Genomic DNA, 56,540 nt, shown 5'->3' on the forward strand with positions numbered 1-56,540 from the left:
AGACCCGGCCCGGCTCCATCGTGCTGCTGCACGTCATGCACGGCACCGAATCGGCGGCCGCCCTGCCGGGCATCGTCACCGGCTTGCGCGCACAGGGATACCGGTTCGTCACCGTCTCCGAACTGCTGGCGAAGAACTAGCCGTTGTTACGGTAGCCGGAGCGGGCCGCCCGCACCGTGTCGATATTGGTCTCGAGGACCTCGATCAGCGCGTGTAGCCGGTCGGCCACCTGCGCGCCCAGCTCGGTGAGGGTGTATTCCACCCGCGGCGGAATGGCCTCGAGGACTTCGCGGTGCACCATGCCGTCGCGCTCGAGTGCCTGCAGGGTCTGCGACAGCATGCGCTCGCTCACCCCGTCGACCCGCCTGCGCAGCGCGCTGAACCGGAACGGGCCCTCCCGCAGAGCCACCAGGGCGAGCACACCCCACCGGCTCGCGACGTTCTGCAGCACCGACCTGGACGCGCAGTCGCGCGCGAAGACGTCGGCTTCCAGCGTCTGATCGTCGTCGAGGTGCTGCTCACTCATACCCGTGATCTTACCCTCCTTGACGACAGCGCCTACTGAATGCATAGTGCTTACTAATAGTTAGTACATGCCGATCAGTTCGGAGGAAGTCATGACTGTTGCGGTGGCCGGAGCGAGTGGACAGCTGGGCAGGCTCGTCGTCGAGGCGTTGGTGGCGGCGGGTGAGCGGCCGGTGGCGATCGTGCGGGATCCGTCGAAGGTGGCCGATCTCGATGTCGAAGTACGCCGGGCGTCCTATGACGACGCGGCGGCACTCGATGCCGCGCTGGTCGGTGTCGACCGGTTGCTGCTCATCTCGGGCAACGAGTTCGGCGCGCGAGTCGCCCAGCACACCACTGTGATTCGAGCGGCCGAACGCGCGGGCGTCGAGCTGCTGGCCTACACGAGCATTCCGCAGGCCGAGGTGAACCCGATGATCCTGGCCGCCGAACATCGCGGCACCGAGGAGGTGCTCGCGGGTGCGTCGGTGCCGACGGTGCTGCTGCGCAACAGCTGGTACTGGGAGAACTACAGCCAGGCCGCGGCCCTCGCCGCGCAGACCGGCGTGCTGCACGGCGCGATGGGCGAGGGCCGCGTCTCGGGTGCGGCCCGGGCCGACTACGCCGAGGCCGCCGCCCGCGTCCTCACCGGCGACGGGCACGCGGGCCGCGTCTACGAGCTGGGTGGCGACGAGGCCCTGTCCGGCCCCGACCTGGCCGCCGCGATCGGTGCCGCCACCGGCGCGACTGTGCGCTACCAGAACCTGCCGACCAGCGAATACGCAGCCACGCTGCACGCCGCGGGCGTGGACGAGCAGTTCGCCACGGTCCTCGCCGACTCGGACGCGGGCATCGCCAAGGGCTTCCTCGAGGTGCGCACCGGCGACCTCACCAAGCTCCTCGGCCGCCCGGCCACCCCGGCTGCCTCGGTCTTCGCGCCCGCCTGAGCCCCCCCGGGCCTCCGAGGTTCCGTCGGCTTCGACCGGATCCTGAGCGGTCCCCGTCCGGCAATCTGAGTGCCGACGGGGACCGGTTAGAAGGTGGGCCCCACCCAAGTGCCCGGTGACGACCCCGGTTCACACCGCTACAGTGCGGAGCGTGGCTCATGAAACTCCCCGTCGACGCGCGCACACCTACCTGAGCGGTTTGTTGTTCGTGGTCGGTGTCCTGCATTTCGTCGCGCCGAAGCTGTTCGACGGCATCGTTCCCAAGCAGTTGCCCGGCGAACCCCGGGCCTATACCTACGGCTCCGGGGTCGCCGAGCTCGGGGTGGCGACGGCGCTGGCGGTGCCGAGGACCAGGCGTTTCGGCGGGTGGCTCGCCGCCGGCCTGTTCGTCGCCGTCTTCCCCGCCAATGTGCAGATGACCGTCGACGTGCTCGGCAACCCCAAGTCCTCGCCCGCTTTCAAGGCCGGGGTGATCGCGCGGTTGCCGCTGCAGATTCCGCTGATCGTGGCCGCGTTGCGGGTCGCGCGCCGCTGATCACACCCACTGCACGAGCTGGATGACCACCCCGTTGGGGTCGGTCATCTGGAAGTAGCGCTCGCCCCATTCCTCGGTTTCGATGGGCGTCTCGATCGGGACGCCCGCGCCGCGCAATCGCTCGTATTCGCTGTCGATGTCATCGACCACGAACACGACGAGCACACCCTCGCCCGCACTGCCCGCGATGCGTGCCGGCTTGAACGACTTCAAGCCGGTGCGCAGGTAGATGACGTCCATGCCCGCGTCGGGCCGCCCGACGCTGACGAACCCGTCGGCGGCCATGTTCTCGGTGAAACCGAGGTGGTCGACGAGGAACTGGGCCGACGCTTGCGGGTCGTCCACATTGAGCGAGACGGCGGAAGCGGTGATCTGCATGGGCTCTCCTCGATGACGTTACTCCGTACTTTGTACGCTTTTAGTCTGCGAAGAATGACCACGCATCGCTCTATGAGCTGGGTCACACCTTGAAGATGTCGCGTTCGATCCGCAGCGTGGTGATGGTCGACGCCAAGCCCTCGTACTGGTTGACGAGCAACACGATCTCGATGAGCAACCGCTCGTCGTAGTGCGCGGCCAGCTCCGCCCACGCCGCGTCGTCGATCTCGCGGGTGGTCACCAGCCGGTCGGTCGCGGTGAGCAGCGCCCGCTGACGCGGCGTCCACCCCTCCGCCTCCGGCCCCGCCGCCACCCGATCCACCTCGACCGCCGTCAGTCCGGCCTTGCGCCCGAGCCGGCGATGATGATCGGCCTCGTAACCGCAGTCGCGCAGATGCGCCACCCGCAGAATCACCAATTCGGCCTCCGCGCGCGGCAATCGCCCACCGGGCATGAGCTTGCCGGAGAAATGCAGCCAACCCCGGAACAGTCCACGCGTGCGACCGAGCGTGCTGAAAAGGTGGGCGTCCGCCGTGCCCGCCGCGCGAGAAAGTACCTGCCAGACAACCCAGTTGATCGGTCCGAGTTCACCCAACCGGCCGGGGGAAATGCGTGGTAGGGGCGTTGCGGCCATCGTCGTCCACCTCGTCTTATCGCTCGGTTCCGTCGGAATCGACAGCGTACTCGGCGGTACGCGCGCACGGTGGCGAGTCGGTTTTTCTTTGGTTTCCAGTGGTTTTCGGAACAGTTGCGCGTCATGATTTGGGTACCGCAGCGCGCAGCGGCGGTGAGGTCGCAGCAGTGGTAGGGGAACATCGCAATGCTGGTTCGGATCAGGCCGGGCGCGGAACTCACCGGCGCCGAGCGGGAGTTCGTCGAATGCCTGAGCGCCTATCCGAGCCCGGGGCTTGCCCTGATCGACCCACAGGTGGGGGATCGGCGCCTCGACGCGGTGGTGGTGACGCCACGGGGAATCACGGTGCTCGACGTGTTGGGATTCCGGCGGCGGCAGAGTGGGCTGCTTGCCATGTCGAACACGGGGGCGTGGACGATCAGTGACAGTCCGCTGGAGTTGGAGCCCGGATCGTCGAGCGGGCTGACCGACCGGCTCGAACACGGTGTGCACGCGGTGCGGGTGGCGCTGGAACACGCGTTGCAGGAGAGCAGGCACGTGTGCGGGGCGGTGGTGCTCGTGCCGTACCGGGGTGTGGTGGTTCGACCGGCGCGCACCGCGTTACGTCCCGGCCTCGACGTGCTGGTCGCCAATACCGTAGACGCGCACGAACTGCGCGTCTACCTGGAGAACTTCTCGGCCGGCCCGCGCGAATGGACCGTCGAGAGGGTGCTCAACACCTGCGCCGCCCTCGGCCAGGCCGATCTCGCCCCCACCCGTGCCGAGCTCACCGACGACGGCTTCCCGGCCAAACGCCCCGACCCGGCACCGCGCGCCCCACGCCCCCGCCGTGTCGACCCGCCCGCCCCGCCGATCGAACCGGTCAAGGAGGGCAAACTGGCAGGTCTGGTGGTGTTCGGACTGGCTGTGCTCGGCATGCTGATCGTGCTGGTGATGGTGATCCTCGCTCTGCTCACCGACTCACCGTCCCCGCGAACGGTCTCCGACATCACCGAGTCGACCACCCCTGCCCCGGTCACTGTCACCCATCGTCCCGCGCACTGCTGGCCGTTCCAGTCCGACTGTTGACTCCCATCCGACACCGCTGCACCATCGTGGCTCGGGCCGAGTTATGACATGCCCGGCTGGCGTCGACATCGCGACGCGACCGTCAATCACGCACAGTCCCGCCGAGTTTCGTGAAGGCGATAGCCTGCTCGGCCCGCGCCCGCACATGCACGCAGGATGCGGTGATATGGGTGACGAGGGTGTGCATGGCACGCTCGCGGCGTCCGGCCAGCACGTGCTCGGCGATGGCGATGTGCTCGGTGGTCATCGCCGCGACCCGGTCGGTGGTCGGCACATCCATCGTGCGCACCGGGCGCACCCGGATGTAGACGGCACTCAGCGCTTCGGCGAGGGCCGAATTGCCCGCTGCCCGAAGCAGTTCGGTGTGGAACCGCTCATCGGCGGCGACCAGCTCGGGGCCCGGGCGAGGCGGCGTGTCCCTGAATTCCTGCCAACGCGTGAGTTCCGTGCGGACGGCGGCCAGGTCGTGTCCGGCCGGAGCCACCGCCGAGCCGAGCGCCAAACGTTGAAACCCGCGTGTCTCCAGCACCATTCGCAACTCGAACAGTTCGTCGAGTTCGGCCAGCCGTGGCCGGTACAGGTACAGCCCCTCGGGATGACGCTGCACCAGCCCGTCGGCCTGCAGCCGGGCCAGCGCCTCGCGCACCGGAGTGCGCGAGACGCCGTAGCGCCGCGCCAGCCGTTCGGCGCGCAACCGTTCGGCCGGTGCGAGCCGACCGGTCGCCAGGTCGTCACGCAGCGATTCGTACACGCGGTCGGCCAGCGAAACCCGCCCACCCCTGCCCATGACGCGACCTGCGCTCAGATCGCCATCGCCGCGCGCACAGCCGATTCCGCGCCCGCCCCGCCCGGTCCGGTGGAACCGACGTGCCCCGAGTGCAGCACGTAGTACTGCTGGGCGGCCTGCAACGCGAAACCGATGTGTTGCTCCACCAGCAGCACGCTCAGCCCGCCGCGCTGCGTCAATTCGATGATGGTCCGCTCGATCTCGGCGACGACCGAGGGCTGGATGCCCTCGGTCGGTTCGTCGAGGATGAGCAGTTTCGGTTCGGTGATGAGGGCGCGGGCGATGGCGAGTTGCTGCCGCTGACCGCCCGAGAGCAGCCCTGCCTTGCGGGTGAGCAACTCGCGCAGGGCGGGGAACAGATCCAGCGATTCGTCGATCAGCGCCTTGCCGCGCTTGCGACCATCGGCCACCACCTGCAGGTTCTCGGCTGTGGAGAGCTGGGGAAAACTCTGCTGACCCTGCGGAACATAGGCGATGCCCCGCTTCACCCGTTGCGACGGCGAGAGCTTGCTGATCTTCTCGCCGTCGAAGGTGATGGTGCCCGACTTGGTCGGCAGCAGTCCGACGGCGGTGCGCAGCAGGGTGGTCTTGCCCGCGCCGTTGTGGCCCATGATGGCGACCACGCTGTCGTCGGGGACGGTCAGGCTCACGCCGTGGACCACTTCGGTGCGCCCGTATCCCGACCGGACCCCGTCTAGTTCAAGCATCGGCGGCTTCCTTGTCTGTGGTTGCCATGGCCGCGGTGCCGAGGTAGACCTCCTGCACGCGCGGGTCGGCCTGCACCTGTTCCACGCTGCCCTCGCTGAGCACCTTGCCGCCCGCGAGCACCGTCACCGAGGTGGCGAAGGACCGCATGAAGTCCATGTCGTGCTCCACGACCAGGACCACACGGTCACCGCCGATGCGGCGCAACAGGTTTCCGGTCTCCTCGCGTTCCTCGGCGCTCATCCCCGCGACGGGTTCGTCGAGCAGCAGCACCGAGGCGTTCTGCACCAGCAGCATGCCGATCTCGAGCCACTGCTTCTGTCCGTGCGCGAGCACACCGGCGGGTTTGTCGCGCAGTGCGGTGAGACCCGTTGTCTCCAAGGCTTCTTCGATGGCGGGCAGCACGGATTTGCGCGCACGCAGCAGCGACAGCGCCGAGCGGCCCGCGCCCGCCGCGATGTCGAGGTTCTGCAGCACCGTGAGCTGCTCGAACACACTCGCCGTCTGGAAGGTGCGCCCCACACCGAGCCGGGCGATCTGGTGCACCTTCTTGCCGAGCAGTTCGATACCCGACTTCTGCGCCGACCCGGTCGCGGGGACCAGCCCGGTGATCGCGTCGATGAGAGTGGTCTTGCCCGCGCCATTGGGGCCGATGAGGAACCGCAGGTCGCCCTGCAGGACGGTCAGGTCGACATCGGTCACCGCCTTGAAACCGTCGAAACTCACCGACAGACCACGGATTTCGAGGTAGTCGCTGTTCATGCCCGCATTGCCGCCGGGCTTGGGTTCGTGTGAAGTCATCGGGCCAGCACCTTCTCCTCGGTGACCACTGCGGGTGTTTCCGGTTTGCGACTGGCGCGCCATCCCTTGACCATCGGCCACAGTCCGGCGAGACCGGCGGGGATGAACCCGACGACCACGATGAACAGCACGCCCTGCAGATAGGTCCAGCCCGACGGGAACGACTCCGACAGCGAGGTCTGCGCCCAGGCCACACCGATCGCGCCGAGCACGGGACCGAGCAGGGTGGTGCGGCCACCGATGGCGACCCCGATCAGGAACGCGATCGACGGGACCACACCGATATCGGCGGGCGAGATGATGCCGACGATCGGCGTGAACAGCGCACCGGCGATACCGGCGAGGAACGCCGCGACCACGTACGCGACGATCTTGATATTCGCGGGATCGTACCCGAGGAAACGCACCCGCTCCTCGGCGTCACGCACCGCGATCAGCAGCTCGCCGTAGCGACTGCGGTTGAGCTGACGGATCAGCGCGACCACCACGAGCAGCGTGCCCGCCGCTATGAAGAACAGCATCTGCCGGTTGGCCGGGTCCGAGAGGCGGAACCCGAAGAACGCCCGGAAGTCCGACAGCCCGGTGAAGCCGCCGATGGCCTGCTGACCGGTCAGCAGAATCGCCAGCGCCGCCGCGAGCGCCTGGCTCAGAATGGCGAAGTACGCCCCGCGCACCCGCCGCTTGAACACGCCGTACCCGAGCACAGCCGCGACCAGCGCGGGCAGCACGAGGATGGCCAGGATCGCGACCGACGCGGATTCGAACGGCTGCCAGAAGCCCGGCAGTTCGCTGATTCCGGAGATCTCCATGAACTCCGGCACCTCGTTGCCCAGGCGCGCGGCGTCGGCGAGCTGCATGTGCATGGCCATGATGTAGGCGCCGATGCCGAAGAACACACCCTGGCCGAGGGTGAGCATTCCGCCACGGCCCCAAGCCAAGCCGATGCCCGCCGCCACGATCGCGAAGCAGAGGAATTTGGCGAGCAGGTTCAGCCGGAAGTCGCTCAGCACCGCCGGGGCGACGGCGAACAGGATTATCGCCGCGACCGCGAACCCGGCCAGCGGGGTGAGCCGGGGATAGGCGCGAAGGCGTTCAGTCAGTGCGTTCATGCCAGGCTCCTCGTCCGCACGGTGAACAGACCCTGCGGGCGGACCTGCAGGAAGATGACGATCAGCACGAACACGATCACCTTCGCGATCGACGCGGTGGTGGAGTATTCGATGAAGGAATTGAGCAGACCGAGCGCGAACGCCGCGATCACCGTGCCCTTGATCTGCCCGAGCCCACCGATCACCACCACGAGGAAGGCGTCGATCAGATAACTCTGCCCGATGGTCGGGCTGGTCGAACCGATGAGCGTGAGCGCGACACCGGCCACACCCGCCAGGCCCGAGCCGATGAAGAACGTGCTGATATCGGTGAATCTGCTGGATATACCGCTGGTTTCGGCGAGACCACGGTTCTGCACGACCGCGCGGATGCGACGGCCCATCGGGGTCGTCTTGAGGACGGCGGCCAGCGCGGTCACCGCGACGATCGCGAGCACGAGAATGAAGATGCGCGTCTTGGGCACCACCGCACCGGCGATGGTGATTCCGCCACTGAGCCATTCGGGCACCAACACGTTCTTGGCGGGCGCGCCGAAGATGTCACGCGCGGCCTGCTGCAGCACCAGGCCGACACCGAAGGTGACGAGCAGGGTGTCGAGCGGCCGGTCGTACATGTAGCGGATGAGCCCCATTTCCAGGACGGCACCGAGCAGGCCACCGATCAGGAAACCGGCGAGCAGCGAGACGGCCAGCGACACACCGGCCGAGGAGAAGACCTGCTGCACAACATAAGTGGTGTAGCAACCGGCCATGATGAACTCGCCGTGCGCCATATTGATGACGCCCATCTGACCGAAGGTCAGCGACAAACCGAGCGCGGCGAGCAGAAGAATGGATCCCAGGCTCAACCCTGTGAAGAGCTGGCCGATCAGCACGTCCATGGTGGTGGACTCCTAGAGAAACGGTGTGGGGCGCGGCGCGCCCCACACCTGCCGGGCGACTTACTTCAGGCCCTTGGCCCACTCGTAGGACTTCAGGTACGGGTCGGGCGTGATCGCCTTGCCGGAGTCCCACACCGTGTAGATCAGGCCGTCGGGGCGGATCTCACCGATGCGGGCGACCTTGGTGACGTGGTGGTTGGAGCCGTCGATGGTGACAGTGCCCTCGGGGGCCTCGAAGCTCACGCCGTCGGCCGCGGCCTGGATGTCGGCCACCGCGAACGACTTCGCCTTCTCCACCGTGTTCTTCCACAGGAACACCGAGGCGTACGCGGCTTCCATCGGATCGGAGGTCGGCTTGTCGGCGCCGAAGGCGGCCTTGTAGTCGGCGACGAACTTCTTGTTCGCCGGGGAATCGACGGTCTGGTAGTAGTTCCAGGCGGTCAACTGGCCGGCGAGGCGATCCGCGCCGATACCGACGACCTCCTCCTCGGCGATCGACACCGAGACCACCGGCATCTCGGCGGCCTTCAGACCCGCGTTGGAGTACTCACGGAAGAAGGCCACGTTGGAGTCGCCGTTGAGGGTGTTGAACACCGCGCCCGCCTTGGCGGTGCGCACCTTGTTGACGATGGTGGAGAAGTCGGTGGAGCCGAGCGGGGTGTAGTCCTCACCCTTGATCTCGATGCCGTTGGCGGCGGCGTAGGCCCTGATCTCGCGGTTGGCGGTCTGCGGGAAGACGTAGTCCGAACCGACCAGGTAGAGGGAGGTGATGCCCTTCTGCTTCAGGTAGTCCAGGGCCGGGACGATCTGCTGATTGGTGGTGGCGCCGGTGTAGAAGATGTTCTTGGAATCTTCCAGACCCTCGTACTGCACCGGGTAGTAGAGCAGCGAGTTCAGGCTCTCGAACTTGGGCTTCATAGCCTTGCGGCTCGACGAGGTCCAGCCGCCGAACACCGCGGCGACACAGTCGGAGCTGATGAGCTTCTCGGCCTTCTCGGCGAAGGTCTTCGGGTCGGACGCGCCGTCCTCGGGGACGATCTCGATCTTCTTGCCGAGCACTCCGCCCGCCGCGTTGATCTGGTCGACCGCCAGCTTTGTCGAATTGGCGACGGTGACTTCGGAAATCGCCATCGTGCCCGAGAGCGAGTGCAGCGAACCGACCTTGATGGTGTCTTTGGTTGTGTCGACGCAGGACGCTGCGGTGGAACCGGTCGAGGCGTCGTCGCGGGCGCCGCAGCCGGTGAGCAACAAGCCGGTCAGGGCTACCGCCGTGGGGACGGCCAGTGCCCTGAGCACACGGGAATCAGACATGGGGCGTTCTCCTCATCAGGTGTAACGGCGGCGCACGCGCGCCACAACGAACACACCGCTGCCTGGCTGTACACCGGGTTGTATACAGCGGCGGTATTCGTGAGCGGAACAGTAGATGGAACATGTTGCAGCGGAATATCTCCCGATCACGTGCCCGTTTCGTCTGTTTCGTCCGTGTGAATTGTTCGGCGGGGAGCTACGGCGTGGCTACGGTTGCGTAGCCACGCACCCGTGCGGCACGCTGGCGATTCGTACGACGTCGAACAGCCGGAATCTCGCGGCACTCGGGCTGCGGGATGGTCAGTCGAGGAGGAGCCCAGTGGGGCACTACAAGGCCAACGTGCGTGACATCGAATTCAATCTCTTCGAGGTACTCGGGCTCGACAAACTCCTCGACACCGGCGCCTACGGCGACCTGGACTCCGACACGGTGCGCCACATTCTCGACGAGGTGCGCAGGCTCGCCGAGGGCCCCATCGCGGAGACCTTCGCCGAGGCCGACCGCAACCCGGTCACCTACAACCCCGACACCTTCGACATCACCGTGCCCGAGCCGCTGCGCAAGACAGTGGCCGCCGTGCACGAGGCGCAGTGGTACCGGCTCGGCATGCCCGAGGGTATGGACGGCACGCCCGCGCCCAACGTGCTGCTGTGGGCCATCAACGAGCTCATCATCTGCGCCAACCCCTCGGCCAGCTTCTTCAACATGGGCCCGCTCATGGGCTCGGTGCTCTACGAGATCGGCACCGAGGAGCAGAAGCGCTGGGCGCGTGGGGGTTTCGAGCGCGGCTGGCAGGGCACGATGGTGCTCACCGAACCGGACGCGGGCTCCGACGTCGGCGCGGGCCGCACCAAGGCGATCCCGCAGCCCGACGGGTCCTGGCATATCGAAGGGGTGAAGCGGTTCATCTCCGGTGGCGATGTGGGCGAGGCGGCCGAGAACATCTTCCACCTGGTGCTGGCCCGGCCCGAAGGCGCGGGACCGGGTACCAAGGGTCTGTCGCTGTTCTATGTGCCGAAGTTCCTCTTCGACCCCGACACCATGGAGATCGGCGACCGCAACGGTGTGTACGTCACCGGGCTCGAGCACAAGATGGGCATCAAATCCTCGCCCACCTGCGAACTCACCTTCGGTGCCACCGGTGTGCCCGCCAAGGGGTGGCTGGTCGGTGAGGTGCACAACGGGATCGCGCAGATGTTCAAGGTGATCGAGAACGCGCGGATGACCGTCGGGGTGAAGTCGTCGGGCACGTTGTCGACCGGGTATCTGAACGCGCTCGAATACGCCAAGACGCGGGTTCAGGGCGCTGATCTCACGCAGATGACCGACAAGACGGCGCCGCGCGTGACCATCACCCACCATCCCGACGTGCGCCGGTCGCTGGCCATGCAGAAGGCGTACGCGGAGGGGTTGCGGGCGGTGTACCTCTACACGGCCGCGCATCAGAACGTGGATGTGGCGCAGCTGGTTTCGGGTGCCGACCCGGAGATGGCGCACCGCATCGACGATCTGCTGCTGCCGATCGTCAAGGGTGTCGGCTCCGAGCGGGCCTATCAGTTGCTCACCGAATCGTTGCAGACCTTCGGCGGGTCCGGGTATCTGCAGGACTACCCGATCGAGCAGTACATCCGCGACGCGAAGATCGACTCGCTGTACGAGGGCACCACCGCCATCCAGGCCCAGGACTTCTTCTTCCGCAAGATCATTCGCGACGGCGGCGCCGCGATGGGCCACCTCAACGCCCAGATCACCGCGTTCCTGGCCAACGATTCCGGCCGCTTCGCCACCGAACGCGCCCTGCTGCGCACCGCCCAGTCCGACGTCGCCGCCATGGCCGCCATTCTCACCGGCTACGCCATGGCAGGCCAACAGGACCCCGCCGAGCTCTACAAGGTCGGCCTGGGCTCGGTTCGCTTCCTGATGGCCGTCGGCGACCTGCTCATCGGCTGGCGCCTGCTCGCCCAGGCCGAAATCGCCGCCGCCGCCCTCACCGGCGAATCCTCCGCCAAAGATCGCCCCTTCTACCAGGGCAAAGTAGCCGTAGCCTCCTTCTTCGCCAAGAACGTCCTCCCCGAACTCACCGCAACCCGCTCCGTCCTGGCGGCCCTCGACACCGACATCATGGCCATCCCGGAAGAAGCCTTCTGAGCGCTACTTGATGAGGTAGGGGGAGACGGAGCTGCGGTGTTCGCTGATGTCGAGGGACTTGCCCAGTGGGGGGAAGGCGCGTTGGGGGCAGTTGGAGCGGACGCAGACTCGGCAGCCTGCGCCGATGGGGGTGGCGGTGGCTTCGCCGAGGTCGATGCCGTCGGCGTAGACGACGCGGGAGGCATGGCGGAGTTCGCAGCCGAGGCCGATGGCGAAGGTTTTGCTCGGCTGGCCGTAGCGGGTGGCGCGGCGTTCCACGGTGCGCGCGACCCAGAGGTATTTGCGGCCGTCGGGCATCTGGGCGATCTGGGTCATGATCTTGCCCGGGTAGGCGAAGGTCTCGTAGACGTTCCACAGCGGGCAGGTGCCGCCGCTGGCGGAGAAGTGGAAACCCGTGGCGGACTGGCGTTTAGACATGTTGCCCGCGCGGTCCACCCGGACGAAGGAGAACGGCACACCGCGCAGCGACGGACGTTGCAGGGTGGACAGGCGGTGGCAGATGGTTTCGTAACTCTGCGAGAAGAACGCCGACAACCGTTCGATGTCGTACCGGAAGTCCTCGGCCACTTCGTGAAAGTGGGTGTAGGGCAACACGGTTGCCGCGGCGAAGTAGTTGGCGAGGCCGAGCATGGCCAGCTTGCGTGACGCGTCGGAAGCGAAATTGCCCTCCTCGACCAGCTTTTCGAGCAGCCCGCCGCATTCCAGGTAGGCCAGTTCGGCGGCCAATTTGAAGGTGCGCTGCCCGCCGGACAGGTGCGGGGAGATTTCGAGCTGCTTGGTCCGCGGGTCGTAAGTGTGCAGCACGCCCTCGCCGAGGTCGATGCGCTCGCTGATCCGCACACCGTGCGAGCGCAGCAGCCGGGCGATCTCGGTGCTCACCTCGCCGCCGTGGAAACGGATGCGCGCGGTGAGATCCTCTGCGGCGGTGTCCAACTCGTGGATGTAGTTCTGGCGCTGATAGAAGTAGTCGCGCACTTCCTCGTGCGGTTTGCTGATCGCGGCACTGCCGGAGCCGTCGGCGAAACGGTCCTCGGTGGCGGCGGCCAGCTGGGCGCTGGTGTTGCGGTACCGGTTGTGCATGGCGACCAGGGCCCGCGCCATCGACGGGTGCGCCGACACCATGTCGGCGATCTCCTTGGTGTCGGCCTCGATGCCCAGCTCGGCATCCATCACGACTTCCTGGAGTTCGGCGATGAGCCGGGTGTCGTCCTGGGCGGAGAAGAACGTCGGATCGACGCCGAAGACCTCGTTGATGCGGGTGAGCACCGGGACCGTCAGCGGCCGCACATCGTGCTCGATCTGGTTGAGGTAACTGGCCGAGATCTCCAGTTTCTGGGCCAGCGTCACCTGGCTCAGCCCACGCTCGGTACGCAGCTGGCGCAGCCGCGCACCGACATAGGTTTTGGCCATATGTCCAGTTTATGGGCGGTTTCGCAGGGTTGCCAACCAGTTCTTAGCATCGTGTGCTGAGCGATGTGTCACACCGGCGCGCTACGGTCGAACGGTGCTGTTCAGCGATGTCGTCGCGACCTCGGAGCAGGTTCGGGCCACCCGGTCGCGCAAGGAGAAGACCGCTGCCCTCGCCGCGTTGCTCTCGGCCGCGGGTCCGGCGGGGATCGGCACCGTGGTCGCCTGGTTGTCGGGTGAACTCACCCAGGGCCGGATCGGTGTGGGGTGGCGAACGGTCACCGGGCTGGGCGCGGCGGCGAGCGATCGGAACCGACTCACGGTCGAACAGGTCGACGACTACTTCACCCGGCTGAAGGGCGTGAGTTCCACCAAAAGCCGCCGCGAAATACTCACCGAGCTGTTCACGGCGGCGACCGAAGAGGAACAGTCCTTCCTGATCCGGCTGCTCACCGGCGAACTGCGCCAGGGCGCGCTCACCGCGCAGGTGGTGGAGGGCCTGGCCCGATCCACCGGCATCGGCGTAGACGTGATCCGCCGCGCGCACATGCTGTCCGGGAACCTGCCCGCCACCGCCGTCGCCGCGATCACCGGCGGCGAGGACGCGCTGCGGGAGTTCCGTCTCGAGGTCGGCAGGCCGGTCGCGCCGATGCTCGCCTCCCCGGGCGGTTCACTGGACGAGGCGCTGGCCGAACTCGGCCCGCAGGTGAGCGTCGAACACAAACTCGACGGCGCCCGCATCCAGGCGCACCGGGCGGGGGAGCAGGTGTGGGTGTTCACCCGCACCCTGCGCGACATCACCGCAGGCGTTCCCGAACTGGTCGAACTGGTTCGTGGCCTCGACTGCACGAGCGTGGTGCTCGACGGCGAGACCCTCGCGCTCACCGACGCCGGTCGCCCGCGCCCGTTCCAGGAGACGATGAGCCGCTTCGCCACCATCGGCGACACGCGCGAACTGCTGCTGCACCCGTACTTCTTCGACTGCCTGCACCTGGACGGCGAAGACCTGCTCGACGAGCCCCTGCGGGTGCGCCGCCGGGCGCTGGACCGGGTGGCCGGACCGCACGCCATCCCGACACTGGTCGCGCCCGACGCCGAGGCGGCCGCCGAGTGCTACGACGACGCGCTCGCCGTCGGCAACGAGGGCGTGATGGTCAAGTCGCTCGAAGCGCCGTACGCAGCGGGGAGGCGCGGCAAGGCCTGGCAGAAGGTCAAACCCGCGCACACCCTCGATCTGCTGGTCATCGGTGCCGAATGGGGTTACGGCCGCCGCACGGGATTCCTGTCGAACCTGCACCTGGCCGCGCTCGACCAGGACACCGGCGAACCGGTGATGGTCGGCAAGACCTTCAAGGGCCTCACCGACGAACTGCTGCGCTGGCAGACCGAGGAATTTCCCCGGCACGCCACCCACCGCGACGCCCAGACGGTGTATCTGCGCCCGAATCTGGTGGTCGAGATCGCGCTCGACGGCGTGCAGACCAGTACCCGGTACCCCGGCGGCGTCGCCTTGCGTTTCGCCCGGGTGCTTCGGTACCGCCCGGACAAGGAACCCGCCCAGGCGGACACCATCGAAACCGTGCGTGCGCTGGGCGGACGCTGAGCGCAGCGCCTTTCGGGTAGGAATGCCTCGAAACCCCGCGGCGCCAGCCGCCAATGACACCGCCATACGACACACTGTTCGGGTGAGCGCCGAACTTGTGGTCCTGTTGATCGTCATCGTCACAGCTCTCGTCTTCGACTTCACCAACGGCTTCCACGACACGGCCAACGCCATGGCGACCTCCATCGCCACCGGTGCGTTGAAGCCGAAGACGGCCGTGGCGATCTCGGGTGCGCTGAACCTGATCGGCGCGTTCCTCTCGGTGGCCGTCGCCGCGACCGTCGCCAAGGGGATCGTGCGGCTCGACGAGGTGCAGGGCCAGGATCTGCTGGTGATCGTGTTCGCGGGGCTCGTCGGCGGCATCCTGTGGAATCTGTTCACCTGGTTGCTCGGCCTACCGTCGAGTTCCTCGCACGCCCTGTTCGGCGGGCTGATCGGCGCCACGCTCGCCGCGCTCGGCTGGAGCGGCGTCATCTGGGTGTCGGGCACCGAGGGCGTGCTGGTGAAGATCGTGCTGCCCGCGGTGCTCGCGCCGGTGGTCGCCGCGCTGGTCGCCGCGATCGGCACCTACCTGGTGTACCGCATCACCCGCGGGGTGAGCCGGGACAAGACCGACGAGGGCTTCCGGTGGGGCCAGATCGGGTCGGCGTCGCTGGTCTCGCTCGCCCACGGCACCAACGACGCGCAGAAGACGATGGGCGTCATCTTCCTCGCGCTGGTGGCCTACGGCTCGATCGATGCCGATGACCACATGCCGCTGTGGGTGATGGCCTCCTGTGCCTTCGCCATCGCGCTGGGCACCTACCTCGGCGGGTGGCGGATCATCCGGACCCTCGGCAAGGGCCTCGTCGAGATCGAGTCGCCGCAGGGCCTCGCGGCCGAATCCACCTCGGCGGCGATCATCCTCACCTCCGCGCACTTCGGGTTGCCGCTGTCGACCACGCAGACCGCGACCGGCGCCATTCTCGGCACCGGCATCGGTAAGGGCGCCGAGGTGCGCTGGGGGGTGATGGGCCGCATGGTTGTCGCATGGATGCTCACCCTGCCCGCGGCGGGCGTGGTCGGTGCGATCTGCTGGCTGGTGGCGCATCTGATCGGCGGGCTGGCCGGAGTGCTCGTGGTGTTCGCGATACTGGTCTTCGGAGCGCTGGCGATCTACCTGCGCTCGCGCCGCGACCCGGTCGGTCACCACAACGTCAACGAGGAATGGGCCTCGGCCGAACCCGACCACCCGCGGCCGGAATAGGAGGACACCGGGATGCACACACTCTGGCTGAATCTGCGTGAACTGTGGGATGTGCTGATCGCCGCCCTCGTTCTCGGCGCGGGCGTGCCCGCCGTCTTCGCGTTCGCGGTGCGCTGGTGGGCCAACGGCGAAACGGTCGACGCCGACGGGCGGGTGCGGCGAAACCATCTCGCCCTGGCGGGCGCACTGGCCTGCGTCGTTCTCATCGTCGGGCTGGTGATCTGCGGAATTCTGTTCACGGCAAAGGCTTTCATCGCGCACCAGTTCGGCATCCACCTGTTCGGACAATCCTGAGCGAGGACCAATGACCGACTCGTCATCCACCCCACCGGTACGGCCCGGCCTGATGTCGCGGGTACTCGGCTGGCTGCGCGCCGGCTACCCACAGGGCATTCCGCAATCGGACTATGTCGCGCTGTTCGCGGTGCTGCACCGCAACCTCACCGATTACGAGGTGGTGGCCATCGGCGAACAGCTGATCGCGGCCAATCCGAACCGCGAATCCATCAGCCACGCCGAGATCGCCGCCGCTGTCGCCGATTTCGCGAAAGAGCAGCCCGCCGCCGAGGATGTGTCGCGGGTGGCTTCGCACCTGGCGGCCGGTGGTTGGCCGCTGGCCGAACCGATCGACGACTCCGAGTAATTCGCGGTGTGCCAATAGAATTGGTGGCTGACGATTCCACCGGATTCGTGCCGTTCGCGCGCTAGCATGCACGGGTGGTACGGCGTGCGGCAGAAGTCGAGAGTGGTCGAAGTTATGGTGGATTGTCGCGCGAGCAGCGAATTGCCCTACGCCGGAGCCGTTTGACCGACGCGGCACTGGAATTGTTCGGAACCCGTGGTTATTCGTCGACCTCCATCGAACGATTGTGTGCCACTGCGAATGTGTCGACGCGCAGTTTCTACGAAGACATCGGCAGCCGCGAAGCGCTGCTGATCGCGCTGGTCGACCGGCTCAATTCCGCCGCGCTGCAACGACTCGACGAAGCCCTCGACCGCACCCGTGAACAGCCGCTCGTGGTGCGCGTGGTGGAGAGTTTCCGCGCGTTTCTCTCGGTGACCTGCCGGGACCGGCGGGCCGCACGGGTTTTCTATGTGGAGATCGTCGGGGTGAGCCCGGCGGTGGAGGAATGGCGGCGCGCGCAGCGGCGTTCGATTTCGGCGCTGCTCACCCGCGAGGCGCAACGCGCGGCCGAACGCGGTGAGGCGCCCTCGCGCAGTTTCCACCTGTTCACCCTCGCGCTGATCGGCGCGGTCACCTCGCTCGCCCAGGAAATGGTGCACGCCACCGTGCCGGGTGACGCGATCTCGGTCGACGAGATCTGCGACCAGATCGCCTACTTCATCCGTTCCGGCCTGCCCGCGCGCACGGCCTGAGAAACGAGAACGGGAGGCGCCCGAAGGACGCCTCCCGTTTCGATGCTTACCGCGAATCAGATGCCCATACCCTGGGCGAGCAGCGGCCACGAATCGTGCAGCGCCTGTTCCCAGTAGGGCCAGTAGTGGGTGCCCATCGGGGTGAACTGGTAGGTCGCCGGGATGTTCAGCGAGTCCAGCTTGGCCTTCAGGTTCTGGCTGCAGGCGTTGGTCGCCGCCTCGATGCCGACACCGAGGCCGAGGTTGATCGCACCCATCGGGCCGGGGGCGTTGCTGAGGTAGTACTCGACATCGGCGTTGGACGGCATGCCGCTACCGCTGGAGATGTAGAGGTTGGTGCCGCGCAGCTTCTCGGCGTTGATGACCGGGTCGTTCTCCACCCACGCCGGGTCGTTGTCGGCGCCGTACATGTTGGCGGTCTTGCCGCCCGCCCAGGTCTCCACCGAGAACTTGACGGCCTGCTTGCCCAGCGGGTCGGCGATCTGCGCGCAACCGCTGTAGGCGGCCACCGACTTGAACAGGCCCGGCTTGGCCTCGGCCAGCTGCAGCACCGAGGTGCCGGAGGTGGACAGGCCGGCCAGCGCGTTCAGGCCGGTCGAGTTGAGGGTGCTGTCGAGCAGCGGCGGGAGCTCTTCGGTGAAGAAGGTCTTCCACTTGTTCAGACCCAGCTTGGGGTCTTCCTGCTTCCAGTCGGTGTAGTAGCTGCCGCGACCACCGATGGGCTGGATGACATTGACCTGCTTGTCGGCGAGGAACCCGAGCGCGTTGGTCTGCGCGGCCCAGCTCGCGGTGCCCTCACCGGCGTCGAGGCCGTTGAGCATGTAGAAGTTGGGCGCGGGCTGCGACTCGTCGACGGGGCGCTGCACGTCGATGGTGATGTCTTTCCTCATCGCCGCCGAGTACACCTTCAGGTGCCAGGTGCGTCCTTCCTTGACGACCGAGGTCACCGAGGATGCCTTCTCCGGCTCGGCCGAGGCGCCACCGGCGAGCGCCGCCACCGACATGGCGGCGGTCAGGGCCACGGCCGTCGTGCGCAGCGCGGCGACATTTCGTAGTGCAGAAAGTTTCATCGAACAGTCGGTTCCAGTCCACGGGCCGTGTCGGCGCCGTCATCGCAGTTGGTCCCCGCGCACCGGGTATACGCCCGGTGGCGACGAGGCTGTCAGATCCTCCGGTATCTTATGTCCTCCCCGAGAGTGAAACTGTTACGAGTCCCAATCTGTGGACTTAACGGTCGCGCAATAACCGCCGGTGAATCGGAAATATCGGGGAAACCGGGCGCTCTTAGGGTGACGCCATGGGTATAGAGGTCAGCGGATTATCCAAGTCGTTCCGGGTGGGGCGCGACACCGTGCACGCGTTGGATTCGGTCGACCTGCACACCGCCGACGGCGCGTTCCTGTCGTTGCTCGGGCCGTCGGGCTGCGGAAAGTCGACAGTGCTGCGAATCCTGGCCGGCCTAGACGAACCGAGCGCGGGGACCGCGCGGATCAACGGCCAGACCCCGGCGCAGTTGCGCGGTTCACACGAACTCGGAATCGCGTTCCAGGATTCGGCGCTGCTGCCGTGGCGCAGTGTCGTGTCGAATATCGCATTGCCCTTGCAGGTGGCGGGGCTGCCCGTGGACCGGGAACGGATCGCGGAACTGGTCGCGCTGGTCGGGCTGGAGGGGTTCGAGAAGGCCAAGCCCGCGCAGTTGTCGGGTGGGATGCGTCAGCGGGTATCGATCGCGCGGGCGCTGGTGGTCGAACCGTCGGTGCTGCTGCTCGACGAACCGTTCGGCGCCCTCGACGACATGACCCGTCAGCGGCTGAACCTTGAACTGCTGCGGATCTGGACCGAGAAGCCCGCGACGACGCTGATGGTGACCCACGGCATCGGCGAGGCGGTGTTCCTGTCCGATGTGGTCGCGGTGCTGAGCCCGCGACCGGGCCGGGTGCTCGAACTGGTCGAGATCGATCTGCCGCGGCCACGCATGCCGGAGATGATGCGCACGCCCGAATTCCACAAGCTGCACGACTACCTCTCGGAGCTGCTGTTCGGGCGGGCGGGTGTGGCATGACGACCTCGGTTACCGGCGTGCGCTCGGTGCTGGGTGGGCCCCTGTGGATCGGCGGTGCGCGGTTCGCCGGCGCGCTCGGTGTGACGGCGTTGATCGTGTGCTGGTGGGTGCTCGCCGCCGCGGGCGTCGCGGGTGGAACGGTGCCGACGCCGTGGCAGGTGCTCTCCACCATGTGGTCGGACGGGTGGGCGCTGTACGGGCCGAACTTCCAGGTCACCGCGGGTGGTGCGCTGCGCGGCTTCCTCTGGGGCAACGCCCTCGCGATCGGAATCGCGGTGACGATCATGCTGGTGCCGCGCGTCGAACCGCTGGCCACCCAGCTCGCCATTCTGAGTTACTGCACGCCGCTGGTCGCGCTCGGTCCGATCATCCTCGTGGTGTTCGGCGGACGCACGCCGACGGTGTTCCTGGCCGCGATGTACTGCTTCTTCACCACTATGGTCGGCGCGGTGAGCGGGTTGCGCTCGGCCGACCCGGCGAGCCTGGACTTGGTGCGCGCCTACGGCGGTGGCCGATGGCAGCAGCTCTACCGGGTGCAAGCCGTTGCGGCACTGCCGAATACGTTCGCCGCGTTGAAGATCGCGGCGCCGTCGGCGGTGCTCGGCGCGATCATCGGTGAGTACCTCGGCGGTGTGGACAGCGGGATCGGGGTGGCACTCACCGCGGCGCAGACCGCCTACAACGTGCCGCGCACCTGGGGGATGGCCTTGGCCGCGGCGGCTCTGGCCGGGCTCGGCTATGTGCTGATCGCGTTGCTGGCCCGGGTGGTCGCACCGTGGACGAGTGCGGAGGAGAAACGATGACGGTGCTGCGCGGCCTCGGGCGGTTCCTGTTCCCGCTGGTCACCTCGCTGCTTCTGCTGCTCGTGATCTGGACGTTGTTCCTTCGGGCGTTCCCGCAGATCGGCCCACGGGTCGGCAAGACACCCTCGGACATCTGGGCTTACCTGGTCACCTCGCCTGGTGCGCCGACGGCCCGGCAGGCGATCCTCGACGATCTCGCGATCACCCTGGCCGACGCCGCCGTCGGGTTCACCGTCGGCATGATCGGTGCGATGGGAGTCGCGGCGCTGTTCGTGCTGTATTCGGCTGTGCGACAGACCTTCATGCCGGTAGCGATGCTGCTGCGGTCGGTGCCGTTGGTGGCGCTGAGCCCCATCGTGGTGCTGGTGTTCGGCCGCGGGACGACGGGCGTGACGGTGCTGACGGCCATCGTCGTGTTCTTCCCCGCGCTGGTGATGATCATGACCGGCCTGCGTGCAGCACCGAGGCAGGCAATGGAATTGGTGACGGTATACGGCGGCTCGCGGTGGACCGGGCTGCGGATGGTCGCCGTGCCCGCCGCGCTGCCGTCGATCTTCGCCGCCGCGCGAGTATCGGTGCCCGGCGCCCTCATCGGTGCGCTGCTCGGTGAATGGCTGGGTAGCGGAACAGGTTTGGGTGCCGCTCTGGTTCGTGCCATTCCGATGTTCCAGTACAACCGGCTGTGGGCGTCGATCGTGGTCGTCACCGTGGTGTCGGTGCTGCTGTACGCACTGGTCGGGGTGATCGAGAACCTGGTGCTCGCCCGATTCGGGTCAAGGCGGAAAGAATAGTCGCGGAACCTGGCGGCAAAGAAAACGAAACGCGGCGAATCTAGCGTCTGCGTATGAACAGTATCGACCGCCGTAGTTTCCTTCGCTTTTCCGCGCTCACCGGCGCCGCTATCGGCGGTGCGAGCGTGCTCGCCGCATGCGGGGGTGGTTCGGCGACTTCCGGTTCCACCGACGACGGCTCGAAATACGGCAAGGTCGCGGTGCAGCTGTCCTGGATCAAGAACATCGAATTCGCGGGCGAGTATTTCGCCGATTCGCGCGGGTATTTCAAGGAAGCGGGATTCGGAACGGTAGATCTCATCGCGGGTGGTGCGGCGAGTACCTCCGTCGAGGCCGGTCTCGATACCGGCAAGGTGTGGATCGGCCTGTCTGCCCCGCAGACCACCGCGCCCGCCGTGCTGGAGGGTTTGCCCGCCAAGATCGTCGGCGCGACGTACCAGAAGAATCCCTTCGCGATCGTCAGCGCCGCCGGTAAGCCGATCAAATCCCCGGCCGAGATGAAAAGCCGCAAGATCGGTGTGCAGGACACCAACCAGCTGATCTTCAGCGCCCTGCTTGCCGCCAACGGCATAGCTCCCGGCGAGGTGACCGTGGTGCCCGCCCAGTTCGACCCGACCCCGCTGGCCAACGGCGAGGTGGACGGCTGGGTGAGCTACGTGACCAACGAGCCGATCACCTTGGCCGCCAAGGGTTTCGCCAACGACCATTTCCTCTTCGCCGACTTCGGCCTACCGCTGGTGGCCGAGACCCTGACCGTCGCCCAGTCGACCATCGACAACGAACGCGACAAGCTCAAAGCCTTCCTCACCGCCCAGATCAAGGGCTGGAAGGACGCCGTCGCCGACCCCGCCGAGTCGGCCCGCCTGGCGGTCGAGGTCTACGGCAAGGACCTGAAACTCTCCCTCGACGAGCAGATCAAGGAGGCCACCGCCCAGAACGATTTGGTCGTCTCGGCCGCCACCCGCACCGACGGCCTGCTCACCATGTCCGACGCCCTGATCGAACAGAACATCGCCGCCCTGCGCACCGCCGAGATCGACATCAAGGCAGACCAGCTCTTCGACCTGTCGGTTCTCCGCGAGATCTACGCGGAGAACCCCTCCCTCAAATAGGTCGCCGGCCGCAATCTATATAGCCATGCCCACCGAGGTGGAGTTGCCGAAGTCTCGGTGGGCGGCCAGGCGCAGGCCTGCGCGCGAGGCGAGGAAGTCGGCGGTGATGAAGACGGCGGTTTCGGCGGGGGTGCGCGGGCCCGCTTCCAGCCCGGCGGGGACGTGCAGCCGGGACAGGGTGGGCTCGTCGAAGCCGCCCGCGCGCAGGTCGTCGAGGCGACGGGCCTTGTCGGCGGGGGTGCCGAGGGCCGCGAGGTAGCCGAGTTCGGGCAGGCGAAGGGCAACGGTGAGCAGGGGAATCTCGAAGCGCGGCTCGTTGGCGAGCACGACGATGCCTGTGCTGCTGTCGATTTCGCCCGCTGCGGACAGCGTGTTCAGGTAGCGGTGCGGCCAGTCGACGACCACCTCGGCGCCGGGGAACGACGCCGGGTCGGCGAACTCGGGGCGCGAATCGCAGATGCTCACCCGGTAGCCGATCATCCGCGCCTGGGCGGACAGGGTGGCGGCGTAGGCGTTGGCGCCGAAGATGAGCAGGCGCGGCGGCGGGCAGTAGGAGGCGACGAACAGGTCCGACTCGGGCAGGGCGACCAGCTCGGTGGCGTGTTTGCGGTCGGTGATCAGGTGCTGGCCGATGACGTCGGGATCTTGGTTCCACACCACGGTGAACACGGTGACCCGGCGATGGGCCTGAATGTCGGCGGCGACGGTGGGAAATTCGGGGAAATCGCGGCAGGAGAACGGTTCGACGAAGATATCGACGAGGGTGCCGTCGTCGGAAGACGATTCCAGCCCGGTGAGCATGCTGTAGCGGCGTAGTTGCCGGATGCCGGTGCGCGCGGCTTCCATCGCCGCCTCGTACACGGTTTCTTCCAGCCTGCCCGATGCGATGGATCCGAAGACGCCGCCATTGGGGGTGACCAGCATTGCCGATCCGATCGGCAGAGCGCTCGTTCCGATCGTGCGGACTACCGTTGCCAGGCCACCGGTAGCGCCCGAATGCCACACTCGCAGAAGGTCATCGACGATATCGCGCATATCTCAAATCTCCGATCACCGTGCGCCGACTTCCGGGAAATCGCGATCGGTCCCTGTCGCCAAGTCGTCGCACGTGACGCACACCATATCCTGTCGGGTACCCAAATAGGAACCTGCACCCGCATCCCCAACGGCGGCAGCGTAAATGGCTTCCCAGTGCTTGTTCTCTATCACAACTGGATGGCCCGGAGTGTCGTGGAACACACTACGAGCCAATCCACTCTCGCTCGCGCGGGCCGCGGCGAGCACTCGGGCCACCACTTCGGCACCGATATCGGGAGTGTCGACGGGGCGGAAGGCCACATATCGGGTACCCGCCCGCGCCGCCTCGGCCAACCCCGCGCGCACCGTCGCCGACAGCCCGGTGGCCCAGTCGGCGACCCAGTGCCACCGAGTGCCGGGTGGCAGGTTCAGCGCCGCCGGGTCGGGGCCGGTGGCGCCGAGCAGCACGATCACCGGGTCGCAGCCGCCGTCGCGCAAGGCGGTGATCGCGGCGGTGAGCCAGGCGCCGTTTTCGGCGAGTGCCTTGGGTTTGCCGTAGCGGGTTCCGGCGCCCGCCGCGAGGACGATGCCCGTGCACGAGTCGTGCGTGAGCGCTTCGATCCGGGGCATGCAGGTGAAGGTAATGGCGCAATGTTGCCGGTCGATTACGGCCGGGGAGCGCGCGGGCGACGACACGGGTACGTCGGCGGTCGGCTCGAGTGGCGGGCCGCCGGTATCGGGGAGATGCTGGATCGATGACTAGGGAAGCGATCGGACTCGCGGGCTTCAACTCGTTGCCCGACGACGCCGCTGAGCAGGCATTGCTTGCCTGTTGCTCGTCGCCGCGCTGGGCGAGGGCCATCGCGGCGGCCCGGCCCTATGTCAACGCGGTGTCGTTGCTCGATGCCGCCGCCGCGGCCCTCGACGCGCTCGACGAGGCCGAGATCGACGCCGCGCTCGCCGGGCATCCACGCATCGGTGAACGCGCCACCGGCACGGCCGCGCACGAACAGTCCGGTGTCTCCGGCGACAACGTGCGGGCCCGGTTGGCCGAGGGCAACCGGGCCTACGAGCAGAAGTTCGGGCATATCTACCTGGTGTGCGCGGCTGGCCGTAGCGGCGAGGAACTGCTCGCCGTGCTGCGGGCGCGACTCGACAACGATCCGACGACCGAAAGGCGGGTTATGCGAGACGAATTGGCGAAGATCAATCGGCTGCGCCTGACACAGCTGGTGGCGTCATGACCGGGCTGAGCACGCATGTGCTCGATGCCGTACGCGGAGTCCCCGCCGAGGGGGTCGCCGTGTGGTTGATGCGTGGTGAGTTGCGGCTCACCGAGGCATTGACCGATGCCGACGGGCGAGTGAAAGAGCTCGCCGCCGGGCTCAATCCGGGCGAATACCAGTTGTACTTCGATACCGGCAGTTACTTCGCGGCTCAGGGCGTCGAGACGTTCTACCCGGAGGTCTGTATCGCTTTCACCGTCGGCGAGCAAGCACATCTGCATGTGCCGCTGCTGCTTTCGCCGTTCGCCTATTCGACCTACCGAGGGAGTTGAGCCGTGGCACTGACCGGCCCGATCATGTTGACCGACAACCGATACGGCAAGGCCGAGAACCGGGTGGTGCGGTTCTACAAGGAGAACGCGCGCCACGAGATCCGCGATGTGAATGTCACGACCACCCTGCGGGGTGACTTCGAGGCGGCCTATACCGAGGGCGATCAGCGGCAGGTGCTGCCGACCGATACACAGAAGAACACGGCGTTCGCCTTCGCGAAGAAGGTCGGTCTCGACACCGTCGAGGATTACGCGATCGCGTTGGCGAGGCATTTCCACGAGACCGTCGAGCCGGTGAGCAGTGCTCGCGTGGATGTCGAATCGTATGGCTGGCAGCGGGTTTCGATCAACGGTGCCGAACACGATCACACCTGGGTGCGACAGGGCCCCGAGGTGCGCACCGTGGCGGTGACGGCCGCCGATGCCGGAGCCTGGCTGATCGGCGGAATCAAGGATCTCGTGCTGCTCAAGTCGACCGGGTCGGAATTCGCCGACTTCCTCGTCGACGAATACACCACATTGGCGCCTACGAACGATCGCGTCCTGGCCACCTCCCTCGACGTGCACTGGCGATTCGCCGAAATCGACGGCATCGACTGGGACGAGGTATTCGCCGGGATTCGCGCCACCCTGCTGGAACTGTTCGCTACCACCTATTCCCGTGCCCTGCAGCAGACCCTCTACGCGATGGGAACCGCTGTGCTGGAGCGTTTTCCGATGCTGGCCGAGATCCGACTCTCGGCCCCGAACAAACACCACTTCGACTACGACCTCGACCGCTTCGATATCGAGAACAAGGGTGAAGTGTTCTGGGCCGCCGACCGCCCCTACGGTTCGATTCACGCGACCTTGCAGCGTGCGGACGCACCCGATGCCGGAACGGCGTGGTCGGCATGAGCGGGCCGGATCTGGTTGTCGACGGGTGTGCGGTAGCCACTGTCGATGCGTCCGGGACCGAGTATCGGCGCGGATGGGTCACGGTGCGTGGCAACAGGATCGAAGCGCTCGGGGAAGGCAGGGCACCGGCGTTCGGGGCGGAGACCGCGCGGATCGACGGGCGGGGTTGCTTGCTCACGCCGGGATTGGTGAACACCCATCACCACCTCTACCAGTGGATCACCCGTGGGCTCGCCGCCGACAGCACCCTGTTCGAATGGCTGAAGACCCTGTACCCGGTGTGGGCGCGGATCGACGAGAAGTCGGTGCGGGTGGCCGCGACCGGCGCGCTGGTGTCGCTGGCCCGTACCGGGTGCACCACCTCCGCCGACCACCACTACCTGTTCCCGCAGGGTGGTGGTGACCTGCTCGCCGCCGAGATCGCGGCCGCCGCCGAGGTGGGGTTGCGCTTCCATCCCACGCGCGGGTCGATGGACCTCGGGCAGAGCAAGGGCGGGCTGCCGCCCGATGACGTGGTCGAGCCCATCGACGACATCCTCGCCGCGAGCACCACCGCGATCGAGCAATGGCACGACCCCTCGCCCGACGCCATGGTGCGCATCGGCCTCGCCCCCTGTTCCCCGTTCTCGGTGACCGCCGACCTGATGCGCGAATCGGCCGCCCTGGCGCGCTCGGCCGGGGTGCGGTTGCACACCCACCTCGCCGAAACCGTCGACGAGCTGGACTTCTGCCGCGAGAACTTCGACTGCACGCCCACCGAGTACATGGAACGACTCGGCTGGCTAGGCGACGACGTCTGGTACGCGCACGGCGTGCACCTCGACGACCACGCGATCTCGGCGATGGCTCGCACCGGCACCGGCATCGCCCACTGCCCGACCTCCAACGGCCGCCTCGGCGCGGGCATCGCCCGCACCGCCGACCTGGTCGCGGCGGGCATCCCGGTCGGGCTCGGCGTCGACGGCGCGGCCAGCAACGAGTCGAGCTCGCTGATCGAGGAGCCACGCAACGCCCTCCTCTACGCCCGAGCCGTCGGCGGACCCCAGGCCATGACGGTGCGCGGGGCACTCGAACTCGCCACCATGGGCGGGGCCCGTGTCCTCGGCCGGGCCGACGACATCGGCTCGATCGAACCCGGAAAGCTCGCCGACCTCGCCCTGTGGCGCCTCGACACCCCCGCCCACGCGGGCATCGAAGATCCGGTCGTCGCCCTGATCCTCGGCTCCGCGCCGCCTTTGGCGGCCCTGTTCGTGAACGGCCGCGAGGTGGTCCGCGACGGTGTGGTCACCACGGTCGACGAAGCGGCCGTCGGCGCCGATGTCGCCCAGGCCCAGGCCACCCTCCTCGCCGGAGCCTGATCCCCGGGACATTCGATCAAGATCACCACGCTGTGGTGGCGGGACCTACTCGGCCGATGCCGTCACCCCGGCGTGGTGATCGGGTGACCAGGTGCGGAACGCGGGTGGAGGGGCACACTGGAGGGTGGATATCGGGTTTACCGCGGCGCAATCTCGAGTGGGTGTCGCGCAACATCGTGGCAACTCGCCGCCCCTAGTGTGGCTGGTGAGGTAAGCGAGGTGGATGTGGATCTGGATACCGTGCGGGAGGTGGTGCTCGCTCGCCGGCGCGCCGATTTGGCGCAGGTCGGTGCGGGGAGCGCGGTGCTGGCCGGCGGGACCTTCCTCTACTCCGAACCCCACGATCACCTCGACCGGCTGATCGACATCACCACGTTGGGCTGGCCGTCGCTCGTCGAGACCGCCGAGGGTCTCGAAATCGCCGCGACCTGCACGCTCGCCGAATTCGCCGGTGCGCGTCCCGGTCGTGAACTCGGCTCGAAGACGCTGCGGCCGGATTGGCCAGGGACGGAATTGTTCGCGCAGGCGTGCCGGGCTCTGCTCGCCTCGCACAAGATCTGGCGCACGGCCACGGTCGGCGGAAACGTATGCCTCTCCCTGCCCGCCGGTGCCGTACTCGGTGCGCTGGTCGCTCTCGACGCCGACGCGGTGGTGTGGCCGCATGGTGGTGGTGAACGGCGAATCACTTTGCGACACTTCGTAACCGGTCCTGGGATGAATGTGTTGCCGCCGGGATCGGTGATCCGCTCCTTTGTCGTTCCGCTGCGGAATCTGCACGCGCACACCAGCTTTCGGAAGATCGCGTTGGCTCCGCTCGGGCGTTCCGGTTCCGTTGTGATGGGCAGGGGTACCGCGGACGCCTGCGCACTGACGATCACGGCGGCGACGACCCGTCCTGTCGTCCTGGATTTCGACGGACCGCCGAGCGTGGACGAGCTGACCTCCGCGCTCGCCGAGATCCCACCGAACATCTGGTTCGACGATCCACACGGTGCACCGGACTGGCGCAGGCACGTCACCTACCTGCTGGCGACCGAGGTTGTCGCCGAACTGGCGGAGGGGCGGTCGTGAACCCGGCGACCAGCGTCGATGGCGTCCCCGAGCCGGCGATTCGGTACGAGGGAGGTGGACCGTGCGGCTAGAAGTCGACGGCCGCGTAGTCGAAACGGCGCCCAGACCGGGCCAGTGCCTGCGAACCCTTCTGCGGGAGCAGGGCACTCTCGCGGTGAAGAAGGGCTGCGATTCCGGTGACTGCGGCGCCTGCTCGGTCCTGCTCGACGGCGCCCCGGTCCACTCCTGCCTGATTCCCGCACACCGCGCCGCCGACCGAACCGTCACCACTGCCGCCGGTCTTTCCGGTGAAGCCGGACCGAACACCGTGCAGCGCGGTTTCGTCGACAATGCCGCGTTCCAATGCGGCTTCTGCACAGCCGGAATGGTCGTCACCGCCACCGGATTACTCCGCGACCGCACCGATTCGGAAATCACCGAGGATGAGCGCGTGGAGTTGATGAAAGGAAACCTGTGCCGCTGCACGGGTTACCGAGCCATTACCGACGCCCTCACCGCGTGTGCACCACTGTGCACAACTCGTGAGGCCACCCCTGAACCGCCTCCCGGTGTGGAAGCACGAGTCGGAGAGCCTGGCGATGCCGCCCTTGAACAGCCTCCCGGTATGGAGGCACGAGCCGGAGTGCCTGCCGATGCCTCCTTCGTGCGTCCGGACGATGGGCATCGGTGGAGGGCCGAGGGCGTGACGACTGTGGCCGTGGGCGAGGACCCGGCGGTGGCGGGCCGCGAGGTGCGGGCGGTCGCGGCGCGGGTACCGGGCGAGGAGCTCGGGCCGGGGCAGGTCGGAAAGGGTGTCGGAGCGCCCGCCGGGGAGCGGGTGGTGCGGGGTGGCGAGGCTTTCACGTTCGATGTCGGGGTGGGGGACGAGCGGGGGCCGGGGGTGGCGCCTTGGCATATCGCCGTGTTGAGCAGTCCGCACGCGCATGCGCGGGTGGTGTCGATAGACATCGGGGAGGCGTCGGCCGTGCCCGGCGTCCGGGCGGTGCTGACGGCGGCAGACGCGCCGGGGGTGGCATTTTCCACGGCACGGCACGAATTCCGGGAGGACGATCCCGACGACACCTTCGTCCTCGATCGCACGGTGCGTTTCGTCGGGCAGCGCGTCGCGGCGGTGGTGGGGGAGACCCTCGATGCGGCGCGGGCGGGGGTGCGGGCGTTGCGGGTCGAGTACGAGGTTTTGCCCGCTGTGTTCGACCCGGCGGAAGCGCTCGGAGACGACGCACCGAAGTTGCACGGCGACAAGCCGGGTTCCGCGCGTATTGCCGACCCGCAACGCAACCTGATCGCGGAAATACACGGTGGTGTAGGCGATTTCGATCGCAGTATCGAAGAAGCGGCGCACGTTGTCCGCGGTGTCTGGCATTCGCCGCGCGTGCAGCACGTGCACCTGGAAACGCACGGCGGAATCGGCTGGCTCGACGACAACGGCAGGCTCGTCCTGCGCACGAGCACCCAGGTTCCGTTCCTGGTTCGCGACGAACTGTGCCACCTGTTCGGCCTCGACCGCGACCGGGTGCGGGTATTCGCGGCCCGGGTGGGCGGCGGGTTCGGCGCCAAACAGGAAATGCTGGTCGAAGACCTCATCGCGCTCGCCGTCCTACGCACCGGGCATCCGGTGCAATACGAATTCACGCGGACCGACGAATTCATCTCTGCCACTTGCCGTCACCCGATGCGGGTGAAGGTCACCGCCGCCGCCGACAAGAATGGGCTGCTCACCGCATTGGCGGTCGACGTGCTCGCCGACGCGGGTGCCTACGGCAACCACAGTGCGGGTGTGCTGTTCCATTCCGTCGGTGAATCGGTGGCCGTCTACCGGTGCCCGAACAAGAAGGTCGACGCGCAAGCGGTGTACACCAACAACATTCCCTCCGGCGCCTTCCGTGGTTACGGGCTCGGTCAGGTGATCTTCGGTGTGGAATCCGCCATCGACGAACTGGCCCGCCGAATCGGCGTCGACCCGTTCGATTTCCGCAGGCGCAATGTGGTGGTACCGGGCGACCGGTTCACCGGCGCCGAAGTCGCCGAAAGCGACCTCACCTTCGGTAGTTACGGCCTGGACCAGTGCCTCGACACCGCCCAGCGAGCGCTGCATCGCGGCAACGGTGCCGAGGTGCCCGGCCCGGACTGGCGGGTGGGAGAAGGAATGGCCGTGGCGATGATCGCGACCGTTCCACCACGCGGCCATCACGCCGACGCGACGGCGCGCCTGCTCATCGACGGGCGCTACGAGATGAACGTCGGCACAGCGGAATTCGGCAACGGTACAACTACCGTCCACGCCCAGCTCGCCGCGACCGCCCTGGCGACATCGGCCGAACGGATCGTGATCCGTCAATCCGACACCGACCTGGTCGGGCACGACACCGGTGCTTTCGGTTCGACCGGCACCATGGTCGCGGGCAAGGCGTCCTATGCCGCCGCACTGGAACTGCACGCGATGCTGCTGGCGCGAGCGGCCAAGGTGAGCGGCCACCCCGAACGGGACTGCGTGCTGGAGGCGGGTGGCGTGCGCTGCGGGGACGAACTCGTCACCGCCGCACAACTCCTCGCCGACGGGGACCTCATAGCCCACGGGGCCCATTCGGGCACACCGCGTTCGGTGAGTTTCAACGTGCACGCCTTCCGGGTGGCCGTGCGTCCCGTGACGGGTGAGGTGCGGATTCTGCAATCGATCCAGGTGGCCGACGCGGGCACCGTGCTGAATCCGGTGCAGTTGCGCGGGCAGGTGGAAGGTGGTGTCGCGCAGGCCATCGGGACCGCGCTCTACGAGGACATGCGCACCGACGCGGGTGTGGTGACCACCCGCACCCTGCGGCACTACCACGTACCGCAATTCGCGGACCTGCCACGCACGGAGGTGTATTTCGCCGAAACCAGTGACGCGCTCGGCCCGCTCGGTGCCAAATCGATGAGTGAGTCACCCTACAACCCGGTTGCCCCGGCCCTGGCGAACGCGATCCGCGACGCCATCGATGTCAGACCCGACCGATTGCCGATGACCGCCGACCGGATCTGGCGGCTCGCGAGGAAAGGAACGGCCGAGTGAATACCCGACTGCCCGAACACATCCGGGCACGCGTCGACGCAGTCCTCGATTCCGTCGATGCGGAGCTGCGGCTGCGCTATCCCGGCCAGGGGACGCGGATCCAACCGGTGCACACGGTGTATGTCCCCGCCGACCGTGCCACCGCCGACACCCCGGCGGAATGGGGCGCCACCGCGCTGGAACTGCTGGATCGCCATGCCGACTTCCTCGCCGGTCTCGACACCACCGATTCCCTTCCCGCGGTCCGGGTCGGCCTGTCCGCTCGACCGGTGCAGGACCTGCGGATAGATTTCGAGGACGGATACGGTTTCCGCGCCGACGATGTGGAAGACGCCGCCGCGACAGCAGCGGGAAAGACCTTGGCATCGATGGCCGAAAAGCCGGGCGCACCCGGTTCGTTCGGGATCCGGATCAAGGGGCTGGCCAAGGACGAACGCAGGCGAGCGCTACGAACACTGGAATTGGTGCTCGACGGCGTCGCCGACGTATTACCCGGATTTCTCTTCACGGTTCCGAAAATCAGGGCGGCCGAACAAGTCTCGGCCATTGTCGACATCTGCTCCGGCATCGAACGCGCCCACGGACTTCCCGACCACACCCTGCGCTTCGAACTGCAGATCGAAAGCCCGCAGGCGATCATCGCGCCCGACGGCACAGCCCCCATCGCCCGCATGCTCGCCCTGTCCGACAACCGTTGCAGTGCACTGCATTTCGGCGCCTACGACTACACCGCCGCCTGTGGGATCGCCGCCACCGACCAGGCGCTCGACCATCCGGCCGCGGACCACGCCAAAACGGTGATGCAGGTCGCCGCCGCCCAGACCGGTGTATGGATCTGCGACGGCTCCACCCAGATCGTGCCGGGCAGCGACCCCGAATTCGCTTTCACCAACCACTACCACCTGGTGGAACGTGCCCTGCGCCGCGGCTACTACCAGGGCTGGGACATGCATCCCGGCCACCTGGTCACCCGCTGGCTGGCCACCCACAACTTCTTCCGTACCGCCACCGATGTGGCCGTCCCACGCCTGCAGGCCTACGTCGGTCGCGGCCAGGAAGGAGTGGTCGACGAGCCGGCGACCGCCGAAGCCCTGTCGACCACGGTGGTGCGCGCCCTGCGCTGCGGTGCGGTCAGCGATGACGAGTTGCGCACCCGTGCACCGGAACTCACCGAGCAGACCCTCGTCGACCTGATGACCCGCCGGTGGTCGAGCCGAGAAAACACCGAAGCACGGGAGACCCGATGACCGACGACTTCACCCACCTGCCAGATCTGGCGGTCCGGCCGCTCGGCGGGTCGGTGATCTGGGCGAACGACGAGTTCTTCGCCGAGAAGGAGAACCTCGTCAACCCCGGCCCGGCCGAATACCGGCCCTCGACATTCGGGCACAAGGGCCAGATCTACGACGGCTGGGAAACGCGCCGCCACCGCGGCAAACCCGGTGACGACGCGGCCATCGTGCGCCTCGGCGTGCCGGGCGTGATCCGCGGCATCGTGGTGGACACCGCCTGGTTCAAGGGCAACTACCCACCCGAGGTATCGGTCTCGGCGCTGGCGATCGACGGTTACCCCACCGCGGAGCAGATCGCCGAACGCACCGACTGGGTGCCGCTGCTCGACCGTGTGAAGGTCGCGGGCGATTGCCGGACCCCGTTCACTGTCGACGACGAAAACCGGTGGACCCACGTCAAACTCACCATGCACCCCGATGGCGGCGTCGCCCGGCTGCGGGTCCACGGCGAGGGCAGGCCCGACCCGGCGATGCTCGGCCTCGGCCCACTCGACCTGGCCGCCCTCGAGAACGGCGCGCTGGTCCTCGACTGCTCCAACCGCTTCTACAGCTCACCCAACCAACTGCTCTACCCCGGCCAGGCGCGCGTCATGGGCGACGGCTGGGAAACCGCGCGCCGCCGCGACGACGGAAACGACTGGGTACGTATCAAACTCGCGGGCCCCGGCGCGATCCGGCTCGCCGAGATCGACACCTCCTGCTTCCTCGGCAACAGCCCCGGTGCCGCCTCGCTCACCGGCTTCACCGGCGACGGAACGGAAGTCGAGATCATGCCGCGCACCGACCTGCTCCCCGACACCCGCCACCGGTTCGCCCTCACATCCGCCGGCGCATCGGTCGAAGAGGTTCGCCTCGACATCTATCCCGACGGCGGCCTGGCTCGTCTGCGGCTCTACGGCGAGCTCTCCGCATGACCGGGCCACGCGACTTCATCGGCTACGGCCCGACTCCGCCGGACCCGCGGTGGCCCGGCGGCGCCCGGATCGCGGTGCAATTCGTGCTGAATTACGAAGAGGGCGGGGAGAACAACGTTCTCGACGGATCACCGCATTCGGAAACCTTCCTGTCCGAGATGACACCGGCCGAAGCCTTCCCGAACCGGCACATGAGCATGGAATCGCTCTACGAATACGGTTCACGCGCCGGCCTGTGGCGGATACTGCGCGCCTTCGAACGGCGCGGTATCCCGCTCACCGTTTTCGCGGTCGCCCGCGCGATGCAACGCAATCCCGAGGCGGTCGCGGCCTTTCTGGAGCTCGGCCACGAAATAGCGTGTCACGGTCTGCGCTGGCAGTCGTATCAGCTCGTGGATCGCGAGACCGAACGCGCCGACATGGCCGAAGCCGTGCGCATCCTCACCGACCTCACCGGCGAGCCGCCACGCGGCTGGTACACCGGCCGCGACTCACCCAACACCCGCGAATTGGTCGTCGAGTACGGCGGTTTCGTCTACGACGCCGACTCCTACGCCGACGACCTGCCCTACTGGACCACGGTGCGCGGGCAGCAGCACCTCGTGGTCCCGTACACCCTCGACACCAACGACATGCGCTACTGCTCGCCCGCCGGCTTCGCCACCGGCGAGGAGTTCTACGCCCACCTGCGCGACGCCTTCGACGTGCTGTACCGCGAAGGGACCGAGGGCAGCCCGAAGATGCTCTCGATCGGCCTGCACTGCCGCATCGCGGGCCGCCCCGCCCGCACCGCGGCCCTGGAGCGCTTCCTCGACCACGTGCAATGCCACGAGGACGTGTGGATCACGCGCCGCATCGACATCGCCGACCACTGGCGAACGACGCATCCGGCCGGATCAGGCGAACAGGTCCCGGACGAACGGGAGCGAGTCGACCAGTGAGGCGTTGACCGTGCCGTCGTGGTCGGTGGGGTAGGTGCGGGTGGTCACCGGCTGGCGGTTGGCCTCGAGCACCGCGAAGTAGCGCAGGGTCGCGGGGGTGACCACGTCGGTGTCGCGCAGGCCCTGAGCCAGCAGCAGCGGGCGGTCGTAGCCGGATTCGGGCAGGCCCATGTACTCGCCGAGCAGGCCGCGCAGGTTCGGGATGGACGACAGCGGGCGGGCGAACATGCTGCCCACCGACGGCTTGGCGGCGGCCAGTTCGTCACCGAGGGGGCCGATGCAGGCGGTCTGGGCGCGCTCGAGCCAGGTGCGGCCGGTGTCGGTGAGCAGACCGTCGATGTCGAGGTCGGGGTAGGTGGTGCGCAGGCCGCTGAGGATGTACAGGACGTAGGCGGTCAGGTGCGAGCTCAGGGCGATCGGGGGCACACCCGGGCCGACGAGGCCGATGACGTCCTCGATGTAGGCGGGTACGCCCGTGCCGACGGCACCGCGGTAGTCGAGTTCGGGGCCGCCGAACTCGGTGGCGTAGCGGGCGGTGAACACCGCGGCGCCGCCGCCCTGCGACTGACCGACCACGGCCCACTTGTTCGACAGCGACGGGTATCGCGCGGTCGCGGCGCGCACGGCGTCGACCACATTGCGCGCCTCCACGACGCCGTTCAGATACGGGTGCTCGCCCGGACCGCCGAGACCGGCGTAGTCGGCCGCGACCACCGCGTAACCCTGCTTCAGCCAGGTGCCGAGGTAAGCCCAGTCGCGTTCGACGGCGGCCGGACCGGCCACGCTGTAGGCGCAGTCGTCGCCCAGCCCGACGGTGCCGTGCGCCCAGGCGATCACCGGCCAGCCGCCCGCGGGGGCTTCGCCCGGCGGGAAGTACACGGCGGCACCGGTGGTGGTCGGTTGGTCTCCCGCGGTGGTCGAGCGGTAGAGCAACCGCTCGGCGCGGGCCGAACCCGGCAGCGTCGCCGCGGCCGACAGGGCCTCCACCGAGACGACCTGCCCGCCGGTGGGATCGGCGTGCGCCGGAACGGCCGGCAGCACGGTCAGCGCGGCCATCGCCGCGATCGTCAGCATCCTCGACTTGCGCACGGTCCCTCTTCCCTTCGTCGGACAGCCCGATTCTGCCCCGTGCGCCACAGGGGTGACACGCCGGGCGGGCGTTGCGGAGTGACGACACGCACATGATCGACGCCCGGCGTGGTGTGTGAAACGACTCACAGCCTGGAAGGCTCGAGAGCATCGGCACCCACCCGGCCGAAGATCGCTAACAGTACGGGCGTTATGCTAAAACTCCTGGTCAGCACTACCCATCGGTAGCCGCAGTGCTTGCAATCACAGGGCAAATTTCGCAAAGTTAGCAACAGCGGCGGCAAACCTAGCTGAGATTCACACAACCAACAGGTAGACGGCTATTTCCGGGTATGCCATTGTTTGGAAGTACACCCCTCAGGCCCTAGCTAGTCCTAGCAAGCCTGCAAATTGCTTCAGCAGTACGACCCGTGCAACCGAAAGCGTTCAGCCGCCGGTTGTTTGAACGGCCGGACAGCGCGGAGCACCGACCACACCGAGGAAGTGGAGTCAGAGATGTCGACTGCCGGCACCCCGAAGACCGCTGCGGAAATCCAGCAGGATTGGGACACCAACCCGCGCTGGAAGGGCATTACCCGCAACTACACCGCCGAGCAGGTTTCCAAGCTGCAGGGCACTGTCGTCGAGGAGCACACCCTCGCGCGTCGTGGTTCGGAGATCCTGTGGGACCTCGTGAACAACGAGGACTACATCAACTCCCTCGGCGCCCTCACCGGCAACCAGGCCGTGCAGCAGGTTCGCGCCGGCCTGAAGGCCATCTACCTGTCGGGTTGGCAGGTCGCCGGTGACGCGAACCTGTCCGGCCACACCTACCCCGACCAGTCGCTGTACCCGGCGAACTCGGTCCCCTCGGTGGTCCGTCGCATCAACAACGCGCTGCTGCGCGCCGACGAGATCGCCAAGGTCGAGGGTGACACCTCGGTCAAGAACTGGCTGGCCCCGATCGTCGCCGACGCCGAGGCCGGCTTCGGTGGCGCCCTGAACGCCTACGAGCTGCAGAAGGCCATGATCGCGGCCGGCGCCGCGGGCGTGCACTGGGAAGACCAGCTCGCCTCGGAGAAGAAGTGCGGCCACCTCGGTGGCAAGGTGCTGATCCCCACCCAGCAGCACATCCGCACTCTGACCTCCGCGCGTCTGGCCGCCGACGTCGCCGACGTGCCGTCGGTGATCATCGCCCGCACCGACGCCGAGGCCGCCACCCTCATCACCTCCGATGTGGACGAGCGCGACCGCGAGTTCCTGGACGGCACCCGTACCGCCGAGGGCTTCTTCGGTGTGAAGAACGGCATCGAGCCCTGCATCGCGCGTGCCAAGGCCTACGCCCCCTACGCCGACCTCATCTGGATGGAGACCGGCGTGCCGGACCTCGAGGTCGCGCGCAAGTTCGCCGAGTCGGTTCGCAGCGAGTTCCCGGACCAGCTGCTGGCCTACAACTGCTCGCCTTCGTTCAACTGGAAGGCGCACCTGGACGACGCGACCATCGCGAAGTTCCAGCGTGAGCTCGGCGCGATGGGCTTCAAGTTCCAGTTCATCACCCTGGCCGGCTTCCACTCGCTCAACTACGGCATGTTCGACCTGGCGCACGGCTACGCTCGCGAGGGCATGACCGCGTTCGTCGACCTGCAGGAGCGCGAGTTCAAGGCCGCCGCCGAGCGTGGCTTCACCGCCATCAAGCACCAGCGTGAGGTCGGTGCCGGCTACTTCGACACCATCGCCACCACCGTTGACCCCAACACCTCGACCGCGGCCCTCAAGGGCTCGACCGAAGAGGGTCAGTTCCACTGAGTTGCTTTGACTAGCAACGGATTTCCTCTACACCAGTAGGGGTGTACGCCCTCCCCTGCCGATCAGCCCCGGCAGGGGAGGGCATCCCTATATCGTGGGGCCCAAACCACTGTTTCCGGTTTCGGCCCGTCCCCGGCTCTGGACTGACCGGAGGGTGCGACGAAGGAGTGCCCGCAGGGAGGGAAGAGTCGGGGTTTAGGGCCGAAACCCGCGGCGCCAGCCGCCAAATAACACAGGAGTGGGACGTGAGCAGCGACAAGATTCAGCGCGTCGGGATCATCGGCGCCGGACAGATGGGCGCGGGTATCGCGGAAGTGTGCGCACGCGCGCACGTCGACGTCCTCGTCTACGAAACCACCCGTGAACTGGCCGCCGCCGGTCGTGCGCGCATCCTGCGCTCGCTCGATCGTGGCGTCAGCAGCGGCAAGATCACCGAGCGCGAGCGCGAGCAGGCCGCCTGGCGGCTGCGCTTCACCTCCGACCTCAGTGACTTCGCCGACCGTCAGCTGGTCGTCGAGGCCGTTGTCGAGAACGAAGAGGTCAAGACGGCCATCTTCAGCGAGCTGGACAAGGTCGTCACCGACCCCGACGCCGTGCTCGCCTCCAACACCTCCTCCATCCCGATCATGAAGATCGCCGTCGCCACCGCCAATCCCGAGCGCGTGGTCGGTCTGCACTTCTTCAACCCGGTGCCGGTGCTGCCGCTGGTGGAGCTGGTCACCACGCTCAAGACCAGCGAGCCTGTCGCTCGCCGGGCCGAGGCGTTTGCCGCCGACATCCTGGGCAAGCAGGTCGTCCGGTCGGCCGACCGCTCCGGGTTCGTCGTCAACGCGCTGCTGGTGCCGTACCTGCTCTCGGCCATCCGCATGGTCGAGTCGGGGTTCGCCACCAAGGAAGACGTCGACAAGGCCATGGTGCTCGGGTGTGCGCATCCGATGGGGCCGCTGGCACTGACCGACCTCGTCGGGCTCGACACGGTGAAGTCGATCGCGGACTCGATGTACGCCGAGTTCAAGGAGCCGCTGTACTCCGCGCCGCCGCTGCTCATGCGCATGGTGGAAGCCGGTTTGCTCGGTAAGAAGACCGGCGCCGGTTTCTACCAGTACGGAAACTAGGTTCCACGCACCGACGGCCGCCTTCCTCCCGACGAGACGAAGGTGGCCGTCGGTGTTTCCAGGGGTGTTTGCAGGGGGAACGGCACACTGCCGACCGCTCGGCTTAAGCTGCTGTAGGCCGTTCGTGCACGCGCGAACCGGTTACTCGTCGAGCGCAGTAATTGCGCGGCGCCCGGTTGCCGGGCGACCACGCAGGTGATGGAAAGGGATGTCCCGTTCATGGTCAACGTCACCGATGGATTCGGGTCGAGCGTTCTCGGATATCCGCGGATCGGTCCGCACCGGGAACTCAAGCGCGCGCTGGAGTCGTACTGGCGTGGGTCGCTCGAGCGGGAGGAGCTGCTCGCGGTAGGCCGGGACATCCAGGAGCGCCAGTTCGACGAGCTGGCCGCCACCGGGCTCACCCAGGTGCCGGGCAACACCTTCTCCTTCTACGACCACATCCTCGACAACGCGCTGCTGTTCGGTGCGGTGCCGTCGCGCTTCAAGCCGCATCAGGAGGGCCTGCACCCGCTGGACTTCTACTTCCTGATGGCGCGGGGTAACCCGGATCTGCCGCCGCTCGAGCTGGTGCGCTTCTTCGGCACCAACTACCACTACCGGCAGCCCGAACTCGACGCCGACTCCACGTTCTCGCTGCACCCCGAAGCTCTGCTCGACGAATGGGACCGGGCGATGGCGCGCGGGATCGAACTGCGCCCGGTGGTGCTCGGGCCGGTGTCGTTGCTGCTGCTGTCCAAGGCCGGCCAGGTGCCCGGCGAAGCGGAGTTCGACACGCTGAGCCTGCTCGACAAGCTGCTGCCGTTCTACGAGGAACTGTTCGAACTGCTCGCCAAGCGCGGGGCGACCTGTGTGCAGCTCGACGAGCCCTGCTTCACAGGAGAGCAGTCCGACGCGGCGCTCGCGGCGTTCGAGAAGACGTATCAGCGGTTGTCGAAGGCGCCACTGCGCCCGCGCATCTTGGTCACCGGCCAGTACGGCGACTTCGGCGAGGCGCTACGAATCCTGGCGGCCAGCAATGTGGAGGCCATCGGGCTGGACCTGGCGTCCTACCGGATGACGCCCGAGGAGCTCGCCGAGATCCCCGGCATCCGCCGCAAGCGGATCTACGCCGGTGTCATCAGCGGCACCAATGTGTGGCGCGCCGATCGTTACGTGACGCTGAACTACCTGAACTCCATCGCCGAGGTGTGCCCCGATCTGGTGGTGTCGACCGGCACCACCCTGCTGCACGTGCCCTACGACGTGCTCGCCGAATACGACATCGAGGGCAATGTCGCCGACCGGCTCGCCTTCGCGAAACAGAAGGTCGGCGAGGTCGTCTCGCTGGCCAAGGCGCTCACCGAGGGCCCGTCGGAGAAGTGGCGCAAGCGGCCCACCTCGGTGCACTTCAAGCAGAAGCACGCCGTGCGGCAGCGGGTGTACGCGATCACGCCGGACATGCGTGAACGGGTGCCCTATGCCGAGCGGGCCGCCGCCCAGCAGGAACGGCTGAACCTGCCCTTGGTCCCGGCCACCACGCTCGGGTCGTTCCCGCAGAGCAGCCGGTTGCGGCAGGCGCGTCACGAGGTGGCCGCGGGCCGGTTGTCCGAGCAGGACTACCGCAAGCAGGTCGAGGCCGAGATCGAGGCGACGATCCGGTTGCAGGAGGACATCGGTCTGGACGTGTTCGTGCACGGTGAGCACGAACGCAACGACATGATCCAGTTCTTCGCCGAACAGCTAGACGGCATGGCGACCACCCGCTTCGGCTGGGTGCAGGTCTACGGTTCGCGCTGTGTGCGGCCGCCGATCATCTACGGCGACGTGGCCCGGCCCGCGCCGATGTCGGTGGACTGGACCACCTACGCCCAGTCGCTCACCGACAAGCCGGTGAAGGGCATGGTCACCGGTCCGGTCACCATGCTCGCGCGCTCGTTCGTCCGCCAGGATCAGCCGCTCTACGAGACGGCCGACCAGGTGGCGCTCGCGATCCGCGACGAGGTGGTGGATCTGGAGAAGGCGGGCATCGCCATCATCCAGGTCGACGAACCCGCCATCCGCGAACTGCTCCCCGCCCGCCCACACGGCCGCGAGGAGTACCTGCGCTGGGCGGTCGGCGCGTTCAAACTCGCCACCTCCGGCGTGCGGCCCGACACCCAGATCCACACCCACATCGGCTATTCCGGCCGCACCGAGGTGGTGGACGCGATCGAACAACTCGACGCCGACGTCACCGCGATCGTCGCGACGCGCTCGATCGAATGGGTCATGCAGGCTCTCACCGAGGACGCCGCCACCGGCCACGGCCTCAGCCACGGCGTCGGCCCCGGCGTCTACGAAAGCCGCTCGGCCCGCATCCCCGACATCGACGAGCTCGACGAACTCCTCACCCAGGCCGCCAAAGCGGTTACCCCGCAACGATTGTGGGCCAACCCCGACGGTGGGCTGAAAACCCGCCACTACTGGCAGCTCGATCCGTCGCTGCGCAACATGGTCGCCGCGGCCCGCCGCGTCCGCCGCCGGGCCCTGGCCGCCCTCGCGGAAGAAGCCGTCGCGAAGTAGCGCCAGAACCTGAAGGGGCACACCGAATCCGGTGTGCCCCTTCGTCATGTACCGCTAGTGGCTCAGTGCCGACACCACGAACATCGCGCCGACTCCGAGGATGGTGAGGAAGAGGGTCAGGCGGGAGGGGTGTTCGGAGTGGGCTTCGGGGAGGATGTCGGCGGTGGCCAGGTAGAGGAGGAAGCCGGCGAAGTAGCCGAGGTAGAGGCCGATCCATTGTTCGGGGACGTGGATGAGGGTGCCGAGGATGGCGCCTACTACCGGGGCCAGGGCGTCGAGGGCCAGGAGGGTGATGGCGCGTTTGCGGGCGTGGCCGTAGAGGGTGGGGATGGTGAAGGTGTTGAAGCCGTCGGCGAAGTCGTGGCAGATGACGGCGATGGCTACCGACAGGCCGACGGTGGCGCCCGCCTGGTAGCCGATGCCGATGCCGAAACCGTCGAGGGTGCTGTGGAAGATCAGGCCCATAGCGGCGAGCAGGCCGACAGACTCGAAACCGTGGTGGTGCGAACCGAATTCGTCCTCGTGGCCGGTGTGGATGGCGACCGCGCGTTCGATGATGTGCAGGCTCATGAACCCGACAACCGCCGCGATCAGCGCCACCGGCACACCGAACGCCTCGTCGGGTGACTGCTCGAGGGCCTCGGGGATCAGGTCGAAGGCGACCAGACCAAGCATCACCCCGGCCGCGAGACCGAGGACCAGGTGCTTGCGGTCGCCGATGCGCATGGCGACGAAACCACCGAACAGGGTGGACAGCATGGAGACCACAGACAACAGAATTGCCATGGTGCGGGCCTATTCGTCGGCGGATCGGTGGGTGTCGGCCGGGGCGCTCGCCGTGGACTTGGTGAACCAGCGGCGCTTGGGCCTCAGCGGCGGTTCGGCTTCCTCGGTCACCTGGTACCGCCGCACATAGGCCCCGGCGAATCCCTGCAGCGTCGCGGTGACCGGGATCGCGAGTAGCGCACCCGTCGGCCCCAGCAGCGCCGCACCCGCGATCACCGCCCCGAACGCAACCGCCGGATGCATGTCGAGGGTGGTCGCGGTGATCCGTGGCTGCAGCACATAGTTCTCGAACTGCTGATACGCCACGATGAACAGCAGAATCCACAGCGCGGTGATCGGGTCGTGCACCAGCGCGACGAGCACCGGAAGGGCACCGGCGAGATAGGTGCCGACGGTCGGGATGAACTGCGAGACCACACCCACCCAGAGCGCCAGCGCGAAGGCCGAAGGCACATCGAACACTCGCAGCACAACATAGTGCGCGATCGCCGAGCACAGCGCGAGCAGCGCCCGCGAGTAGATGTAGCCGCCGGTCTTCTCCACCGCGATATCCCAGGCGCGCAACACATGTTTCTGCTGGCGTGGCGGGAGCAGCGAACACACCCAGGTGCGGAAGCGCGGCCCGTCGGCGGCGAAATAGAACGTGAACAGCAGCACCCCGAGCAGCTGGAACAGCGCACCGATCGCGACCGTGCCGATGCCCCAGACGTTTCCGGCCAGACCCACGAGATAGCCCTCGATGGTCGAGCTCCACTCGGTGGCGTATTTGGTGAGGTCGGCGCCGGACAGGTTCTGGTCGAAGGTGCGGTTGATCCAGTCGACCAGGTCCTGGATGTAGCCGGGTGCGTCCTGGACGAGCATGGTGACCTGGTCGATGAGCAGGGCGCCGAGCGTCCCGAAGAACGCGACCATCACCACCAGCACGACGAGGAACACCGCACCGGTGCCCGCGCCGCGCGGAATACCGTGCCGGGCAAGCCAATTCACCGCCGGTTCGATGGCGAAGGCCAGGAACAGCGACACCAGCAGGATGGTCAGCAGGCCCTGCAGTTTGCCGAGCACCCAGAAGCCCGCGATCAGGATGACGAGGGCCAGGGCGGTGTAGAGCAGGGCGCGCGGGAACCAGCTGGGCGGGGTCCGCACCGTCCAGGTGATCGGCAGGGCGCCCACCGCGGTCGGTGTGTCCGGGCGCGTATCGTCGTCGGCCACGACGTCACGGTACCCGGCGGTGGGCGCCGGACCGGCTCAGATGGACGCGGTGTCGATCACGAAGCGGTACTGCACATCGCTGGCGACGACCCGGTCGTAGGCGGCATCGATGTCGTCGGCGGAGATGAGCTCGATCTCGGCGCCGATGCCGTGCGCGGCACAGAAATTCAGCATTTCCTGGGTCTGCGCGAGACCGCCGATCATCGAACCCGACAGGGAGCGGCGGAAGCCGGCCAGATTGCGGCCGGTGACGCTCATCGGCTTCTCGGGCAGGCCGAGGATCACCAGGGTGCCGTCGAGGGCGAGCAGCCGCAGGTAGTTGTCGATGGGCAGATCGGCCGAGACGGTGTTGATGATGAGGTCGAACTCGCCGCGCAGCCTGCGGAAGGTCTCCTTGTCGCTGGTGGCGTAGTAGTTGGTCGCTCCCATGCGCAGGCCGTCGTCGCGTTTGCGCAGCGACTGACTCAACACCGTCACCTCGGCGCCGAGCGCGGCGGCGATCTTCACGCCGACGTGCCCGAGCCCGCCCATGCCGATGATCGCGACCTTCTTGCCGGGACCCGCGCCCCAGTGGCGTAACGGCGAGTACAGGGTGATGCCCGCGCACAGCAGCGGTGCGGCGACGTCGAGGCCGATGCCCTCGGGAATGCCGACGACGAACTTCTCGTCGACGACGATGTGGGTGGAGTACCCGCCCATGGTGTAGCCGCCGGGCTGGACGTCCTCGGGGACGGGGTTGTTGTAGGTCCAGGTGGCGCCCTTGGCGCAGTACTGCTCCTCACCGGCCAGGCACGGTGCGCACTTGCCGCACGAATTCACCAGACAGCCCACCCCGACGCGGTCGCCCACCTGGTACTTGCGCACCGACGACCCGACCGCGCTGACGATGCCCGCGATCTCGTGCCCCGGCACGCACGGGTACCGCGCACCACCCCATTCGTCGCGAGCGGTGTGGATGTCGGAGTGGCAGATGCCCGCGAATTTGATGTCGATCGCGACATCGTCGGGTCCGAGCGCACGGCGTTCGATCGCGACCTTCTCGAAGGAACCGTCGGCGGACGGCAGGGCATAGGCGGCAGCGGTGCTCATGGGTATATGCCTACCGCTGCATACGAGGTTTGCCAACCGCCGCGTGCCGGATGTCGATCAGGCCGGGCCGGAGCCGGGTGACAATGGAAAGGGTCGGCCCGCGAGAGAGGACGTGCGCGTGCAACGTGGATCACGGGTGCTCATGGCGCTGGTCGTCGCGCTGCTCGCCCTCGGCGGTGTCCTCGGATATCGCGGTGAGCTGGGGTTCGAGCGGGCCGCGCCGCAGGAATTCGTCGCGGCGACGCCCGCGCCCGTGCCGCTGGATCCAGGCCTGGTCGCCGCGCGGGTGCAGCCCGCGCTGGTCAATATCTCGGTCGACGCGAGCCGGTTCGGAACCGCGGCCGCCGGGTCGGGCATCGTGCTCACCGGCGACGGGCAGATCCTCACCAGCCACCACGTCATCAAGGGTGCCGAGGACGTGTCGGTCACCGATGTGGGGACCGGGCTGCGCTACCCGGCCACCGTGCTCGGTTACGACTCGAGCGCCGACGTCGCACTGCTGGCGCTGGCAGGCGCCTCCGGCTTACCGACCGCGCGGATCGGTTCCTCGGCCGGGCTGCGATTACGTCAGGATCTGCTCGCCATCGGCGACGCGGGCGGCGACGGTGGCGAGCAGACCTCGGTGGCCGGGCCGATCACCGACCTGGACGCCAGTATCGTCGCGATGAACTCCGCGGACCTGAGCCGCAAATCGTTGCGCGGGATGGTGGAGATCGCGGCACCGGTGGTTGGTGGGCAGTCCGGTGGAGCGCTGGCCGACGGCACGGGCGCGGTGGTCGGCGTCATCACCGCGGCCTCCGGTGATCGCGGCACGCAGGACCGGCAGCCCAAACCCGCGCACGGTTACGCGGTGCCCATCGACACGGCCATGCGGATCGTCGCCCAGATCCGCTCGGGCACGCCGACCGACACCGTGCACATCGGGCCGACCGCCACCCTCGGCGTGCAGATCGTCGACGCGAAACCGGCGGGCGCGCGGGTCGACTGGGCCTTCTTCGGGCAACCGGCCCGCGCCGCCGGAATCACCGACGGTGACGTGGTCACCGCCGTCGACGGCGAGTCGATCACCACCGCCCGGGCGCTGAGCGCGGCCGTCGGCAGGCGTAAACCCGGTGATGTTGTCCGTCTCGACGTCACCGCGCCCGACGGCAGCGTCCGCGTCGTCGACGTAGTGCTCGCCGAGGGCACGCCCAACTAGACCTTGCTCAGCCAGTAGTCCTGGAACTTCAGGAACATCAGCAGCAGCACCACGGCGTAGAACACGACGACGAGCGTCCAGCGCCACTCGGCCAGGATTCCCATCGGCCCGCGCGAGCCGCCCCAGGTCTCCTGGGTGGCCACCGCGAACAGCACCGGCACCGCCACCCACACCACCATGCAGTACGGGCACAGCGCGTTGATGCGGTACAGGCTCTGGAAGATCAGCCAGCAGATCGCGGCGACGCCGAGGACCGTGCCGACCCAGAGCGAACCCCAGATCCAGCGCGGGAAACCGACCCCGATCACCGAGAGCACGCCGAGGGTCACCACCACCGAGAACCCGACGATGCCGATGATCGGGTTCGGGAAGCCGAACACGGCGGCCTGCTGGGTCTGCATGATCGACCCGCACGACAGCACCGAGTCGAAATTGCACGAGGCCATGTAGGTGGGATCGGTGAACAGCTTGAACCGTTCGACGGTGAGCGTGCACGACGCCAGCCACCCGGCCAGCCCCGCGATCAGCAGCAGCCAGGCCGAGCGAGCCGACGCGGTGATCACTTGGCCGCGTCGGCGATCACGGACGCCAGGCCGTCTTCGGTGTAGACGGCGTTGCTCTCGATGAGCTCGCCGTCGACGAAGACCGACGGTGTGCCCTTGAGCCCGCTGGTCAGCAGGGTCTGGGTCGTCTTGGTGAGCGGGTCGACCATGGCCTTGTCGTTGATGCAGGTGGCCACGGCCGGATCGGTGTACCCGGTCTCGTTCGCGATGGCCACGAGCTGCTCGTTGCTCAGGCCGGCGCCGCCCTCGGCGGGCTGACGGTGGAACATCAGTTGCAGCCAGTTCGGGAACTTGTTCGCGTCCGAGCGGGCCACGCAGTAGGCGGCGTTGCCCGCGCGCGAGGAGTACTGGTTCGTCGACGCCTTGTCGAGGAAGGAGATGATCTGGTACTCGACCGACGCGGTGCCCTCGGCCGCGGCCTTGGCCAGGGCGAGGCCGTTGGCGGTCTCGAACTGCTTGCAGGCCGGGCACTGCAGGTCGGCGACGACGCGCACCTTCACCTTGGCGTCGGGGTTGCCGATCAACACGCTGCCCGACGGGGTGACCGAGCCGACGGTCGCGGGCAGCGTTGGCAGTCCCTCGGCCCCCGTGGTACCGCTGCCGGTACTGGTGTCGGAATCGGATCGGTTCATCGCGATACCGATACCGATCGCCGCGACCAGCGCCACCAACACCGCTGCGACACCGACCTGGATCGCCAGCTTGCGCTTCTTGTCGGCGGCTTCTGCCGCCGCAAGCGGATTCTTGCTGCCCGTGCTCACCGTTGTCACATGCCTTTCGCTCGTCTGCTCCACGACATCATGCGGGCCGAACCTGAGAGTTTGTTCAAAGACAGGGTCAGGACTGATCGAGCAGGCGCAGCTGTTCGGCCACGTCGAAATTCGCGCCGGGCCAGTCCAGGTTCAGGCCGGTGAGCGCGTCGATCAGTAGTTCGGTGACAGCCAGCCGCGAATACCATTTCTGATCGGCGGGCAGCACATACCACGGAGCGTAATCGGTATTCGTGCGATCGAGAACGGCCTGGTAGGCCTTCTGGTATTCGGGCCAGAAGGCGCGTTCGGTGATGTCGGCCGGGTTGAACTTCCAGTACTTGTCCGGCCGTTCCAGGCGGGCGCGCAGCCTGCGCTTCTGCTCGTCGAGGGAGACGAACATGGCGACCTTGACGATGGTCGTCCCGGAATCGGCGACCTCTTTCTCGAAGGCGTTGATCCGGTCGTAGCGCTGCTCCCATTCCGACTGCGGTACCAGGCCGTGTACCCGGACCACCAGCACGTCCTCGTAGTGGGAGCGGTCGAAGACGCCGAGCTGGCCGGCAGCGGGCAGGCGCTTGCGGATGCGCCACAGGAAGTCGTGCGCCCGCTCCTCCTCGGTCGGCACTCCGAAGGAGGCGTGGTCGACGCCCTGCGGGTCGACCGAACCGATCACGTGCCGCACGATGCCGCCCTTACCGGCGGTGTCCATGCCCTGCAGGATCAGCAGCACCCGGCGGTTACCACCGGTGCGTCCGTGCGCGAACAGCTTCTCCTGCAACACCGACAGCACCTCGCCGCGTTCGGGCAGCATCGACTTGCCCAGCTGCTTGCCACCGAGGAAACCGGGCGTCGCCGAGGTGTCGAGATCGGCGACGCGCAGCCCGTCGGCGCGCAGGGCGGTGGTGACGGGCTCGGTCCACAGTTTCGCCATCAGCCATGCCTACCACTGGTCGCGGCGCGTCTGCCAGCACGCCACCCCGGCGGGGTCGGCGATCTCGGCCCGGTGCACGTACACCGGGTCCTTGCCGGCGTGGCGCTGGGCGCGATAGTCGGCGAGCAGCCGAACCGCCACCGCGCCCAGCGGCAGGATCGCGGTGAGGTTGACCAGGGCCATCACGCCCATGAACACATCGGCCAGATTCCAGATCAGCGCCACCGAGCCGAGCGCGCCACCGAACACCGCGACCAGCACCAGCACCCGGAACACGGTGAGCAGGCGCGGATGACCGGTGATGAACTCGATATTGGCGCGGCCGTAGTAGAAGTTTCCGATCATCGAGCTGAACGCGAGCATGAACACCACCGCCGTGAGCACGTGCCCGGCCCAGCTGCCGAGGGTGGTGCGCAGCGCGGTCTGGGTGAGGTCGGCGCTGTGCCGCTCGGACAGGTCCGGGTCACTGGTCAGGATGATGAACGCGGTGATGGAGCAGACGAGCAGCGTGTCGAAGTAGACGCCGAGCGACTGCACGAGACCCTGCTTCACCGGATGCGAGACATCCGCTGCCGCAGCGGCGTTCGGGGAGGAGCCGAGACCGGCCTCGTTGGAGAACATGCCGCGCCGGATGCCCTGGGTGACGGCCATGCCGATACCGCCGCCGACCACCTCCCGCACTCCGAACGCCCCGCCGACGATATCGGCGAACACCCGTGGCAGGTCGTCGAGATTCAGCGCGACCACGGCGATGCCGAGCAGCAGATACACCATGGCCATCACCGGGACGAGCACCTCGGTGATGCGGCTGATGCGGCGCACCCCACCGAAGATCACCAGGCCGAGCAGCCCGACCAGCACCAGCCCGACCAGCGGTGCGAACCAGTCGCCGTCGATCGCCGCGAGCGAGGCGCGACTGGTGGCGACGATGGTGTTGGCCTGCACGGCGTTGAAGACGAAACCGAAGGTCACCGTGATGACCACCGCGAAGATCAGGCCCTGCCAGCGCCGGCCGAGACCGTGCTGCATGTAGTAGGCCGGGCCGCCACGGAATGTGCCGGGTTCGTGTTCGGGTCGCTTGTAGAGCTGGGCGAGCGTGGACTCCACGAATGCCGAGGCGGCACCGAGGGTGGCCATCGCCCACATCCAGAACACCGCCCCCGGCCCGCCGACGCTGATGGCGGTCGCGACGCCCGCGATATTGCCGGTGCCGACCCGCGCGGCCGCCGAGATGCTGAAGGCGCCGAAAGCCGACACCGACCGCTTGCCGTCCGCGGCGGGGGTGCCCTTTTCGGCGACCACCCGGAACATCTCCGGCAGGAGCCGCAACTGCACGATGCCGCTGCGCGCGGTGAAATACACCCCGGTCACGATCACCAGCGGGATCAGCAACCAATCCCAGAACACGTTGTTGATGTCGACGATCACCGAATTCAGCGTGTCCATGCCCGGCAGGCTACCGCCGGGCTACCGCGTGTCGGCTCAGGCGGGGCGGGTCGCCTCGACGTATTGCATGAAACGGTGCACGCGCTGGGTGATTTCGGTGAGCCCGGAGGTGGCGAACAGGGTGGGAAAGGTGTCGCGGTCGAACAGGCGAAGACCGCTCACGCCCGCGGCCAGGGTGCTCGCCTTGCCGAAGAGATTGTCGTCGCGATAACTGGTGGTGATGGCGATGCGACCGCCCGGCGCGAGGACGCGGATCATCTCGCGGGCGGCGGCGATCGGGTCGGGGATCAGGTAGAGGGCACCGAAACAGCAGACGGCGTCGAAGGTTTCGTCGGCGAAGGGCAGGGTGCGGGCGTCACCGCGCACGTAGCCGACGCGCGGGCCCGCGTTGTCGGCGGCGGCGCGCGCCAGCATCGGCGCGGAGTAATCCAGACCGGTCACGAAACCGTCGCCGCTGAGGTGTTCGCTCAGGTAACGCGTGAAATTGCCGGGGCCGCAGGCCAGATCGAGCACCTTCTCGGGTCCGCCAAGGCGCAGCGAGCGCACCGCGTCGCGACGATCGTCGCCCGTGGTGCGGCCGCTGGCCAGGTAGAACAGGGTGGGACGCCAGGCGTGCTCGTAGATCGCCGCGAGCGCGGGCGCGTTCATGGCTTTGCGGGCCAGGTTCACTGCCGAGTGACCTCGATGGTCATGCCCGCCCGGCGCAGCCGTTCGGTGAGCGCCTCGCCCATGGCGGACGCGGGGGTGAGAATGCCCGCGCGCTCGGGCAATTCGTCGAACGCCAGGCACAGACCGCTCTGGCCGAGCAGCACGGCGGTGGCCTGGTAGCCGGGGTCACCGGTGCCGGAGAACGTCGCCTGGTACTTGGCGCCGGAACTGGTGCGGGCGAAGGTCTTCATGGTGAACCAGCCGCTGCGGCGGGCCTTTTCGTCCGGGCCGGTGCCGGGCTTGGGCAGGATACGGTCGAGCAGTTTGCGGCCGAGCGACACCCGCGACAGCACCGCGCCCGAGGTCATCCCGGCCACGATGCCGCCCGCGATACCCGCCGCGACCAGCGGCGCGGTCGCCGAGGTGCCCGCGTTCATCACCTCGCGATAGCGGAACTGCTTTCCGTAGGGCCAGCCGAGCAGGCCGTTGCTGCGGCGCACCACCTTGGTGTTGTGCGAGGCCATGATGAACGTGGTGACCCAGCCGTGCAGGCTCGGATCGATGCTGTCGGCGCGGGCGAGAGCCTGGTCGGTCTGCCTGCCGACATCGGGGTCCATGCTGCGATCGGGGCTCAGCGAGTACGGATGCGCCAGGATCTTCGCGCGCCCGGAATCGGCGGCGATGTCCTCCATCATGGCGCGCCCGGAGTCGATGGTTCCGCCACTCATCCCACCCTTGAGGTAGGCGACGAGAGTGGTGTCCTCCAGCTCGCCGGTGTTGTCGGCAACGGAGGCACGATAGATCTCGTACACACTCAGGTCCGACGGAATCGAGTCGTAGCCACAGGAATTCACGATCTTGGCGCCCGAGTCGACGGCGGTCTGCTCGAACTGCTCGATCGCGTCGTGGATGAACAGCGGTTCACCGGTGAGGTCGGCGTAATGGGTGCCCGCCGCGGCGCACGCGCCGAGCAGCGGCAGACCGTAGCGCAGGTACGGCCCGACCGTGGTGACCACGACCTTGGTGCGTTCGGCCATCGCCGCGAGCGAGGCAGCGTCGGTCGAATCGGCGACCACCAGATCCCACGACGCGGCGGCGGGGCCGAGCTCCTCGCGCACGGCGGCGAGCTTGTCGCGCGAACGGCCCGCCAGCGCGATCTTCGCGGTGGCCGGGGCGGCGGTGAGCAGGTACTCGGCGGTGAGTTTGCCGACGAAACCCGTGGCGCCGAACAGGATCAGGTCGAACTCGCGGTCTTGCGGCACGGAGGAGCCTTTCATCGGGTGGTTGCCTTGCGGGGGCGCGTCTTCTTCACCGGTTTCGGTGGGTGGGTGCGCAGCCAATCATGATGGGCGATGCCGAGCTCGGTGACCGGCGGCTCGTCGTAGAGCCATTCGCGGGCGATCGAATGCCAGTTGTTGGTCGCGTCGAGCTGGCCGAGCATGCCGAAGGTGAGAAAGTCGGCGCGGCGGGAGAACAGGTGCTCGGGCGGCAGATTCTGCTGCTTCATCCCGGTGAACTCGCTGGCCCTCGGGTCGACGGCGAGCAGGAACGCGCCGCTGGCCAGCTCCGGGGTGATGGTGAGGACCTCGTCGACAAGACACCATTCGGAGGCGGCGAGCACGTATTCGAGACACTCCTCGGCGCCGATCTCGTCGGGCGAGTCGATCACGCCGCGATCGATCATCAACTGGCGCAGGTCTTCCGAGCGTTCCTCGGCGGCCGCGCGCAGGCACAGTTTCTCGAAGTGCACCAGTTTCGGGTCCATCCGGTTGAACAGGCCGAAATCGAGGAACGCCACCCGGCCGTCGGGCGCGAGCAGCACATTGCCCGGATGTGGGTCACCGCAGAACTCGTTGAACGTGAACAGCGAACCCACGTAGAAGCGGTAGACGATCTCGCCGATCCGGTTGCGCTCGGCGTCGGGCAGCGTGCGCATCTCGTCGAAACCGGCGCCCTCGACGAACTCGCTCACCAGCACCCGGGTGGTCGACAACTCGGGCACGGCCGACGGAACGAAGATGAACGGGTGGTCGCGGTAGAGGTGCGCGATCTCGCTCTGCGTCGCCGCCTCGGCCCGGTAGTCGAGTTCGGCCTCCATGTTGAGCTTCAGCTCGTCGAGCACGGCCGGGGTGATCCACGGCATGGCCGAGGCGAGCACGCGGCGGAACATGGTGAGGTTCTTCAGATCGGCGCGGACCGCCACGTCGACGCCGGGGTACTGCACCTTCACTGCCACTCGCCTGCCGTCGGCGAGCGTGGCGCGATACACCTGGCCGATCGAGGCGGCGGCGATCGGCTCGGGGTCGAATTCGGCGAACACGTCCTCCAGTGGGCGGCCGTAGTCCTGCTCGATCACCGCGCGCATGTTCTCGAACGACACCGTCGGTGCCGCGTTGCGCAAGACGGCCAGACGCTGCTGGAAGCGGTCGCGGTGGTCTTCGGGAACCAGGTCCAGATCCAGCACCGACATCATCTGGCCCAGCTTCATGGCCACGCCCTTCATGGTGCCGAGCACCATGACCACCTGCTCGGTGGTGCGGATCATCGACTCCTCGGCCATCTTCGCGCGCACGGCCTCGGATCTGCCGCGCATCGACAACCGGGTCTTCTTGGAACGGATGACCGAACTCGCCGCCACCGCCCCCAGCTTCGTGCCACGGGCAAGCCGGGATGTCGGCACGTTCTTCGCCATCGAGGTACCTCCGTTGGTGCCGACGTGCACGCTGCCCGAACGCCTGACGGCGCACGGCAACCTCGCGGTGACACATGCCACAGCGCCCCGCTCGGTTCAGCGTAACCAACCGCGCGGCGATGTCGAGCCCGGGACGGCGATGTCCGGTATCAGCGCTGGTCAGGACTCCGGAAGTGGCGGTAGAACGTGTGTCTGTTCGGTGAAGACAGCGGGCGAGCCACCCGCGCGAGCGATGCCCTCGATCGCGCTCCAGGCCATCATCGTGAGGTAGTCGATGACGTCCTGGCGTGGCATCGCCTTGTCGGTGGTGGTCCACCAATGGGTGGCCAGTTGGATGCCGCCGACCAGCACGTAGGACCACAGCATCGCACCGTCGGTGCGGATGCCCTTGGCCCCGGCCCGGTCGATGAGCACGGCGGTGACCACCTCGGCGAACAGGCGCTCGAACTCGGCGAGCGAGGCATTGTCGCCGCTGCCGTTGTGCATGATGAACCGGTAGACCTCGGGGTCGTCGTCGACGGTCCCCACGTATTCGGTCATGGCGGCGCGCACCAGCTGATACTCGTCGGCATCGAGACTGATGGCGCCGTACACGCGCGGCAGCAGCGTGGTCTCGATGAAGCGCTGCATGGTGGCGTGCACCAGGTCGTTCTTGTCGGCGAAGTACCGGTACAGCACGGTCTTGGACACGCCGATCTCGGCGGCGATCTCGTCCATGCCCGCCTGCGCGCCGCGTACGCGGATGGCGTTGAGGGTGCCGTCGACGAGCTCCTCGCGCCGGTCGATCTTGTGCTGGCGCCACCGCCTTTTGCGGCCGTCGACGGGACCCGCGCCGCGCATGGCGGAACCCCGACCGGTCTGCTCGCCGATCTCGACAAGGTCTTCGGTGGACAGGACAGCCCCCTTGCGATCGATGTGGCGTCTCTCGCGATACAGCTTATGCCTGCCGATGTGGGGTGGCGCTCGTTTAGGCGACGTTGGGGGATTTACCACAGGCCGGCGTCGGCGCGGCGGCATTTCGCACAGCAGAATGGGGGCCATGGAGAAAGCTCCCGGCAACACGGCGGTGCTCACGCCGCGCACCGCACCGGCGCAGCCCGCCGGGTTCGCGGATCTGACCGACGAGGCGGGCAAACGACGCGACCTGTTCAAGATGAAGGCCCTCGCCACCGGCTTCCTGCTGGTGGCGACAGTGATCTATCTGCTGTGCCGCTGGCTCGAGTCGCGCGGTGGCGGCGGCGCGTGGGTCGGTTATGTGCGCGCGGCCTCGGAGGCGGGCATGGTCGGTGCGCTGGCCGACTGGTTCGCGGTGACGGCGTTGTTCAAGCACCCGCTCGGCTTGCCCATCCCGCACACGGCGATCATCCGCAAGAAGAAGGACCAGCTCGGCGAGAGCCTCGGCGCGTTCGTCGGCACCAATTTCCTCGCTCCCGATGTGGTGTCGGCCCGGCTCGACGCGGCCCAGATCTCGCTGCGGGTCGGGCGGTGGATGGCCACACCGGCCAACGCGGCGCGGGTGGCGCAGGAGAGTTCCACCATCCTGACCGCCGTGGTCGGCGTGCTGCGTGACGAGGACGTCGAGCAGATCATCGACAACACCATCGTCAAACGCATCGCCGAACCGCAGTGGGGTCCGCCGCTGGGCCGGGTGCTCTCGGAGCTGATCGCCGACAACCGGCAGCTGCCGCTCATCGATCTGCTCGCCGAGCGGGCGCATCAGTGGGCGCTCGGTTCGCAGGAGACGATCGACCGGATCGTGCTGCGCGACGCGCCGCAATGGGCGCCGAAATTCGTCAACACATTGTTGTCGGAGCGGATCTACCGGGAATTGGTGGAATTCACCTGGAAGGTGCGGTCGGACCCCGAACACGAACTGCGTCTGGCCGCCACCCGATTCCTGCAGGATTTCGCCGACGACCTGCAACACGACGAGGCCATGATCGCCAAAGCGGAAAAGGTGAAGGCCGAGATCATGGGCCGCGAACAGATCACCGGAATGGCGGAGGCCACCTGGCGTGCGGCCAAGCGATTGATTCTCGAGTCGGCGAACGACCCCGATTCCACGCTGCGACGCAAAGTGGCGGAGAATGTGCAACAGCTGGGTGAACAGTTGCGTGACGATCCGGCGATGCGTGGCAAGGTCGATGGGTGGATCGACCGGGGGGCGCGCTATCTGGTGGGTAACTATGCCGCCGAGATCTCGACCCTGGTGACGGATACGGTCGCCCGCTGGGACGCCGACGAGGCGAGCCGGAAGATCGAATTGCAGGTGGGCCGGGACCTGCAATTCATCAGGATCAACGGCACCGTCGTCGGATCGCTGGCCGGCCTGGCGATCTACACGATCTCGCAGCTGCTGTTCCACTGATTCCGGGCGTTCGCCCGGCGGCTGCTAACTGTAGTGCTTGCAATAGCTAGCACCCTGACCTAGTATTGACCTTACAACGCCAGAAGGTGAGTGATGGCAGACCAGCCCGAGAGCTTGACGCACGCGGCTCGAGATATCGGAGGGTTCATCAGGTCCCAGCGCGAAGCTGCGCAGGTGTCCCTGCGTCAACTTGCCGCCCTGGCTGGGGTGAGTAATCCGTACCTGAGCCAGATCGAACGCGGATTGCGTAACCCTTCCGCCGAAGTACTCGCGCAGATCGCCAAGGCACTGCGGGTTTCTTCGGAGGTGTTGTATGTGCGGGCCGGATATTTGGAACAGCGCCCGCACAGCCCGGTCCGGGACGCCCTGCTGGCCGACACTTCGGTGACCGAACGGCAGAAACAGGTGTTGCTGGAAATCTATGAGTCGTTTCGCCGGGAAAACGGGGAAGAAACCGGCTCAGGGGGGAACGAACGGGACAGCGACGTTTCGTTCACGACAATTGACACTCCGCCACACCAGGAGAGCGAAGACTGATGACCGAGAAGACCGCTACCGTGACCAAGCCGCTGTTCGCCACCGTCGGCGCCGGTGATGCCATCTACACCGCCGTGAACGAGGTCGTCGCCGACGTCCGCGAGCGCGTCGCCACCACCGATGCCAAGGCCCGTGTCGAAGAGGCCCGCGAGCGCATCGCCAACGTGCCCGCCGACGTGCAGGCCCAGTTCGACACCATCCGTGAGCGCCTCGCCGGCCTGCCCTCGGAGCTGCCGGAGGACCTCGCCGAGCTGCGCGAGAAGTTCACCCCCGAGGAGCTGCGCAAGCTGGCCGAGCAGTACTACCGCCAGGCTCTCGACATCTACGCCGACCTCGCCGTGCGCGGTGAGGAGACCGTCGAGCGGCTGCGTGCCAACGAGGCCGTCGACGAGCAGATCGGTCGCGTCGAGTCCCTGTACAAGGATGCCTCCGCTCGCGCCGAGGAGGCCCTCGCCAAGGTCACCGACCTGCTGGGCCGTGGCAAGGAAGAGGCGCAGGCCGCTGCCGCCGAGGCCGCCGCTGTGGTCGAGGCCGAGGTCGTCGCCGTGACCGACGAGGCCGCCCCGGTCAAGGCTCCGGCCGCCAAGAAGGCGCCGGCCAAGAAGGCCCCCGCGAAGAAGGCCGCACCCAAGAAGGTGTAACCCTCACCGCCGACAGCGGCCCCGCGCACCCCTGGTGTGCGGGGCCGCTGTTCGTATGATGGGGGAGTGAATGTGGTGCATGGAGTGACGGGGATGATCTTGCTGGTCCTGTGGCTGGCAGCCTTCGGTGCGACGGTGTTCGCGCTGATCCATGCCGTGCGTCAGCGGCCGGACGCGTTTACGGCCGTCGACAAGATGACCAAGCCGATCTGGCTGGCGATCCTGGCGGGTGCGCTGGTGTTCCTGCTGCTGGGGATCAGCGGGTTCGGCATGCTCACCTCGTTCATCGCGATCATCGCGACCGGTGTGTATCTGGCCGATGTGCGGCCGAAAGTCGACGAGGTGCAGCGCGGGCCGCGCTGGTAAATCGTCGCCGGACCCCTCGCGGTCGAGCGCTCCCGGTGTTACTGTTTCTATGAGTAACACAAAGGAGTGTGTCGATGCGCGCAATGCTGCCCGCGACCGTGAACGACCTGGTCGATACCGTGACCACCAGGATCAAGGCCGGACTTGCTGCCCACCGGGCCGATCTGCGGACCCGGACCCACGGCGTGGCGGCCTTCGATCCGCCGAGCGTCCCGCACGAGGTGATCCCCGTTGTCACCGCCGACGGCGCCAGCCTGCGCGTGCACGCCTACGGCCCGGTCGACGCACCTGTCATCGTGTTCGCCCACGGCTGGACCTGTTCCATCGAGTACTGGAACGCCCAGATCAACGCCTTCGCCGGCGAGTACCGCGTGATCGCCTACGACCAGCGCGGCCACGGTGAGAGCACCAACGGCTACGCGCGCCCCAGCACCGACCTGCTCGCCGACGACCTGTGCGACGTACTCGACGCGG

The 56,540-nt window shown here is 67.4% G+C and carries 57 protein-coding genes (2 of these 57 cut by a window edge); 32 read left to right on the forward strand and 25 right to left on the reverse strand.

Features of this window, described 5'->3' with window-relative positions:
- Nucleotides 1-140, forward strand: the 3' portion of a protein-coding gene (locus tag NI2_RS00870; protein ID WP_067484689.1) for a polysaccharide deacetylase family protein. Its footprint begins 559 nt before the window's first position; 140 of the gene's 699 nt are visible here — the last part of the coding sequence; its start codon lies off the left edge, out of view; the stop codon is at nt 138-140.
- On the opposite strand, the gene NI2_RS00875 is transcribed toward NI2_RS00870, so the two are convergent.
- Entirely contained in the window at nt 137-526 is a 390-nt protein-coding gene (locus NI2_RS00875) for a winged helix-turn-helix transcriptional regulator (RefSeq protein ID WP_067484690.1), read from the reverse strand. The two genes, NI2_RS00870 and NI2_RS00875, sit on opposite strands and share 4 nt — an antisense overlap.
- 91 nt (nt 527-617) lie before the next feature.
- Here NI2_RS00875 and NI2_RS00880 point away from each other — a divergent pair, with 91 nt between their 5' ends.
- Both NI2_RS00880 and NI2_RS00885 read left to right on the forward strand, forming a co-directional pair.
- On the forward strand, nt 618-1,451 hold the full coding sequence (locus NI2_RS00880; RefSeq protein ID WP_067484691.1) for an NmrA family NAD(P)-binding protein: 834 nt from the start codon (nt 618-620) through the stop codon (nt 1,449-1,451).
- A gap of 142 nt (nt 1,452-1,593) precedes the next feature.
- Nucleotides 1,594-1,986, forward strand: coding sequence for a DoxX-related protein (locus NI2_RS00885; protein WP_067485815.1), 393 nt, complete (start codon nt 1,594-1,596; stop codon nt 1,984-1,986).
- Here NI2_RS00885 and NI2_RS00890 read toward each other — a convergent pair whose 3' ends face one another.
- Entirely contained in the window at nt 1,987-2,364 is a 378-nt protein-coding gene (locus NI2_RS00890) for a VOC family protein (protein WP_067484693.1), read from the reverse strand.
- An 82-nt stretch (nt 2,365-2,446) separates the two neighbouring features.
- Nucleotides 2,447-2,998, reverse strand: a complete 552-nt coding sequence (locus NI2_RS00895) for a carboxymuconolactone decarboxylase family protein (protein ID WP_067484695.1) — start codon at nt 2,996-2,998, stop codon at nt 2,447-2,449.
- A gap of 186 nt (nt 2,999-3,184) precedes the next feature.
- Between NI2_RS00895 and NI2_RS00900 the strand changes: the two genes are divergently transcribed.
- On the forward strand, nt 3,185-4,066 hold the full coding sequence (locus tag NI2_RS00900; RefSeq protein ID WP_067484697.1) for a hypothetical protein: 882 nt from the start codon (nt 3,185-3,187) through the stop codon (nt 4,064-4,066).
- A gap of 82 nt (nt 4,067-4,148) precedes the next feature.
- On the opposite strand, the gene NI2_RS00905 is transcribed toward NI2_RS00900, so the two are convergent.
- The 6 genes from NI2_RS00905 to urtA are packed head-to-tail and all read right to left on the reverse strand — an operon-like array spanning nt 4,149 to nt 9,660.
- Entirely contained in the window at nt 4,149-4,853 is a 705-nt protein-coding gene (locus tag NI2_RS00905; RefSeq protein ID WP_067484699.1) for a GntR family transcriptional regulator, read from the reverse strand.
- Between the two features lie 14 nt (nt 4,854-4,867).
- Nucleotides 4,868-5,560, reverse strand: a complete 693-nt coding sequence (gene urtE, locus NI2_RS00910; RefSeq protein WP_067484705.1) for an urea ABC transporter ATP-binding subunit UrtE — start codon at nt 5,558-5,560, stop codon at nt 4,868-4,870.
- Nucleotides 5,553-6,359, reverse strand: coding sequence for an urea ABC transporter ATP-binding protein UrtD (urtD, locus tag NI2_RS00915; RefSeq protein WP_067484707.1), 807 nt, complete (start codon nt 6,357-6,359; stop codon nt 5,553-5,555). The genes urtE and urtD overlap by 8 nt, the downstream gene beginning before the upstream one ends.
- A complete protein-coding gene (urtC, locus tag NI2_RS00920) occupies nt 6,356-7,468 on the reverse strand; it encodes an urea ABC transporter permease subunit UrtC (protein ID WP_067484714.1) in 1,113 nt (370 codons plus the stop codon). Before urtC ends, urtD begins: the two co-directional genes overlap by 4 nt.
- Entirely contained in the window at nt 7,465-8,349 is an 885-nt protein-coding gene (urtB, locus tag NI2_RS00925; protein WP_067484718.1) for an urea ABC transporter permease subunit UrtB, read from the reverse strand. The genes urtC and urtB overlap by 4 nt, the downstream gene beginning before the upstream one ends.
- Nucleotides 8,350-8,409: 60 nt before the next feature.
- Complete coding sequence (urtA, locus tag NI2_RS00930; protein WP_067484721.1) at nt 8,410-9,660, reverse strand: urea ABC transporter substrate-binding protein; 1,251 nt, start codon at nt 9,658-9,660, stop codon at nt 8,410-8,412.
- Nucleotides 9,661-9,979: 319 nt separating this feature from the next.
- On the opposite strand from urtA, the gene NI2_RS00935 reads away from it, so the two are divergent.
- Nucleotides 9,980-11,809 (forward strand): acyl-CoA dehydrogenase, encoded by a 1,830-nt coding sequence (locus tag NI2_RS00935; protein WP_067484724.1) that lies wholly within the window; start codon nt 9,980-9,982, stop codon nt 11,807-11,809.
- A 3-nt stretch (nt 11,810-11,812) separates the two neighbouring features.
- On the opposite strand, the gene ramB is transcribed toward NI2_RS00935, so the two are convergent.
- On the reverse strand, nt 11,813-13,219 hold the full coding sequence (gene ramB / locus NI2_RS00940; RefSeq protein ID WP_067484726.1) for an acetate metabolism transcriptional regulator RamB: 1,407 nt from the start codon (nt 13,217-13,219) through the stop codon (nt 11,813-11,815).
- Nucleotides 13,220-13,313: 94 nt separating this feature from the next.
- Between ramB and NI2_RS00945 the strand changes: the two genes are divergently transcribed.
- From NI2_RS00945 to NI2_RS00965, 5 genes are all read left to right on the forward strand, one after another.
- Nucleotides 13,314-14,819 (forward strand): ATP-dependent DNA ligase, encoded by a 1,506-nt coding sequence (locus NI2_RS00945; RefSeq protein ID WP_067484729.1) that lies wholly within the window; start codon nt 13,314-13,316, stop codon nt 14,817-14,819.
- 82 nt (nt 14,820-14,901) lie between these two features.
- Nucleotides 14,902-16,065, forward strand: a complete 1,164-nt coding sequence (locus NI2_RS00950) for an inorganic phosphate transporter (RefSeq protein WP_067484732.1) — start codon at nt 14,902-14,904, stop codon at nt 16,063-16,065.
- Nucleotides 16,066-16,077: 12 nt separating this feature from the next.
- Entirely contained in the window at nt 16,078-16,359 is a 282-nt protein-coding gene (locus NI2_RS00955) for a hypothetical protein (RefSeq protein WP_067484735.1), read from the forward strand.
- A 10-nt stretch (nt 16,360-16,369) separates the two neighbouring features.
- Nucleotides 16,370-16,708, forward strand: a complete 339-nt coding sequence (locus NI2_RS00960) for a DUF3349 domain-containing protein (protein ID WP_067484738.1) — start codon at nt 16,370-16,372, stop codon at nt 16,706-16,708.
- Between the two features lie 74 nt (nt 16,709-16,782).
- Nucleotides 16,783-17,442 (forward strand): TetR/AcrR family transcriptional regulator, encoded by a 660-nt coding sequence (locus tag NI2_RS00965; protein ID WP_067484741.1) that lies wholly within the window; start codon nt 16,783-16,785, stop codon nt 17,440-17,442.
- Between the two features lie 56 nt (nt 17,443-17,498).
- On the opposite strand, the gene NI2_RS00970 is transcribed toward NI2_RS00965, so the two are convergent.
- On the reverse strand, nt 17,499-18,512 hold the full coding sequence (locus NI2_RS00970) for an alpha/beta hydrolase (RefSeq protein WP_067484744.1): 1,014 nt from the start codon (nt 18,510-18,512) through the stop codon (nt 17,499-17,501).
- 227 nt (nt 18,513-18,739) lie between these two features.
- On the opposite strand from NI2_RS00970, the gene NI2_RS00975 reads away from it, so the two are divergent.
- From NI2_RS00975 to NI2_RS00990, 4 genes are read left to right on the forward strand one after another with little or no spacing between them, the layout of a single operon-like run.
- Nucleotides 18,740-19,504: an ABC transporter ATP-binding protein gene (locus NI2_RS00975; RefSeq protein WP_067484747.1), complete on the forward strand. Its 765-nt coding sequence runs from the start codon at nt 18,740-18,742 to the stop codon at nt 19,502-19,504.
- Nucleotides 19,501-20,307, forward strand: coding sequence for an ABC transporter permease (locus NI2_RS00980; protein ID WP_084475771.1), 807 nt, complete (start codon nt 19,501-19,503; stop codon nt 20,305-20,307). The genes NI2_RS00975 and NI2_RS00980 overlap by 4 nt, the downstream gene beginning before the upstream one ends.
- Complete coding sequence (locus NI2_RS00985) at nt 20,304-21,098, forward strand: ABC transporter permease (RefSeq protein ID WP_067484755.1); 795 nt, start codon at nt 20,304-20,306, stop codon at nt 21,096-21,098. Before NI2_RS00980 ends, NI2_RS00985 begins: the two co-directional genes overlap by 4 nt.
- 53 nt (nt 21,099-21,151) lie before the next feature.
- Complete coding sequence (locus NI2_RS00990; RefSeq protein WP_067484756.1) at nt 21,152-22,210, forward strand: ABC transporter substrate-binding protein; 1,059 nt, start codon at nt 21,152-21,154, stop codon at nt 22,208-22,210.
- Nucleotides 22,211-22,225: 15 nt separating this feature from the next.
- Here NI2_RS00990 and NI2_RS00995 read toward each other — a convergent pair whose 3' ends face one another.
- Together NI2_RS00995 and NI2_RS01000 are read right to left on the reverse strand one after the other, a co-directional pair.
- Nucleotides 22,226-23,245, reverse strand: a complete 1,020-nt coding sequence (locus tag NI2_RS00995) for an XdhC family protein (RefSeq protein ID WP_067484757.1) — start codon at nt 23,243-23,245, stop codon at nt 22,226-22,228.
- A gap of 15 nt (nt 23,246-23,260) precedes the next feature.
- Nucleotides 23,261-23,857 (reverse strand): nucleotidyltransferase family protein, encoded by a 597-nt coding sequence (locus NI2_RS01000; protein WP_067484758.1) that lies wholly within the window; start codon nt 23,855-23,857, stop codon nt 23,261-23,263.
- A 125-nt stretch (nt 23,858-23,982) separates the two neighbouring features.
- On the opposite strand from NI2_RS01000, the gene uraD reads away from it, so the two are divergent.
- The 9 genes from uraD (at nt 23,983) to puuE (ending at nt 34,307) form a co-directional block, all read left to right on the forward strand.
- Nucleotides 23,983-24,471 (forward strand): 2-oxo-4-hydroxy-4-carboxy-5-ureidoimidazoline decarboxylase, encoded by a 489-nt coding sequence (gene uraD, locus NI2_RS01005; RefSeq protein ID WP_067484759.1) that lies wholly within the window; start codon nt 23,983-23,985, stop codon nt 24,469-24,471.
- A complete protein-coding gene (gene uraH, locus NI2_RS01010; protein WP_067484762.1) occupies nt 24,468-24,785 on the forward strand; it encodes a hydroxyisourate hydrolase in 318 nt (105 codons plus the stop codon). The genes uraD and uraH overlap by 4 nt, the downstream gene beginning before the upstream one ends.
- 24 nt (nt 24,786-24,809) lie before the next feature.
- On the forward strand, nt 24,810-25,682 hold the full coding sequence (gene pucL / locus NI2_RS01015; protein WP_067485819.1) for a factor-independent urate hydroxylase: 873 nt from the start codon (nt 24,810-24,812) through the stop codon (nt 25,680-25,682).
- Entirely contained in the window at nt 25,679-27,040 is a 1,362-nt protein-coding gene (locus NI2_RS01020; RefSeq protein WP_067485821.1) for an 8-oxoguanine deaminase, read from the forward strand. Before pucL ends, NI2_RS01020 begins: the two co-directional genes overlap by 4 nt.
- A gap of 219 nt (nt 27,041-27,259) precedes the next feature.
- Nucleotides 27,260-28,111: an FAD binding domain-containing protein gene (locus NI2_RS01025; RefSeq protein ID WP_307656083.1), complete on the forward strand. Its 852-nt coding sequence runs from the start codon at nt 27,260-27,262 to the stop codon at nt 28,109-28,111.
- 61 nt (nt 28,112-28,172) lie between these two features.
- Complete coding sequence (locus NI2_RS01030) at nt 28,173-31,160, forward strand: molybdopterin-dependent oxidoreductase (RefSeq protein ID WP_067484765.1); 2,988 nt, start codon at nt 28,173-28,175, stop codon at nt 31,158-31,160.
- Complete coding sequence (locus tag NI2_RS01035) at nt 31,157-32,407, forward strand: DUF6986 family protein (RefSeq protein ID WP_084475772.1); 1,251 nt, start codon at nt 31,157-31,159, stop codon at nt 32,405-32,407. The genes NI2_RS01030 and NI2_RS01035 overlap by 4 nt, the downstream gene beginning before the upstream one ends.
- Entirely contained in the window at nt 32,404-33,366 is a 963-nt protein-coding gene (gene alc / locus NI2_RS01040) for an allantoicase (RefSeq protein ID WP_067484771.1), read from the forward strand. Before NI2_RS01035 ends, alc begins: the two co-directional genes overlap by 4 nt.
- Nucleotides 33,363-34,307 carry an allantoinase PuuE gene (puuE, locus tag NI2_RS01045; protein WP_067484774.1) on the forward strand — a complete coding sequence of 315 codons (945 nt, stop codon included), beginning with the start codon at nt 33,363-33,365 and terminating at the stop codon, nt 34,305-34,307. The genes alc and puuE overlap by 4 nt, the downstream gene beginning before the upstream one ends.
- On the opposite strand, the gene NI2_RS01050 is transcribed toward puuE, so the two are convergent.
- Complete coding sequence (locus NI2_RS01050) at nt 34,263-35,363, reverse strand: alpha/beta hydrolase (protein WP_371851931.1); 1,101 nt, start codon at nt 35,361-35,363, stop codon at nt 34,263-34,265. The two genes, puuE and NI2_RS01050, sit on opposite strands and share 45 nt — an antisense overlap.
- Nucleotides 35,364-35,891: 528 nt before the next feature.
- On the opposite strand from NI2_RS01050, the gene aceA reads away from it, so the two are divergent.
- The 3 genes from aceA to metE all read left to right on the forward strand — a co-directional run bounded on the left by aceA (nt 35,892) and on the right by metE (nt 40,840).
- Nucleotides 35,892-37,181 carry an isocitrate lyase gene (aceA, locus tag NI2_RS01055; protein WP_067484780.1) on the forward strand — a complete coding sequence of 430 codons (1,290 nt, stop codon included), beginning with the start codon at nt 35,892-35,894 and terminating at the stop codon, nt 37,179-37,181.
- 245 nt (nt 37,182-37,426) lie between these two features.
- Complete coding sequence (locus NI2_RS01060) at nt 37,427-38,296, forward strand: 3-hydroxybutyryl-CoA dehydrogenase (protein WP_067484783.1); 870 nt, start codon at nt 37,427-37,429, stop codon at nt 38,294-38,296.
- Nucleotides 38,297-38,515: 219 nt separating this feature from the next.
- Nucleotides 38,516-40,840, forward strand: a complete 2,325-nt coding sequence (gene metE, locus NI2_RS01065) for a 5-methyltetrahydropteroyltriglutamate--homocysteine S-methyltransferase (RefSeq protein ID WP_067485825.1) — start codon at nt 38,516-38,518, stop codon at nt 40,838-40,840.
- A 54-nt stretch (nt 40,841-40,894) separates the two neighbouring features.
- On the opposite strand, the gene NI2_RS01070 is transcribed toward metE, so the two are convergent.
- The 3 genes from NI2_RS01070 to NI2_RS01080 are packed head-to-tail and all read right to left on the reverse strand — an operon-like array spanning nt 40,895 to nt 43,924.
- A complete protein-coding gene (locus NI2_RS01070; protein WP_067484786.1) occupies nt 40,895-41,626 on the reverse strand; it encodes a ZIP family metal transporter in 732 nt (243 codons plus the stop codon).
- 9 nt (nt 41,627-41,635) lie between these two features.
- Nucleotides 41,636-42,835 (reverse strand): AI-2E family transporter, encoded by a 1,200-nt coding sequence (locus NI2_RS01075; RefSeq protein ID WP_084475773.1) that lies wholly within the window; start codon nt 42,833-42,835, stop codon nt 41,636-41,638.
- Nucleotides 42,836-42,871: 36 nt separating this feature from the next.
- Nucleotides 42,872-43,924, reverse strand: coding sequence for an NAD(P)-dependent alcohol dehydrogenase (locus NI2_RS01080; protein ID WP_067484790.1), 1,053 nt, complete (start codon nt 43,922-43,924; stop codon nt 42,872-42,874).
- 118 nt (nt 43,925-44,042) lie between these two features.
- On the opposite strand from NI2_RS01080, the gene NI2_RS01085 reads away from it, so the two are divergent.
- Nucleotides 44,043-45,122 carry a S1C family serine protease gene (locus tag NI2_RS01085; protein ID WP_243749765.1) on the forward strand — a complete coding sequence of 360 codons (1,080 nt, stop codon included), beginning with the start codon at nt 44,043-44,045 and terminating at the stop codon, nt 45,120-45,122.
- Here the strand turns inward: NI2_RS01085 and NI2_RS01090 are convergent.
- The 8 genes from NI2_RS01090 to NI2_RS01125 all read right to left on the reverse strand — a co-directional run bounded on the left by NI2_RS01090 (nt 45,119) and on the right by NI2_RS01125 (nt 52,994).
- Nucleotides 45,119-45,685, reverse strand: a complete 567-nt coding sequence (locus NI2_RS01090; RefSeq protein WP_067484793.1) for a vitamin K epoxide reductase family protein — start codon at nt 45,683-45,685, stop codon at nt 45,119-45,121. The two genes, NI2_RS01085 and NI2_RS01090, sit on opposite strands and share 4 nt — an antisense overlap.
- A complete protein-coding gene (locus NI2_RS01095) occupies nt 45,682-46,479 on the reverse strand; it encodes a DsbA family protein (protein WP_243749764.1) in 798 nt (265 codons plus the stop codon). The genes NI2_RS01090 and NI2_RS01095 overlap by 4 nt, the downstream gene beginning before the upstream one ends.
- Before the next feature lie 43 nt (nt 46,480-46,522).
- Complete coding sequence (locus NI2_RS01100) at nt 46,523-47,368, reverse strand: polyphosphate kinase 2 family protein (protein ID WP_067484796.1); 846 nt, start codon at nt 47,366-47,368, stop codon at nt 46,523-46,525.
- 9 nt (nt 47,369-47,377) lie between these two features.
- Nucleotides 47,378-48,814, reverse strand: coding sequence for an alanine/glycine:cation symporter family protein (locus NI2_RS01105; protein ID WP_067484799.1), 1,437 nt, complete (start codon nt 48,812-48,814; stop codon nt 47,378-47,380).
- Between the two features lie 36 nt (nt 48,815-48,850).
- The gene (locus tag NI2_RS01110; protein ID WP_067484801.1) at nt 48,851-49,483 is read right to left on the reverse strand and encodes a class I SAM-dependent methyltransferase; all 633 of its coding nucleotides are present in this window, start codon (nt 49,481-49,483) and stop codon (nt 48,851-48,853) included.
- Entirely contained in the window at nt 49,480-50,739 is a 1,260-nt protein-coding gene (locus NI2_RS01115) for a saccharopine dehydrogenase family protein (RefSeq protein ID WP_067484804.1), read from the reverse strand. The genes NI2_RS01110 and NI2_RS01115 overlap by 4 nt, the downstream gene beginning before the upstream one ends.
- Nucleotides 50,736-52,154 (reverse strand): ABC1 kinase family protein, encoded by a 1,419-nt coding sequence (locus tag NI2_RS01120; protein ID WP_067485833.1) that lies wholly within the window; start codon nt 52,152-52,154, stop codon nt 50,736-50,738. Before NI2_RS01120 ends, NI2_RS01115 begins: the two co-directional genes overlap by 4 nt.
- A gap of 159 nt (nt 52,155-52,313) precedes the next feature.
- Entirely contained in the window at nt 52,314-52,994 is a 681-nt protein-coding gene (locus tag NI2_RS01125; protein ID WP_084475774.1) for a TetR/AcrR family transcriptional regulator, read from the reverse strand.
- A gap of 199 nt (nt 52,995-53,193) precedes the next feature.
- Here NI2_RS01125 and NI2_RS01130 point away from each other — a divergent pair, with 199 nt between their 5' ends.
- The 5 genes from NI2_RS01130 to NI2_RS01150 all read left to right on the forward strand — a co-directional run.
- On the forward strand, nt 53,194-54,522 hold the full coding sequence (locus NI2_RS01130; RefSeq protein WP_174550353.1) for a DUF445 domain-containing protein: 1,329 nt from the start codon (nt 53,194-53,196) through the stop codon (nt 54,520-54,522).
- Nucleotides 54,523-54,615: 93 nt separating this feature from the next.
- Entirely contained in the window at nt 54,616-55,059 is a 444-nt protein-coding gene (locus NI2_RS01135) for a helix-turn-helix domain-containing protein (protein ID WP_067484807.1), read from the forward strand.
- The gene (locus NI2_RS01140; protein ID WP_067484810.1) at nt 55,059-55,700 is read left to right on the forward strand and encodes a heparin-binding hemagglutinin; all 642 of its coding nucleotides are present in this window, start codon (nt 55,059-55,061) and stop codon (nt 55,698-55,700) included. Before NI2_RS01135 ends, NI2_RS01140 begins: the two co-directional genes overlap by 1 nt.
- Nucleotides 55,701-55,793: 93 nt before the next feature.
- Nucleotides 55,794-56,066 (forward strand): DUF2516 family protein, encoded by a 273-nt coding sequence (locus tag NI2_RS01145; protein ID WP_067485839.1) that lies wholly within the window; start codon nt 55,794-55,796, stop codon nt 56,064-56,066.
- Nucleotides 56,067-56,140: 74 nt separating this feature from the next.
- A protein-coding gene (locus NI2_RS01150) for an alpha/beta fold hydrolase (RefSeq protein ID WP_067485841.1) crosses the window boundary here: on the forward strand, nt 56,141-56,540 show its 5' portion. The gene runs 653 nt beyond the window's last position; only the first 400 of its 1,053 coding nucleotides appear in the window; it begins with the start codon at nt 56,141-56,143; its stop codon lies off the right edge, out of view.

The sequence above is a fragment of the Nocardia ignorata NBRC 108230 genome (assembly GCF_001612905.1).
Classification (GTDB): domain Bacteria; phylum Actinomycetota; class Actinomycetes; order Mycobacteriales; family Mycobacteriaceae; genus Nocardia; species Nocardia ignorata.

Coding starts and splice junctions, on each gene's coding strand:
- NI2_RS00875 (WP_067484690.1), bottom strand. CDS start 526: ATGAGTGAGCAGCACCTCGACGACGATCAGACGCTGGAAGCCGACGTC.
- NI2_RS00880 (WP_067484691.1), top strand. CDS start 618: ATGACTGTTGCGGTGGCCGGAGCGAGTGGACAGCTGGGCAGGCTCGTC.
- NI2_RS00890 (WP_067484693.1), bottom strand. CDS start 2,364: ATGCAGATCACCGCTTCCGCCGTCTCGCTCAATGTGGACGACCCGCAA.
- NI2_RS00895 (WP_067484695.1), bottom strand. CDS start 2,998: ATGGCCGCAACGCCCCTACCACGCATTTCCCCCGGCCGGTTGGGTGAA.
- NI2_RS00900 (WP_067484697.1), top strand. CDS start 3,185: ATGCTGGTTCGGATCAGGCCGGGCGCGGAACTCACCGGCGCCGAGCGG.
- NI2_RS00905 (WP_067484699.1), bottom strand. CDS start 4,853: ATGGGCAGGGGTGGGCGGGTTTCGCTGGCCGACCGCGTGTACGAATCG.
- urtE (WP_067484705.1), bottom strand. CDS start 5,560: ATGCTTGAACTAGACGGGGTCCGGTCGGGATACGGGCGCACCGAAGTG.
- urtD (WP_067484707.1), bottom strand. CDS start 6,359: ATGACTTCACACGAACCCAAGCCCGGCGGCAATGCGGGCATGAACAGC.
- urtC (WP_067484714.1), bottom strand. CDS start 7,468: ATGAACGCACTGACTGAACGCCTTCGCGCCTATCCCCGGCTCACCCCG.
- urtB (WP_067484718.1), bottom strand. CDS start 8,349: ATGGACGTGCTGATCGGCCAGCTCTTCACAGGGTTGAGCCTGGGATCC.
- urtA (WP_067484721.1), bottom strand. CDS start 9,660: ATGTCTGATTCCCGTGTGCTCAGGGCACTGGCCGTCCCCACGGCGGTA.
- ramB (WP_067484726.1), bottom strand. CDS start 13,219: ATGGCCAAAACCTATGTCGGTGCGCGGCTGCGCCAGCTGCGTACCGAG.
- NI2_RS00955 (WP_067484735.1), top strand. CDS start 16,078: ATGCACACACTCTGGCTGAATCTGCGTGAACTGTGGGATGTGCTGATC.
- NI2_RS00960 (WP_067484738.1), top strand. CDS start 16,370: ATGACCGACTCGTCATCCACCCCACCGGTACGGCCCGGCCTGATGTCG.
- NI2_RS00970 (WP_067484744.1), bottom strand. CDS start 18,512: ATGAAACTTTCTGCACTACGAAATGTCGCCGCGCTGCGCACGACGGCC.
- NI2_RS00975 (WP_067484747.1), top strand. CDS start 18,740: ATGGGTATAGAGGTCAGCGGATTATCCAAGTCGTTCCGGGTGGGGCGC.
- NI2_RS00980 (WP_084475771.1), top strand. CDS start 19,501: ATGACGACCTCGGTTACCGGCGTGCGCTCGGTGCTGGGTGGGCCCCTG.
- NI2_RS00985 (WP_067484755.1), top strand. CDS start 20,304: ATGACGGTGCTGCGCGGCCTCGGGCGGTTCCTGTTCCCGCTGGTCACC.
- NI2_RS00990 (WP_067484756.1), top strand. CDS start 21,152: ATGAACAGTATCGACCGCCGTAGTTTCCTTCGCTTTTCCGCGCTCACC.
- NI2_RS00995 (WP_067484757.1), bottom strand. CDS start 23,245: ATGCGCGATATCGTCGATGACCTTCTGCGAGTGTGGCATTCGGGCGCT.
- NI2_RS01000 (WP_067484758.1), bottom strand. CDS start 23,857: ATGCCCCGGATCGAAGCGCTCACGCACGACTCGTGCACGGGCATCGTC.
- uraD (WP_067484759.1), top strand. CDS start 23,983: ATGACTAGGGAAGCGATCGGACTCGCGGGCTTCAACTCGTTGCCCGAC.
- uraH (WP_067484762.1), top strand. CDS start 24,468: ATGACCGGGCTGAGCACGCATGTGCTCGATGCCGTACGCGGAGTCCCC.
- pucL (WP_067485819.1), top strand. CDS start 24,810: ATGTTGACCGACAACCGATACGGCAAGGCCGAGAACCGGGTGGTGCGG.
- NI2_RS01020 (WP_067485821.1), top strand. CDS start 25,679: ATGAGCGGGCCGGATCTGGTTGTCGACGGGTGTGCGGTAGCCACTGTC.
- alc (WP_067484771.1), top strand. CDS start 32,404: ATGACCGACGACTTCACCCACCTGCCAGATCTGGCGGTCCGGCCGCTC.
- puuE (WP_067484774.1), top strand. CDS start 33,363: ATGACCGGGCCACGCGACTTCATCGGCTACGGCCCGACTCCGCCGGAC.
- NI2_RS01050 (WP_371851931.1), bottom strand. CDS start 35,363: ATGGCCGCGCTGACCGTGCTGCCGGCCGTTCCGGCGCACGCCGATCCC.
- aceA (WP_067484780.1), top strand. CDS start 35,892: ATGTCGACTGCCGGCACCCCGAAGACCGCTGCGGAAATCCAGCAGGAT.
- metE (WP_067485825.1), top strand. CDS start 38,516: ATGGTCAACGTCACCGATGGATTCGGGTCGAGCGTTCTCGGATATCCG.
- NI2_RS01070 (WP_067484786.1), bottom strand. CDS start 41,626: ATGGCAATTCTGTTGTCTGTGGTCTCCATGCTGTCCACCCTGTTCGGT.
- NI2_RS01080 (WP_067484790.1), bottom strand. CDS start 43,924: ATGAGCACCGCTGCCGCCTATGCCCTGCCGTCCGCCGACGGTTCCTTC.
- NI2_RS01100 (WP_067484796.1), bottom strand. CDS start 47,368: ATGGCGAAACTGTGGACCGAGCCCGTCACCACCGCCCTGCGCGCCGAC.
- NI2_RS01105 (WP_067484799.1), bottom strand. CDS start 48,814: ATGGACACGCTGAATTCGGTGATCGTCGACATCAACAACGTGTTCTGG.
- NI2_RS01115 (WP_067484804.1), bottom strand. CDS start 50,739: ATGAAAGGCTCCTCCGTGCCGCAAGACCGCGAGTTCGACCTGATCCTG.
- NI2_RS01120 (WP_067485833.1), bottom strand. CDS start 52,154: ATGGCGAAGAACGTGCCGACATCCCGGCTTGCCCGTGGCACGAAGCTG.
- NI2_RS01125 (WP_084475774.1), bottom strand. CDS start 52,994: ATGCGCGGCGCGGGTCCCGTCGACGGCCGCAAAAGGCGGTGGCGCCAG.
- NI2_RS01130 (WP_174550353.1), top strand. CDS start 53,194: ATGGAGAAAGCTCCCGGCAACACGGCGGTGCTCACGCCGCGCACCGCA.
- NI2_RS01135 (WP_067484807.1), top strand. CDS start 54,616: ATGGCAGACCAGCCCGAGAGCTTGACGCACGCGGCTCGAGATATCGGA.
- NI2_RS01140 (WP_067484810.1), top strand. CDS start 55,059: ATGACCGAGAAGACCGCTACCGTGACCAAGCCGCTGTTCGCCACCGTC.
- NI2_RS01145 (WP_067485839.1), top strand. CDS start 55,794: ATGATCTTGCTGGTCCTGTGGCTGGCAGCCTTCGGTGCGACGGTGTTC.